Origin of the sequence: Prevotella melaninogenica (genome assembly GCF_018128065.1) — a bacterium.
Classification (GTDB): Bacteria; Bacteroidota; Bacteroidia; order Bacteroidales; family Bacteroidaceae; genus Prevotella.
In genome coordinates, this window is record NZ_CP072360.1 from 57672 (window position 1) to 115342 (window position 57671).

Sequence of the window (57671 nt, forward strand, 5' to 3'; positions counted from 1 at the left end):
GTTCGGTTTATACGTATTTTGCGCCTTATAAGCCTCATAAGCTGCATGCGCTGCCCGCTTATCAGCCTCCTTTTTGGCAATATAGGCTTGTACGGAAGCAAGCGTGGAGGCTGGTTCGTATTCGTCACTAATTGTTATATAAGGCTCCAACTCCCGATACTGCTTGCGTGTAAGTCCGTAAAGGCGAGCAAAGTCCATCGGCGAACGATAGACCCCTCCTTTAGAACGATACTTGATAATATTGCGTACTTGATAAGGAGCCAGTCCTAATTGTTGTAACTCTTCGGCTGTAGCTGTATTCGGATCGAAAGGAAAGAGGTGTCGTCCTTCTGACGTCACAACTTCAGGAAGTTGTTCTTTATGAGAAAAAGATGTAGGCTTTCTATGGCTTAGACTATCGTTTTTCACGTCTGCTGTTTCCGTTGTCTGATTGCCTACAAAGATTATCAAACCCAGACAACAGATAATGAACAGCAATAATACTAAGATTACTTTCCTATCAGATTTATGAAGATAGAATAACGATTGAGGTTTCATAGGTTGTTGAATTTTAGTTATTCATGACATTCGAGGGACACGAACGTTTAAGGAGTATATATTTAATAGACAATAGAGAGTGTAAAAAGTAAATAAAATCAGGTATAAGATATCAAAAGAAGAAGGTTTCACGTCCCTCCCTTCGAAAGGAAGGGACGGTAAGGGGGGCATCTATCAGCTAACTTAAAAGACTCCTAACTGATGTAAGAAGATAGCAAGAATAGCCAACGGACAAACAAAGCGGATAAGGAAGTAATAAGTTCCAAAGAAGATACCACGTGTGGTTCCCCAGTTCGTAAATTCATCCTTTACCAGCTTTTTAGGCACATACCAGCCAATGAACAGACAGGTAAGAAGTCCACCTACAGGGAGGAAGATTTGTCCTGTCACAAAGTCGAAGACATCAAACAGATTGACGCCTGCCACCTTGAGGAAGCTCCAATCGCCCAACGATAAAGAACAAATAGCACCAATCAGTGAGCAACCACCCGTAACAATCATTGCTGCATGTGAACGACTGATGTGTAACTCCTCTTGAAAGAAAGCTGTACTCACCTCATGCAGAGAGATTAACGAAGTCAACGCTGCCACAGAAAGCAACAGATAGAATGCTAAAGAAATGACATATCCTAACATGGGCATGCTTGCAAAGGCCTGTTCAAAGACATTGGGTAACGTGATGAAGATAAGAGAAGGACCGCTATCAGGACTTACGCCTACCGAGAAGGCTGCTGGGAAAATCATCAGACCCGCCAAGATAGCAACACAGGTATCAATAACGCCAATCTGTACAGCCGAGTTCAACAACTTTGTATGACGACTATAGTAAGATGCATAAGTACAGATACAACCCATTGCGATACTCATCGAATAGAATGATTGCCCTAAGGCACCAAGAAAAACGTCACCTGTCACCTTACTAAAGTCGGGCTTCAACAAGAATTCAATACCCTTACTTGCTCCTGGAAGCAAACAAGATGCAACGACAATAGATACCAAGAGGATAAAAAGTGCTGGCATCATTATCTTTGAAGCACGCTCTATACCATTCCTAACGCCATGGATGATAACGTAATGCGCAAAGAGAAGAATCATCACTGTCCACAGAACTGGCTTCCAAGGATTGGTGGAGAAGTCTGTAAAATACGACTTGAAATAATCTGGTGTACCATGCAGATGTCCCAAAGTTGAGGCTATACCATATTGTAGACACCATCCAGAAACCACAGCATAATAACCAGTAATAAGGAAACCAGTGAGCACACCTAAGAATCCCACCCACTTCCAAGCTGTTCCATTGGATAACTTTGTATAGGCACGTGCCGTATTCGACGCCGCATGACGACCGATAATGAACTCGCTAATCATACAAGGCAAGCCTAACAATAAGATACAACCAATATAGATAAGAATGAAAGCTGCACCACCATTCTGACCTGTCATATAAGGAAAACGCCAAACATTACCTAAGCCGACAGCACCTCCTGCGGTGGCAAGAATCATACCTAACTTGCTTCCAAACTTTGCTCTTTTTTGTTCAACCATATAAATTTGACTTGAATATATGCGCAAATTTACGAAAAAATATCTATTTTTGTATCAAATTAGAAGTGAAATATGAACAAATTACAGCATATCTTAACTAAATACCCATTTAGTTGTATTATTGTAATAGGTACTTGGATATTGTGTTTTATGAATATTCCAGAAACTCCCCTGAGCAATGTTAGGTTTATTGATAAGTGGACACATAGTCTTATTTACTTAGTTTTAGGACTGAGCATAAGTCTTGAATACATACGCACAACAAAACTTCCCAACCCCAAAATCATTGTTATTTGGGTCTGGTTAATACCTATTATGATGGGAGGACTTATAGAGATTCTTCAGTCCAAATGTACGAATGGGAACCGAAGTGGTGAATGGCTCGACTTCTTTGCAGATGCTATGGGTTCGACAATAGCCTTGCTTATCGGTATTCTGCTGGTACGATATCGCGCCAAAGTTTAAATGGATTTCGGCGCATTTGAGAATTATAAAAATGTCGGTTACCCGTCACCTCCAAGCCAATAAAGTCTGGTTTTTCAAAAGTTTCATCCTCACTACCTAACTCCACCTCCGCCAAGACGAGCCCTTCATTATCACCATGAAACTCGTCTATCTCGAAGGTATGTCCGCCAAAAGGAACAAGATAACGATGTTTGTCAATTACACCCGGCTCGCATAACAGCATAAGTTGCTGTGCTTCCTCCAGTGTAATCTCTTTCTCAAACTCATAACGTGATAAGCCACCTGCGCGTGATGGACCTTTGATTGTAAGATACCCTTTATCGTCCCTGATACGAACACGAACGGTATTAACAGCAGCAAAATATCCTTGTTGTATATGACTACAACCGTTTGCATGCTTTTTCCAGTCCATATGCTTATGAACTAAGAACTTTCTTTCAATCTCTAATCCACTCATGAGAACCCCCTTGTTAAAATAACAACCGACTGTTGCCTATCAAAGGCACATCAGTCGTCCACTATCAATACTATGATTATTAGCTATTTGATGCTATAATGATTGTAAGGATACCCAAAGCAACCAATATCACTGCAATCCATGCAATAACACGATTAGCCTGTTTTTCTTGTTTAAGTTCTCTTTTCTTACGGTTTACTTTACTTCTTTCGCTCATAGTTATATTATTTAAAGATTATATATCACAAATAAATAAGGTGGCAATGAGGTTCTTACTCCTCTGTAGGGAACTCCATTAGATAAGCTTTGATGAAGTCATCAATCTTACCATTCATCACACCATCCACATCAGAAGTCTGATAATTCGTGCGGTGATCCTTCACACGACGGTCATCAAAGACGTAACTACGAATCTGACTTCCCCATTCTATCTTCTTCTTACCAGCCTCTATCTTAGCCTGTTCTTCCATGCGCTTCTTCATTGCACGGTCATACAACTGTGACTTCAAGAGCTGCATAGCCTTAGCACGGTTCTTTGGCTGGTCGCGGGTTTCCGTATTCTCAATCAAGATTTCTTCCTGTTCTCCAGTGTCAGGGTCTTCATATTGATAGCGAAGACGAACACCCGACTCAACCTTGTTGACGTTCTGTCCACCCGCACCACTCGAACGGAAAGTATCCCAACTAACACGAGCTGGGTCAACATATACCTCGATAGTGTCGTCTACCAATGGCGTTACGAAGACACTGGCAAAGCTTGTCATACGCTTACCTTGGGCATTGAACGGACTGACACGTACCAATCGGTGCACACCATTCTCACTCTTCAAGTAGCCGTAAGCATATTCTCCACCCTCGAACTTCATTGTCACACTCTTAATACCAGCCTCATCGCCATCCTGTATATCAGAGATGGTCACTCTATAACCCTGTGCTTCTCCCCAACGCATATACATACGCATCAGCATAGAAGCCCAGTCTTGACTCTCCGTACCACCTGCACCAGAGTTAATTTTCATCACACACTCCATCGGATCCTCCTCCTGACGTAGCATATTCTTAAGCTCTAAGCCTTCAATTACCTTAAGAACCTTAGCGTATGCGGTGTCAACTTCCTCTTCAGTGACAAGTTCATCTTTATAGAAATCAAATGCTAACTGTAACTCATCAGCCAACGCACGAGCCTTATCATAGTCTTTGACCCATTTTTCAATGTCCTTAACTTTCTTCATCTGCTCCTGTGCACGAGCTGGATCATCCCAAAAGTCTGGGGCTTGTGTACGGAGTTGTTCCTCTTCAAATTCTATTCGCTTCTTGTCAATATCAAGATAGCGATGCAACGCTTCAGTGCGCTCTTGTATATCTTTTAGCTGATCTGCTGTTATCATATCTTTTCTTTTATCGTTGGGAGGGAGATTTGGAGAACTATGATGCCTGGAAAGAGTCAATCCTAAAAGCCAAAGAAGCCCCCAAAACAATTAACTTGCCAACCTGTCAACTTGTTAACTTGTCAACTATTCCTCGTACATCTTTTCAATTACATCATGATAGCGGCGGTTAACAACCGAACGTTTCAGCTTCAACGTATTCGTTAACTCTCCACTTTCCATTGAGAAGTGGTGAGGAAGAAGAGTGAAACGTTTAATCTTTTCGTAGGATGCCAAACGCTGTTGTAAGGTTTCGATACGCTCACGCATCATCTCATTGACACGCTTATTCTGGCATAACTCCTCACGATTCTTAAACTCTATATGATTCTCTTTTGCCCACTCTTCCAGTACAGAGAACTCTGGTACAATTAACGCAGCAACAAACTTACGCTGGTCAGCAATCACTGATACTTGCTCAATGAACTTATCAACCAACAGCATAGCCTCCACCATCTGTGGTGCTATATACTTACCATTTGAAGTTTTGAAGAGGTCCTTGATACGCTCCTTTAAGAACAATTCTCCGTCTTTCATATAACCAGCATCACCCGTATGGAAGTAGCCATCCTTATCGAAAGCCTCTGCATTAGTTGTATCACGCCGGAAGTAACCTGGCATAATCGTAGGACCTTTCAGCATTATCTCACCTTCATCACTAATCTTTATATCAATTCCTTCGATTGGTCTACCCACAGAACCGACTGTATAAGGCTGTCCAATATGATCACAGCTAACGGTTGCCAAACTCTCTGTCAGACCGTAACCAACAATCATATTAATTCCAATGCTATGTACAAATTCCTCAACCTCAGGCGAAACATACGCACCAGCCGTCGGGAAGATATGCGGATTTTCCAATCCTAACTGCTTACGCACAAGGCTCAACACCGTCTTATTGACAAACTTGTACTCCATCTCCAAAGTTAAAGGAACACGTTTTCCTCGTGCGACATACTGTATGTTACGCTTTCTTCCAACATTCAACGCATGATAAAACAGCTTACGCTGAACAATACTGGAGTTCTCCATGCGCTCCTTTACCGCTACATAAACTTTCTCCCAAAAGCGGGGAACAGCAGCCATACTCGTAGGATGGGTTTCGCGCATACTCTGCTGTATCTCCTTTGGATAAGTGTTTACAATCAATTCCGCACCCACAGAGAGGCCCAAATAAGCCCAACCACGCTCAAAGACGTGACTGAATGGCAGAAAATTGATAATACGGTCTTTACTATTTACAGGCACACTCTTCGTATTCCCCTCCATAGCTGCATGATACATCTTATATGTCAAGATAACACCTTTACTCTCGCCAGTGGTACCACTTGTATAAAGGATATTACAAATATCATCATAACTTGCCTCTGCCCAACGGTCTTCAACCTCCGACTCACGTGGTAGACCTTCTCCTAACTTCAAGAAGTCTTCAAAATAAATTGTATTAGGGTCATGCGTACTAAGACGTACACTTGAATCAAAGACTATGATTCGTTCCAGTGTAGGACAAAGAGAAACGACACGACGTGCCTTGTCATATTGCTCCTGTTCACCAACAAAAAGAAACTTCACACCAGCATCTTGAATCATATATTGTATCTGCTGCTCAGAACTTGTTGCATAGAACGGAATGCTAATCACACGTACACCGTATGCACCAAACTCCGTGTAAAGATGATAAATAGTGTTTTGTGAAAACACGGCAATAGTTTCTTGAGGCTTCAAACCAAGGTTCAAGAGCGCATTTGACACTTCCTTTACGCGCATTGAAAACTGATTCCATGACACAGTCCTCCATTTCAGACTACCAAAGTTACGGAAAGTGATTGCTGGTTTCGCACCGTATTTTTTTGCTTGTTCATGAATAAGAACAGAAAGATGTCCAATTGTCTGCATTGTTTCTTAATTTATCTTCGCCCAATCAATATATATAAAGACCTTGAGAGACATTTATTCATACAACTGATTGTACTTTATTTTCTGCAAATATAAACATTTATCCGCAAAGCAAAAAATAATTAGATATTAAATTACAATTTTAGCCGTTTGCTTTTCCCCTAACAAACAAAGAAGATTAGAACAATTATTTTCCTTAATAGAACAAAGCAAACAACTCATGGATATCAATTATAAAAGTAGGAGATTACGATAAGACTCTACAGAAATAACTTCTATGTATTTTTCAGCAATAAGTTGAAGCCATTTACATAACACTTTTCGATGTGTTTAGTACTCCGCACCAATGGTGTTAACCATCCGCACGATATGTGCGAAGCCTTAGCACGACACGTGCGAAGCAGCAATACATCCGCTTATAATAAGGAGAAAGGGACATTAAAACCATATATAACAAGGGAAATGAGGTGAAAATGGCAAACTAATAGAGCGAGAAGATTTACCAGACAGCTATCAAAGAAGATTTTTCTTCATAATAAAAACAATTTTCTTAATGACAAAAAAGAATTATCTTCATGAAAAGAAATCTTTCTTCTCATGAAGATAATTTAGTTATAACATACTTATTGAGGTTTGAAAGACGATAAAACACGAAGCAAATTATCATCACTTTGAACCCAATAAGCTCACCTTATTTATATAGAAGATAGTATGCTTATTAGCGCAACCATTGCTCTGGATTCAGCTTAGCGGTCTCCTTACGCAGCTGGAACTGGAGAATACCAGTCCTACCAACGGTTCCGATGGTCTGTCCCGTACCAACCTTCTGTCCTTTGCTGACGCCAACAGAACCCAAGTTAGCATAGACGGTGATATAGATACCATGACGAACCATCACGACACTCATACCTCCTGCCATAAAGACACCACTCACCTCGCCCATAAAGACACTGCGAACAGCACTGCCAGGAGCACCCTTAATATTGATACCATCATTATTCAAACGGATATTTGACATACCAGCCACATTATACTGACCAAAATGGCTGACAATCTGACCCGACAATGGCATTGGCAATCGACCACGGTTATTGGCAAAATTTCCCGTTATAGCACGGTCGGCCGAGCTAAGCATATCATTGTTTTCAGCAGCCGATGCTCTCGCAGCTGCAGCCTCACGAGCAGCACGCTCACGGTCAGCATCAGCCTTACGCTCGGCAGCCACACGATTTGCCTCAGCCTCACGCGCCATTTGGTCGGCACGTGCCTTCTCGGCAGCAGCACGCGCCTCAGCCTTTTCTTGTGCAGCCTTAGCAGCTGCTTCCTGCTGCTCAACCTTACGAATAGCACGCTCACGAGCCGTAGCACGTTCTTTCTGCAATGCTTCTTGACGAGCTTTCTCAGCGGCAGCACGCGCAGCGGCAGCACGATCAGCAGCCTCTTGACGAGCTTTCTCAGCAGCCTCAGCAGCAGCACGAGCGGCGGCTTTAGCTTTTGCCTCACGCTCCTTTGCCTCAGCAATACGACGAGCATTCTCACGAGCAGCAGCTTCTGCAGCAGCCTTCTTTCGCGCTAACTCTTCGGCACGCTTCTTAGCGGCAGCGGCACGAGCAGCAGCCTGGGCTTTAGCTTCTGCTATTGCACGTTCACGAGCCTTCTGTATTTCAATCTGAATGAGTCGGTCAATCTGCGCATTCAAAGCCTGTTGCTGCTGGCGACGTTGAGCAATAACACCCTGCAACACCTTCTGGTCGTTCTGCAAAGAAGTTACAACCGTCTGCTGTTCAACACGTTTACGTTCCATCTGAGCATGTACCTGACGGTCTTTATACAGAAGGTTACTCTTGTTGACACGCACCTGCTTCAACTGTGAATGCTTCTCATCCACCTGCATCTGCTTGGCTTTGAGCTGTTCACCCTGCGCACGCTGGTAGGCTGCATACTCACGTACGAAACGAAGACGACGATACATCTGTGTCAGGTTCTTAGCCGAGAAGACGAACATCAACTTGTCTTGAATACTACGATGACGCGCCATATAACGCATAGAACGAATGAAACGAGCACGACGCTCACCCAACTGTGCTTCAAGCGAAGCTAACTGACCTTTCAGAATACCGATATTAGAATCCAAGCCTTTGATATCTGTGGCGATGGTATCTATCGTTCTCTGGTGTTGACCAATTTCTGTATCAAGGCGGACTATCTTCTGCAGACGGTCATCAACGTCCTTCTGCTTTACTTTCATTTCCTCCTCGTGTTCTGAAATCTCTTTTTGTAGCTTTAAATTCTGCTGCTGTAAGCCCTTAATTTCTTCTGTTGTCACATAGGCAGGTCCTTTTGCGCCCTTCTTACCTGTACGAGCGTTGCGTACAACAGCCTTACCACGAACAACTTGCTGTCCCTTCACCAAAGTTTGTTGCTCCTCGATTTGAACCTGTTGTCCCTTGACGGCTTGCCGTTGTTGCTGCTTGCCCCGCTGTTGCTTACCCTTTACTTGGGTTTGAGGTTGCACATTCTCAACAACCTGCTTCTTACCTTTTATGTTAGTTGCAGGTGTTATCGTTTGCTTGCTATTGAGTGCTTTTACAGCCTTTTTACCCTTCCTTTTTACAGAAGTATTAGTTTCAACGGGTTGAGTTATAGCTGTCTTATGCTGTCTTCTATGCTTACGTGAATGCTGAGCAGAAACCGTCAGCATACACACGATTGACAATATGAATAATAAAGAAATACGTTTCATTTAAAAGTTCATTAGTTTGCCGAGGATATCCTCTACGCTTACTTTTGTATACTTATCAGATGGTGTGGTAATAACTTCCCAATCATTGGCATCGCTGAAGCTCTCAAGATCGAAGTTTGCCTTAAGTGTCTTTGCTGCCTTTTGACCAATTTTCGGAGTATTAATAATCAAAGCCTGACTTGCAGGGAACAGCTTTGAGCCAAACGCCTTGAAGTTATCGTAAGTCCATGAGAGCTTTGAAGAGCCATGAGTGTTGCTGTTATAAGTAACAGTCGTTAGGACAATCTGATTATTCTTAGCGTTGACAGACCAGTTATAATCCATCTTTCCGTCTTTAAGACTAATCAGCATTGGACCTTCTGCCTGTGCTTTGCTTTCATCAACAGTAAACTGTGAGAGGTCTGCCTCACTCACTTTTTGCTGGCGTGGAATGAATACCTGGTTCCAGAAAAGCGACTGCAAAGAATAGAAGTTGATACCATTATCACGCAAAAAACCGACCTCATCGTAGCTTGCCTTTACATACTGCTTGTGGATGCGGTCGATGAAGAGAACATAATCCTTTGCAAACTCAATGCGCCCAACCTCACTACGAAGAATTGGAATCAGCAACTGCAAACGAATAACCTCATCTTTACGCATACGTAAGATACCAGGGACGGTAATATCCTTGTGCCCATCATTGAGCGTAAACGTGAGATTTGAAACAAGATTCTTTTGATAAAGTGCATTGTCAGTAACACACTGCATAAAAACAACACTCTCCATCTTGTTATCCTTTACGACGGGTGCTGCTGGCTGTACAGCTTTGTTTTCCTGTATAGGTTTCTGCTGCACTACGGCTTTCTTTGTACCACATGATGCTACCAAAAAGGTAGTCATGCTTATGAGTAATATCTTTGTTATCTTCATTCTGCTATGTATTTCTTTAATTGTATCTTCTTCCTCAGTATCGCACTCTCGTTACCTCCTTTGAGAGCTTGCTGCCAGAAGTCAAGAGCTTTCTCTATATCGCCTGTCTGTGCATAGATATCACCAGCGTGTTCCTTGACAACATTGCTGAGTGTTGAGTCATTACGGATAGCCTGTTCGATGTATATCTTCGCCTCTTCGTAACGCTTTTGCTGAAAGAGAATCCATGCGTAAGTATCGAGATAAGTACTATTATTAGGCTCTGCCTTGATAGTCTTGTAACTCATCTGCTCTGCCTTCGTAAGGTCCTTATTCTCCTCACTGAGGTAATAAGCATAATTGTTCAATGCCGCAACATTGTCAGCTTTCCACTGCAAACAACTATCATAGGCTTCAAAAGCCTCATTGTTGCGTCCTTTCTCATGAAGGATATCACCCATGATAGCGTAAAAGTCTGAAACAATATCCGGATTACTGTCTGGCTTTATCTGTCCTACTCCCTTTCGGAATGTCTCCAAGGCGGCGTCAATGTCGTGCTTCTGAAACTGAGCCATACCTTGGAAGTAATAGAATGCCATCTCATCAGGATTATACTCAATGGCAGGACGGCAAAGAGAAATAATCTTATCGTAATCTTTCGAGTCCCAAATATTCTGAATCAAGGCAATTCTTGCACGCGAGTTATCAGGTTCTACCTCAATAGCTTTCTCATAAACACGATTGATTTCAGCCTTTGGTTGCTTGCGGAGTGTCATATATGCGGCTTTAAGCATATAGATATCAGCATTTTCTTGAGGGACAGCTAACGCCACAGATAAGAGTCTCATCACCTCAGTACTGTCAGGATTATTATCCTTCTGACTGCCAGTAATAACCTGACGGAGTAACTCTAACTTCGCTTCCTTTTCTGTTTTTGGCGATTGCAGCAGTTCTTGTAGAATTGTTTTTACGGTTGCCTTGTCTCCGATTTCGTTATAATAATCCATCATGGAGAGTTTAGCAAGCGAGTTGTTTGGGTCTTCTTTCAGTACATCACGGTACTTCTGAAGGGCTTCCTTCTTCTTACCATTCTGCAAAAGCCAGTTTCCGAACATCACACGATAGTTGAGGTCAAGCGGATGACTGTCAACGAGTGCCTTCAACTCATCGTACTCCTTGCGCTTTTCTCCCATCTGCTCGTAGAGTTGCATCTTACTAAGTGAGATCTGTTCGTTGGTTCCTTCCAATGTTTCCAAGCGTTCCAAGCACTTAATCATCATCTTGTATTCATTCTGAGAACCATAGAGCTGATAAAGAAGTTGCAACACATCAGAGCGCGTTTTATTGGATTCATAAAGCCTTTCAAAGGCATTAATGGCATTAGGATAGTCTTTCTGTGTAACATAAAGCTTTCCTAATTTCTCCTGATAAACCGAGTTGTCAGGATCAAGACTTGCCGCCTTCTCAAAGTATTCACGTGCCAGTGCATCCTTCTTCATATCCACATAAAAGGCAGCCAACTGATAATAAACCTCTGGAGCCTGTGGGTTAAGGTCGTGCGCATGGCGCAGAAGGTCAAAAGCAGCCGTAAGATTGCCCATATCCTGCTGTCGAATGGCTTCAAGGAAGAAGTAATCATAGCTTTGAAGGCTATCCTTTCGGTCAGCATGTATGCCCAAAGAACCACCCAACAAAGCAAGAGCAAGGAGGGTACGGTGCATCTTTATGACTTTCAAAATAACGTTATTGAACATTTATCGTTTCTTTCTTTGTCTTTACTTCACACCCGTATGACCGTATCCACCTTCACCGCGTTCAGTCTCATCAAGCACTTCTACTTCAACAAACTCAGCCTGCTCATGGCGTGCAATGACCATCTGAGCAATGCGTTCTCCATCGTTAATGATGAAAGGCTCATTCGAGAAGTTAATAAGCAGTACCATGATTTCACCACGATAGTCGGCATCAATCGTACCTGGAGAGTTGAGAACGGTCAGCCCATGCTTCAATGCAAGACCACTACGAGGGCGCACCTGTGCCTCAAAACCTACTGGAAGTGCGATATGAAGACCGGTAGGAATGAGTCTTCTTTCCATTGGTTGCAGTACGATTGGTGCATCGATATTAGCGCGGAGGTCCATCCCTGCACTCTGTGAAGTAGCATAAGCAGGAAGTTGCTGATGCCCTTTATTAATTACTTTTATCTGTGTCATTGCCATATAATAAGGTACAAAATTAAGCATTTAAAGCCACATTCATACATTTTATGAAGTAAAAAACTTGTTTTTAGCCAATTTTAATTACTTTTGTGTGTAGCTTTCAAGCCCCCAACTCATCAACACCTCATTTCATCAACACCCAACATTCAACACCCAACACCCAACAACTCCCGCAATGAACTGGCATCAACTCATATCTAACAAGCGTCTCGGACAAGAAGAACGTCACGCACTTCGACACGATGACCGCTCTGAATTCAAGCGTGACAGCGACCGATTGATTTATTCTGCACCGTTCCGACGACTGCAGAACAAAACTCAAGTCTTCCCGCTTCCGGGTAGTGTCTTTGTACACAACCGCCTAACTCACTCCTTAGAAGTAGCTTCCTTGGGTAAATCCTTGGGTGATGACGTGGCAAGAAGACTCATCGAAATACACCCAGAGTTGCGTGGTACGCTCTTTGAAGAGATTGGAACCATCGTACAGACAGCCTGTTACGCCCACGACATGGGTAACCCTCCGTTCGGTCATAGTGGTGAAAAGGCTATTCAAGCTTTCTTTACAGAAGGACCGGGAGCCTGCTTAAAAGACAAAGTTAGCCCTCATTTCTGGGAAGACATCACCCATTTTGAGGGTAATGCCAACGCCTTCCGCCTATTGACTCATCGCTTTTTAGGTCGAAGAGAAGGTGGTTTTGTGATGACTTATAGTACCCTTGCAAGTATCGTAAAATATCCTTTCAGCTCTACCTATGCAAGTAAACACGGCAAATTTGGCTTCTTTGCAACGGAAGAAGAAACCTATAAGAAGATTGCTGACGAATTAGGTATCATACAAAAGGATAGCTCTGAGGCTGGCATACGCTACGTCCGCCATCCGCTGACCTACCTTATGGAGGCAGCAGACGATATCTGTTATGAAATTATGGATATCGAAGACTCACACAAACTCAAGCTCCTATCCTTTGAAGAGACAGCCGACCTGCTCCTTGGTTTCTTCGATGAAGCCACAAGAAAGAGCATCCGAAAGCGTATAGAAGACGAGGGTGTGACCGACCAAAACGAACAAGTGGTTTACTTCCGTGCCCGCGCCGTAGGATTATTAGAGGCAGAATGCGTCAATGTCTTTGTTGAACACGAGGAGGAGATACTCAACGGAACCTTTGAAGAGTCGCTCATCAAGCATATTTCTGAGCTTCCCCGACAGGCTTACAAACGCTGTACAGAGGTTTCAGTGGATAGGATTTACCGCAGTAAGGCAGTCCTCGACGTTGAGTTATCAGGCTACAAAATCATGGAAACACTAATGGAAGCACTCATCGGTGCTGCCGTTGAGCCTGATCATTTCCACAGTCAGCAACTTATCAGACGTTTCTCAAGCCAGTATGACATCCAAAGTCCTTATCTTGAAACACGTATCATGGCAGTCCTTGACTTCATCAGTGGAATGACAGATATCTATGCACTCGACATCTACCAGAAGATAAATGGTATCAGTTTGCCACTGATATAAAAGCCTCCCCCGACCCCTCCAAAGGGAGGGGAGGCAAAGAGGGAAAAAGAGGGGGTATAGTTATCACACTATTATCTCATACATACTCGTTTAAAAGGGCTTGAAAAAGAATGCCACATGGGAAGACTTGGAGTTGTTTTTAATATGGAAAATCAATATAAAGACACCCACAACACATTTGTCTTAACTCCATTTCACTCCTTTAACTCCTTTAACTCCAGATTTATCTCCCTCCCTTTCACTCCTTTAACTCCTTTAACTCCTAAATAGCAACAATGGAAAATCAATATAAAAAGACCTTTCCTGACCTTATGGTAGGAAAGAAGATTATCTACGTTCACGGCTTTATGTCAGCCGGTTCAAGTCATACGGTACAGATACTGCAAGACTATATGCCTGAAGCTACCGTCATAGCCCCCGACCTCCCTATACATCCAGAGGAGGCAATGGAACTATTGCGCAACCTCGTTGACACCGAAAAGCCCGACCTTATCATTGGCACTTCAATGGGAGGTATGTACACGGAGATGCTTTATGGTGTCGACCGTATCTGCGTAAATCCTGCTTTTCAGATGGGAACAACCATCAGCGAGACGAATATGATGGGTAAACAGGTGTTTCAAAATCCACGACAAGACGGCGTACAGGAGGTTATCGTAACCAAGGCATTGGTAAAGGAGTATAAAGAAATCACCGAACAATGTTTCTCACAGGTGACGGAGGAAGAACAACAACACGTCTTCGGACTTTTTGGTGATGCTGACCCCGTTGTCCACACCTTCGACCTTTTCCACGAACATTACCCTCAAGCTATCCGTTTTCATGGTGAACACCGTCTCATTGAAAAGGCTGTTTTCCACTATCTCATGCCCATCATCCGGTGGATTGACGACCGACAGGAAGGGCGCGAACGTCGTACGGTACTCATTGATCAGAACACACTCGCTGATGGATATGGTAAACCGAAATCAAGTCTGAACAAAGCTTACGAGTTCTTACTTGATAACTATAACGTTTTCTTCGTATGTCCTGCACCAACAAACAATCCATCAGCCGTCACTGAACAACAGGCATGGATTGAAGATGCTTTCAGCGCACCAGCGTGGAACCATACTATCTTCACGAACCAGCCCCAGCTTCTCTATGGCGACTACTTCATCAGTAGTACTGAACACGACGACTTCCTCGGAACAAGCCTACTTTTTGGTAGCGAAGAGTTCAAGACTTGGGAGGAAATTATTACTTTCTTTGAACGCTTGGGAGGACAGTAAGCAGGCAAAAAGACTCACTTCGGTGAATTATTTTCATGAAAAGAAATATTTTTCATCGTGAAAAGAAATATTTATTTTCATGAAAATAAATTCTTCTCTTCATGAAAATAATTCACAACAATAGGCTTTCTGCAATAAAGAACGCTCACAACCAACTGACTACAAAGCAATAACACGCACGCAAAACATAACCCAATGAATTAGTCCCCACGCATTGTATAAAGGCAATTCCTCTTTATTAAGAGGACTGGGGAAACATTATCATAATGGCACACGAACTATTCTCACGTATCGCTGACATCCTTTTGGCACCTTCTGAAGCGCAGGCACTCATCATGCACGAGACACTCGTCATTGCATGTCATGAAGGATTGAAAAATACCCGACATGGTTTCGGCAACCTTTCTTCGCAGGTGGAGTCACTCTGCAGACAGCATAATATTGCCCCACAGGACATTGTGGCAATCCAGAAAATGCGTCGACACAGTAACTCTTACGCTCCTATTCTCCCGGAAGACGTGGCTTACGACTGTCGTGCCTTGGCTATCTTCGTGTCTGCTGTTGTGCAGGAGGCTATTCCCTCGTTCCTTGTTGGGAAGATTCCTGCACACGGACGTATCACAGAGAACATCCAAATTACGAATTATCGTTACATTCGTTGTATCGTAAGAGAGTGGAACGACAGTATTATTCAGGTGGCTGTGACCAATCAGGACAGCAGCGAAGAGCTCTTGATGGTTGACTATATGAACACACCAGAGTATGTTGACTTCAGCTACTTACGCTCATTGCTACGCGAAGGAATGCAGCTAAATCTTCTTGACTGTACTGTTAACAGAAAGAAGGTTGTACCCCGTCTTATAGTTGTGGAGCCTGACTATCTGATAGACATCTCTACCATTGCTAATTGTTTTGAAAGTTACGGACATCACCCGTTGCTTTTCACCGTCAACAGACTTACCCCTCGTCCCACAAACAAGCACATTGTTTTAGGTAACTTTGCTGGTTCTGCTCTCGATGATATCATCAATCATCCTGCAGGATACGACATCAAAGAAACCTTCCGTTCTAACTTCAAAGAGAAGGCTTTGGACTATGCGATCTGTCCCGACTTTGATGCAGCATCTTTCAAACAAGATGCAGAACGACAGGTGGAGAATATCAAGGGGATTGTTGACGAAATCTTCCAAACTTTCGACCGTGAGAAAGCTATTCTTGAGCCGTCTTTCGTTTGCGAGCGATTGGGCATACAGGGTCGTGTAGACTTGATGACAACCGACTTAAAACTACTTGTTGAGCAGAAGTCGGGCAAGAATACTTTTATTGAACGCAAATACAAAAATTTACATGGGTCACTCCATGTTGAGAAACACTACGTGCAGTTGCTGCTCTACTATGGTATCCTGCAATATAACTTTCAGCTTAGTCCGAAGAATGCACACATCCAACTGTTGTATTCTAAATACCCCCTACCCGACGGATTACTCGAAGTGGAGCCACTGCAAACCTTGATACGCGAGGCTATTCGCTTCCGTAATCAAGCCGTAGCTACAGAGTTCTGGGTGGCTGAAAATGGCTTTGATAGGATGTTGCCATTGCTCACACCGCAGACATTGAACATTGAGAAGCAAAACGACAACTTCTATAACAGATACCTCTTACCACAGCTCACAGAGACACTGGCGCCACTTCACCAACTCAACGGCCTTGAACGTGCTTATTTCACACGTATGATGACCTTTGTTATCAAGGAACAATTAGTATCGAAAGTGGGTGTACAGGAAGGTGTAGGAAACAGTAATGCTGACCTTTGGAACATGCCTCTTGCAGAAAAAAAAGAGACAGGAAACATCTATACAGGACTGACTATCATCGAGAAAAAGCGTAGCAGCTCGTTCAATGGCTATGATACAATTACACTCGCTGTACCCCAACAAGGCGAAGATTTCCTCCCTAATTTTCGCCGAGGAGACATGATTTATCTCTATACGTACAAGAAGAACGAGGCACCTGACGTGAGAAAGAGTATTCTTTTCAAAGGTTCTTTACAGGAGATACATAGCAACAGCATTGTTGTACACCTCAATGACGGACAGCAAAACCCTGACCTTATCAGCGGAGATTACTTCGCTATTGAGCATGCAGGTAGTGACATCGGTGGCACATCAGCTATCAGAAGTCTTTACACTTTCATCACTTCAAACGAAGAACGTCGTCAATTGCTCTTGGGACAGCGTGCGCCACGCTCTGACAAGTCGCTGACCCTATCTCGCAGTTACCATCCCGATTATGACGAAATCATCTTGAAAGCTAAGCAGGCACAGGATTATTTCCTTCTTATCGGTCCTCCCGGCACAGGAAAGACCTCGCAGGCTCTGCAATTCCTTGTGCGTGAACAGTTGGCAGGGAACATCTATTCACAACCATCTTCAGCCTATTCAGCAGAAGATTCTGAGCACAACAAACTTTCAGAAACCATCAACACCCAACACTCAACACCCAACACCCAACCATCCCTCCTCCTCCTTGCCTATACAAATCGTGCTGTTGACGAGATTTGTAATATGCTAACAGAGAATAAACTTGACTATATCCGCATCGGTAATGAGTTCAGTTGTGACCCGAAATATAGTAACCATTTGTTGAAGGAAGTGTTAGATGACAACGCAACTCTCAACAGCATAAAGTCTACCTTAGCAGATGCCCAAATTGTTGTAGCCACAACCTCTACTATGAACAGCAATGCTACGCTCTTTAATATCAAGCATTTCGACCTCGCAATCATTGATGAAGCAAGTCAGATATTAGAGCCTAATATTATTGGCTTACTTTCTACCCAGCATGCAGAAAGGCGTGCGATAAAACGGTTTATATTGATAGGCGACCATAAACAATTGCCTGCTGTGGTGCAACAACAGGACACTTTAGAAACGGAAGAAACCAATACTTTCCTCAAAAGCATCCACCTTTTATCATGTGCTAATTCTCTCTTTGAACGCCTTATCCTCACAGAGCGGGCAGCAGGGAGAACTGAGTTTGTTGGTACACTGCACAAACAAGGACGCATGCATCCGGATATTGCCGACTTTGCTAATCGTAAGTTTTACGCACGCGAACAACTCGAGTGTGTGCCATTAGCCCACCAGATGGAGCAGACCTTAGCTTATAACGAAGCAAGTGAAGACGAAACAGACGACCTTTTGAAGGCACATCGTATGATTTTCATCCCTTCAAAGCCGTGCCGACAACTGAATATTTCAGAGAAAGTAAACACGGAAGAGGCACGTATCATTACCGACCTGCTTAGACGTTTATACCGACAACTCGGCAATAACTTTGACCCTCAGAAGTCTGTTGGTGTCATCGTGCCTTACCGCAACCAGATTGCAATGATTAGAAAGGAGATTGAGAAACTCGGTATTCCCGAATTAGAAGAAATCAGTATTGATACCGTTGAACGTTATCAGGGTAGCCAGCGTGACATCATCCTCTACTCCTTCACCATTCAAAGTCGCTATCAACTCGACTTCCTCACCACCAATACCTTCTACGAAGATGGTCAACCCATCGATCGTAAACTGAATGTTGCCATCACAAGAGCCCGCAAACAGCTGATTCTTACTGGTAATGAGCCAACATTAAGACAAAATCAAATCTTCGCAGAACTCATTGATTATATCAAAGAAAAGGGTGGATATTATGCAGAAAAGGCATAGTCTGAACAAGAGGGAATCTACAAACAAGACACACGTTTTCATCTTCTCTCCCTTATCATCTCCTTAACGCGCAGTAGGAGAAAGCAAAAAATAAAAGGAGATTATGCCAGAAATATCAATGGTAGAACCTGATACTCTGGTACAATCTCCTTTTATGATTTCTTTTGAAAAAGCTGATTTGGGTTTAATACAAGCCCTGCCTATGTGCCCAATCAATCGCATCTTGATGCGTTGTCATCTTTACGTTCTTATAGTTTCCCTCTATTGTACGAGTTGCTGTACCTTCTTTCCAAATATATTTATAACGGAGTTCTATCTCATTTGCACCCGTCTTTAGAAGATAAACATAACTTCCTTTCTGGAAAAGATGATCATCATAGCTGTATAGACCACCAACTGCAGAACCACCAGCAACCCAATCACCGCCCTTTGTTAAGTCAACAATCTGTCCAGCCTGACTCTTAGGAATAAAGAAAGCAACCATTTTACCCGAGATACCCAATGGATAGTTAACACCGATTCTACCTCCAAAATCACTGTAAAGAACAGGACTTACCCCATTATTTACTTCATTATCATCATCACTACCACAAGCACTAAGGCTAAAACACATTACCAATGCAAAAACACTGGATACAAGGACATAAGTCCACTTATGAATACTTTTACGCATATAATTTATTTTTTTTATAGTTAATCTAATTGCAAAGATAGCGCAAATATTGCAAATAAACAAGAAATAAACTACTTTTAAACAGAACTCAACACACATAAATACAAGACTTTACAACTAAAAGTGATCATTATAGCCGATAAAACTTTAATCATACGTTCTCTATTAGAGCGTATTACCCTTAAGCAAGTAAGCGCCTACATCGAATAACCATTAATTACTTTTTGACAGTATGACTCTTTTTTAACAACAAGTTAATATCTCCCCCATCATATATTGCATGGCGATTAGCGCTCAACACCATTAGTGCTTACCAACAACACCACTCGTGCTGAGCATCAACACCACCGCAAAACACTACTAAAAAGCTTACATGAGATTGTTTATTAGACTGCATAAAAGGGTAAACACAAGTACAATTGACAAATAATAAAATTACAAAGAACAAGATATAAATTTTGCATCAAAACTAATCATAATTATGAATTATGGTTTACAAATTGAGAGTTAAAACTAATCATAATTATGAATTCATGGTTTATAAATTGAGAGTTAAAACTAATCATAATTATGAATTATGGTTTACAAATTGAGAGTTAAAACTAATCATAATTATGAATTTTGAATTATGAATTATGAATTAAAACCAATCATAATTATGAATTTTGAATTATGAATTATGAATTAAAACCAATCATAATTATGAATTTTGAATTATGAATTATGAATTAAAACCAATCATAATTATGAATTTTGAATTATGAATTATGAATTAACCACCCTCCTCCTGCCGTTATTCGGCTGATTTTCCGTAACTTTGCAGACAGATAAAAAGAAACAAAAGATGAAGATAGAAGAGCAAATTACCGTTGCTGCACTTGCAGCTGTCAAGGAGTTGTACGGAACAGAAGTTCCTGAAAAGATGATTCAGCTGCAGAAGACACGCAGCGACTTCGAGGGTAACCTCACACTCGTCACCTTCCCACTGCTGAAGACTTCACATAAGAAGCCTGAAGATACCGCACAGGATTTAGGTGAATACCTGAAGAAGAACTGCAAGGCTGTGGCTGACTTCAATGTTGTAAAGGGCTTCCTCAACCTCGTTATTGCGCAAGCAGCATGGACAGGTCTGTTGAATGATATCAATGCTGACGAGAAGTTCGGTGAGAAGCAAGTGACAGACGAGAGTCCATTGGTGATGATCGAATACTCTTCACCTAACACCAACAAGCCACTTCACCTCGGTCACGTTCGTAACAACCTGCTTGGTTGGTCATTGGCACAGATTATGGAAGCCAATGGTAACAAGGTTGTAAAGACGAATATCGTTAATGATCGTGGTATCCACATCTGTAAGTCAATGCTGGCTTGGCAGAAATGGGGCAATGGTATCACACCAGAGCAGGCAGGAAAGAAAGGTGACCACTTGATTGGTGACTTCTACGTACTCTTCGACAAGCACTACAAAGAGGAGTGCAAGCAACTGCAGGAGCAGTATGAGAAAGAGGGATTGACAGCCGATGAGGCAAAAGAAAAGGCTGAGCACGAAGCTCCACTGATTAAGGAAGCACACGACATGCTCGTGAAGTGGGAAGCTAACGACCCTGAGATTCGCGGCTTATGGGAAATGATGAACAACTGGGTATATGCTGGTTTTGATGAGACTTACAAAGCATTGGGCGTTGGTTTCGATAAAATTTACTACGAATCAAGCACTTATCTCGCTGGTAAGAAGAAGGTGGAAGAAGGTCTTGAGAAGGGACTCTTCATCCGTAAGGAAGACAACTCCGTATGGGCTGACCTCACCAACGAGGGTTTGGACCAGAAACTTCTACTGCGTAAGGATGGCACATCGGTTTATATGACACAGGATATTGGTACTGCAGAGATGCGTTTCAATGACTACCCTATCGACAAGATGATTTATGTTGTTGGTAACGAGCAGAACTATCACTTCCAAGTTCTTTCTATCCTCTTGGATCGTTTAGGCTTCAAGTGGGGTAAAGACCTTGTACACTTCTCATACGGTATGGTAGAATTGCCAAACGGTAAGATGAAGAGCCGTGAGGGAACAGTTGTCGATGCAGACGACCTTGTTGCATCAATGATTGAGAATGCGAAGAGTCTTAGCGAGGATAAGGTGAACAAGTTGGAAGGTATCACTGAGGAAGAGAAGAACGAGATTGCACGTATCGTGGGTATGGGTGCGTTGAAATATTTCATCCTTAAGGTCGATGCACGCAAGAATATGCTCTTCAACCCAGAGGAGTCTATCGACTTCAATGGTAACACGGGACCATTCATTCAGTACACTTACGCACGTATCCGCAGCATTCTCCGTAAGGCTGAGGCGCAGAATATCACCTTGCCTGCATCACTCAACGACGATGCTCCACTGAACGACAAGGAGATTGCACTCATCCAGAAACTCAACGACTTTGGTGCTGCTGTCGCTCAAGCTGGTATTGACTATAGCCCAAGCGGTATTGCTAACTACTGCTATGAGCTGACAAAGGAGTTCAACCAGTTCTATCATGACTACAGCATCCTCAACGCTGACACCGAAGCAGAGAAGATTACCCGCCTTGTGATTGCCAAGAATGTGGCTAAGGTCATCAAGAACGGTATGGCATTGCTCGGTATTGAAGTGCCTGAGAGGATGTAAAGCCCCACCCCGACCCTCCCCGAAAGGGGAGGGAGACAAATTGGGTAAGGTGGGATAAAAGTGAGATTTGATTAGGCTATGTACATTTATGAAACGGCTGATGAGATAGAGTATGAACTGCTAAAAGCAAATGCTATCAAGAACAGACAGCACGCTACACAAGCAGAAAATCTACTTTGGTTATACCTAAAAGGAAAACAAAGTGGTCACAAGTTTCGTAGACAACATATCATCAAACAATACATTGCCGACTTCATCAACCTTAAGTATAAACTTATTGTTGAAATTGATGGTAAGTATCATTTTAATGATGAACAGATTATTAAGGATGAGGAACGGACTCGTGACCTTGAGCAATGGGGTTATACTGTCATCCGATTCACAAATGAAGAAATCTTCAACCATCGGGAAGAAGTTATCAAGAAGATTAAAGAAACCATAATGGCAATAGACTCACATAACACGAATCAAGCTGGTGGTGCTCAGCCAAACACACAGACGAGTTCTCAAACAAACACTCAGTCAGCTATCCAACCACAGCAGACTGGGGCTTCCCCCCTTTCGGGGGGATTGAGGGGGGCTGGTGCTTGGGCTGTTGACGCTGCTTGTTCTGGCAATCCGGGACCAATGGAATATCAATGTGTTGACCTACAAACTGGTGCAAGAGTCTTCCATTTTGGTCCAGTTATGGGAACAAACAACATTGGTGAGTTTCTCGCTATTGTTCACGCTTTAGCACTGATGAAGAAGCAAGGTATCAAGGATAAGGTTATTTATAGCGACTCTTATAATGCTATCTTATGGGTGAACAAAAAGCGTTGTAAGACTACATTTGTCCGCAATGCAGAAACTGAAGAACTACATCAAATCATTGCTCGTGCTGAACATTGGCTCCAAACGCATAAAGTAACGACACCTATTATAAAGTGGGAAACGAAGCAGTGGGGTGAGATTCCTGCCGACTTCGGAAGGAAATGAAGCCCCACCCCGACCCTCCCCGAAGGGGGAGGGAGACAAATTCGCGTATGCTTTGATACAGAAAGTCGTTTCGAGAAAAACAATAGAATAAAAAAGCTCCAATAAGTTTTCACTTACTGGAGCTTTTTATTATTTCTCTTAAAACCTTCCTCAACAACCTTATAAAGCGGAATTACATTAGATAGTAGTGGAAAACTATCACAATAAAATTATCCTAACTGGCTTCCGTCAGGCACTCCCCTCCCTTCGGAGGGGTAGGGGGAGGCTTTACTATCCGTAGATAATATTACCGTTCTCGTCCTTATACTCATCGAGACCCTTCTCGTATGTAGCCATAGCGCGAAGACTCATACCTACATTTGAGAAACCACCATCGTGGTAAAGGTTCTGCATTGTCACCTTACGGGTGAGGTCAGAGAACATTACGATACAATAATCAGCACACTCATCAGCACTTGCGTTGCCCAATGGAGACATGCGGTCAGCAAAGTCGAAGAGCTTATCCATACCCTTCACACCAGAACCAGCAGTTGTCATTGTAGGTGACTGAGAAATAGTATTAATACGTACGTGCTTCTCACGACCATAAATATAACCGAAGCTACGACCGATACTCTCCAACAATGCCTTAGCATCAGCCATATCATTGTAACCGTAGAAGGTACGCTGAGCAGCTACATAAGAGAGTGCAAGGATTGAACCATATTCGTTGATAGCATCCAACTTCTTAGCACTCTGAATCATCTTGTGGAATGAAACAGCTGAGATATCGAGTGTACTATCAAGCATCTTATAGTCCAAGTCATCGTATGTACGGTGCTTACGCACGTTTGGTGACATACCGATAGAGTGCAGAACGAAGTCGATCTTACCACCCAAAACCTCCATTGAGCGCTTGAATACGTTCTCCAAGTCCTCAACGTTAGTTGCATCAGCTGGAATAACCTCGCAGTTTAACTTCTCTGACAGTGCATTTACTGTACCCATTCTTACTGCGATAGGAGTATTTGACAAAGTGATTGTTGCACCTTCCTCAACTGCTCTTTCAGCAACTTTCCATGCGATAGACATCTCGTTGAGGGCTCCAAAAATAATACCTCTTTTACCTTTTAATAAGTTGTAACTCATAATGTTCGTTATTCAAATTTGGTGTAAAGGTAAGCAAAAAAGGTTGATTTGCCAAGAAAATACACATAAATTACATCTAAATGCTATCCATAAGTGACAATTTGCACCTTTTCACATTCCCTCACAAGCCGAACTAAGCAAAACACATCACCCTCTTTTCAAACTATCTTAAGCCTATTTTCAACTTCTCAGAACTATCAATATTCAAAAGACTGTCCCCCTTCTTTCACCATCAGAATTATCCTTTCTCAAATTATTTTCATGAAAATAATTATTTTTTTTCATGAAAGAAAATATTTCTTTTCATGAAAATAAATTCTTCTTGTCGTGAAAATAATTCCGAAGTAATAATTATCTGTAGTTGCACTGCAATGCTTTCTTATTAATTCAAGGCGTAAAATCTATTTTATTTTATGCCCATAAGCCTATGCAGCGATGTAACCTTTCATCTCTATTTGTCCTACTTGTCCCTTCTAACAAGGCTACGAACCGCATATATAACGAACATTCCAGTAGAGCCAACCAGTGCCAAAGCCATATCCTTCTGTGCATCCCACATATCACCTTGCTGACCATTATAATAGTCAGCCTCCTCTGCTGTCATGACAATCGTCAGTAACCATTCAAATAGCTCATAAATTAAGCTACCCGTTTGAATCATCATCCATGCCATGACAACAGCAACAAACGACTGTTGTTTTACCCATTTCCTACAAAGATAGACGAAGTAAGGGAACATCAATGCCCCAAAAGAGAAGTGTACTAACCGATCATAATGATTGCGTGGGTCATGGAAAAAACTCGTATCAACCAAACCTAATGATACTGCCCATTCTTTATAGGGTACATAAGAATAAATGTAACGTGCGCCGATAACATGAAGAAGTGTGAAAGCAACGATACCAATAAATGCCGACATTGGTAGCTTCTTTCTAAACACATCTATTATCAGCGGTATCAGCAATAGCACGGTGCCGATATGCTGCAATGTCTGCTCATTCGGATAGATTGGATGAATACAAGTAATGACCGTCACAATCACTACCAACAAAACAAGCGTCAGTTTTATTCTATCTATCATTTTATTATTATACTTTATACATTAACAGAGGGACAAAGATAATTCTTTTTTATAAACCATACTCAAGCCTTGCACAATTCTGTCTCTATTATTAAAAAATTAGCATTTCTATTGCTTTTTTATATAACCTTAATTCCGCAGAACAAAATCTTATAAGAAACCCAAATGCCTATGCGCTTAACGGAAGAACCCCCAAAAAGTCGAAATGACATGGTTTACCAGAATTCATATGTATGTATCTATTTATCTAACATACTAATAATCAACAATAATTTATACGCCATATCCCTGAATCGTTACATCTTTCTTCTATTGCCCTATGGAGCTTGATAAAATTCTCACATAGGATTCAATAAACGTTATATTCTTTCTTCACATCCTGCAGTAATTCCTCTTGTTTTCTTTCCTTCTTGCTCACAATAATCTTCATTGCAAAAGGTTGAGGCAATAAAAGAAATTCTGTTCCTTCACTCATCTTATTTTTCTGACAAGGTTGTGCCTCATAAATTGAGGTAACATTATAAACTTCAACGCCTTTTTTCTTCTTTCCGTCAAACTCTTCCTGAATATAATTAGAATAACGACAACTACTTAGGTAAAAGAAGTTATCCAATGAGCGATACTCTGCCTCAACATCAATCTGCCAATCCTTATATTGATGTCCGTATATAGCATTGATTGTTGAGCGCACAAGTGCATTAGTACGGTGCTGTACATTATAAGCCAACCCCGTAGAACGTTTTGCTCTGAGGATGACATTTTGTAGGGTATCTATACATAAATAGCCCGAATCTTTCCAATCTTTTTTCGACTTGAATAGGAGTCTTACCACATTGACACCCAAACTTTCAGACTCATTATCCACATAGAACCGATGTTCTTTCACAAATTTCTCATCCATATCAGAAACAAAGTCATGATAAAGCGTGTTTTTAAGGTTACTATAGTCACAACCAGCTGACTTATCCTTAAAGGTGATAACATTCTCCAAAGGAGAGATTTCAAAGAGTTCCTTCTTTCTTATCAGTCCCTTACTCAAAAAGCGATATAACACCGTATCGCCCACATTCTGTGTCTGATACTCATATCTTAGAACTCCATTACTTCCATACTTCTTTGCTTTCGTCTTTACAAATTCCATCAACATGGGTTTAATCCATGCTGGCTCGCCCGCAGGACTCACGACAACTTCCGAAAGCAACTGCATACTTTGCTCCATAAACAGTGTATCAGACAATACTTTCACGCTTTCTTTCTGATAGTTTATATGCGAGATCATCAGATTATCAAAAGCAAAATCCACAACGACTCTCCCCTGTTGGTCGCTAAACGTACTCCTCACTTTCCCCATGTAGGTGGTATATACACTTGCTCTGCTCACTGGGATATTATTTGCTTTATCCCAAATAACGAACGCCTTCTGCGCAAATGAAGTCACAGAAAGACATAAAAAGACAATGCTAACGATAGTACGTTTATTCATTTACTATATTAACTTTATTTATTTGCAAAAATCTTTTATCTTCAAGGAACTGCAAGTATCAAAACTTCAAAAGGGTTAGAACTCACCACGCAAAGGTATGAAAAAATAAAAGTACACACAATATTATCTTCTTATATTAGATAAATTATGTACTTATAAACATATTGTATCATAACTATATACGCCCTTTTTTACCATGACATATACACGCTCATGAAATTATTTTCATGAAAAAAAATATTTATCTTCATGAAAAGAAATATTTATTTTCACGACAAAAAATATTTATTTACGTGAAAATAATGCCGAGATAAGCAAATGTAACAAGATAGAATAAGCTATAAAAGAGCTTTCTGATAGAACTTTTCCATTGGAATTAAGGGTTTTATAAATAGTAAAAAGAAGTTGCTATCCATCAACCCCTACATCAGTTTTACACTATACGCTTAACTTTAAATCGGTTATTAGAGATTTACTTCCGCAAAAAATAAAAGTACTATTTCGTTAAACGACAACCTCTCTTCTAACTCTCATAGAATAGCTCCTAACAAACATAAACACAGTTAAGCGGTTTTTGTGCAACTTTTTTTGTTTATGTTGCAAAAAATCTGTACTTTTGCCCTCAACCAAAACAATTGAATATTTAAATAACACATTATTATATTTATGAGTTTGAAAATTGTAGTACTTGCTAAGCAGGTACCTGACACAAGAAATGTGGGCAAAGATGCCATGACAGCCGAAGGAACGGTAAACCGTGCCGCACTGCCTGCCATCTTCAACCCAGAAGACCTAAACGCTTTAGAGCAGGCTCTGAGACTGAAGGATCAGAACCCGGGCTCTACTGTAGGAATCTTAACCATGGGACCTCCACGTGCCGGAGAGATTATCCGACAAGGACTCTATCGTGGTGCTGATACCGGCTGGCTACTTACTGACCGTAAGTTTGCTGGCGCTGACACACTCGCTACTTCTTATGCTTTAGCGATGGCTGTACAGAAAATCGGTGATGTTGACATTATCATCGGTGGACGTCAGGCTATCGATGGTGATACCGCGCAGGTTGGACCACAGGTTGCACAGAAGTTAGGACTCAACCAGGTTACTTACGCAGAGGAAATCCTGAAGATTGAGGATGGCAAGGCTACTATCCGCCGTCATATCGATGGTGGTGTAGAGACGGTTGTTGCTCCATTGCCAGTTCTTGTCACAGTAAACGGTACTGCTGCTCCTGCACGTCCTTGCAATGCCAAACTCGTGATGAAGTACAAGTATGCTACTTGTCCTATGGAGCGCAAAGGCGATGAACCTTGGACACAACTCTACGAGGAGCGTCCTTACCTCACACTGAACCAGTGGTCAGTTGCCGATGTCAATGGCGACGAGGCACAATGTGGTTTGAGTGGTTCACCTACAAAGGTTAAGACTGTACAGAATATTGTCTTCCAAGCTAAGGAGAGCAAGACACTCACCGGTTCAGACGAGGATGTAGAGGGACTCATCCAAGAACTATTAGGAGAGAAGATTATTGGTTAAAAAAACGACTGAGCAACTAACCAACCGACTAACAAGTCAACCGACTGACCCCTCCCCCTTACCCCTCCCCCAGAGGGAGGGGCGTAGAATGTTCTGATGCTTTATACATTAACTACGGACAAATTATATCGGGGAAAGCAGCTTTTGTTATTTTTAACAAAATCGCTGCACAACAGCAAGTGACACATTTCACTCCCCTCCCTTTGGGGGAGGGGTAAGGGGGAGGGGCCAGTTGGGACCAGTTGGGACCAGTTAGTTGGATTAGTATGTGGTCGAAGATTTGATTTATGAACAACGTATTTGTATATTGCGAAATAGAGGAAACCACCGTACAGGAGGTTTCACAGGAGCTGCTGACCAAGGGTCGCAAGCTCGCAAATGAGTTAGGTGTGGAACTCCATGCCATCGCTGCTGGTAGTGGTATTAAGGGAAAGGTAGAAGACCAAATCCTGCCATACGGCGTAGACAAACTCTTTGTCTTTGATGGTGAGGGACTCTTCCCTTACACATCAGCACCACACACAGACATTCTTGTAAACCTCTTCACTGAAGAGAAACCACAGATCTGTTTGATGGGTGCTACAGTTATCGGTCGTGACCTCGGTCCACGTGTGTCATCTTCATTGACCAGTGGTCTTACTGCCGATTGTACTCAGCTTGAGATTGGTGACTACGAAGATAAGAAAGCAGGTAAACGTTATGAGAACCTGCTCTATCAGATTCGTCCTGCCTTCGGTGGTAACATCGTAGCAACCATCGTCAACCCTGACCACCGTCCACAGATGGCTACTGTACGCTCTGGCGTTATGCAGAAAGCTATTTATGAAGGTGAAGCTAAGAAAGAGGTTGTCTACCCAGACGTTACAAAGTATGTACCAGAGGTTGATTATGTGGTTAAGGTTATCGACCGTCATGTTGAGCCAGCACAGAACAACCTAAAGGAAGCATCTATCGTTATCGGTGGTGGCTATGGTGTAGGATCTAAAGAAGGCTTCGACTTACTCTTTAAGTTGGCTAAAGAACTTCATGGAGAGGTTGGTGCCAGCCGTGCTGCCGTTGATGCAGGTTGGGTAGACCACGATCGTCAGATTGGTCAGACTGGTGTCACCGTTCATCCAAAGGTTTACATTGCTTGTGGTATCTCTGGTCAGATTCAGCACATCGCTGGTATGCAGGACAGTGGTATCATCATCTCTATCAACAACGACCCCGATGCTCCTATCAATACCATTGCCGACTATGTCATCAATGGCTCTGTTGAGGAGGTTGTTCCGAAGTTGATAAAGTATTATAAGCAGAATAGTAAGTAAAGCCAGCTGACTGAACAACTAACTGGCCCCCCCCTTGCCCCTCCCCCGAAGGGAGGGGAGTAAAATGCGAAAAGGGAATAAGAGGACTACTGTCGCTAAATACTTATTATCACAAGAGGCATAGCGTGTATAATCATTGACTAACTACCAACCTATGACTAAAGTTAATAGAAAGAAATGCACTTACAAGACGGCTTCACCTGACAGATACCATATCCTAAAGGAATTTGCCAAGGAGAATCGGAAAGAGATGACATTAGCAGAAGAGATTCTTTGGAATGAACTGAAAGGGATGAGAGGTGACTGCCATTTCAGAAGACAACATCCAATAGGTGACTTCATTGTAGACTTTGCCTGTCTTTCACAAAACTTAGTCATAGAAGTAGATGGGGTCTACCATAAGCAACCGCTACAAGAGGTAGATGATGAAACAAGAACAGAATATCTCAACGAAATGGGCTTTAATGTGCTTAGATTCACCAACGAAGAGATATACACGGACATTGACAATGTGATAGAACAAATAACCGAATTTATAAACAACGAATAAAAAGAGTCCCCTAACCATAGGAAATAGTACATTCTACTCCCCTCCCTTCGGGGGAGGGGCAAGGGGGAGGGGCCGCTTTTACATTTTTTATCATGGCAAATTATTATACTGACCACCCAGAAATAGCGTTTCACTTGGAGCATCCATTGATGAAACGCATCGTAGAACTGAAAGAGCGTAACTACGCTGATGCTGCGACACACGCTGATGCACCGGTAAACTATGAGGATGCTATCGAAAACTACAAGCGCATCTTGGATATCACTGGTGACATTACAGCAAACATTATTGCACCTAACTCGGAGTCTGTTGACCTTGAAGGTCCACACCTCATCGACAACCGTATGCACTATGCCAGCAAGACCTTGGAGAATATTCAAGCTACACGTCAGGCTGGATTGTGGGGTGTTTCTATGCCTCGTCGCTATGGCGGACTGAACCTACCAAACGTTGTCTTCTCTATGATGTCTGAGCTTATCGCTGCAGCCGATGCTGGTTTCCAGAATATCTGGTCACTGCAATCTTGTATCGACACCCTCTATGAGTTTGGTGACGAGGAGCAGTGTCAGAAATATATCCCACGTATCTGTGCTGGTGAGACAATGTCAATGGACCTCACCGAGCCTGATGCTGGTTCTGACCTTCAGCGTGTAATGCTCAAGGCTACCTTCGACGAAAAGGAGAACTGCTGGCGATTGAATGGTGTGAAGCGTTTCATCACCAATGGCGACTCTGACATCCACCTCGTCCTTGCACGTTCAGAAGAAGGCACACGCGATGGTCGTGGACTTTCAATGTTCATCTATGACAAGCGTAACGGCGGTGTTGACGTACGCCATATTGAGCATAAACTTGGTATCCACGGCTCTCCTACCTGCGAACTTGTTTACAAGAATGCAAAGGCAGAGCTCTGTGGTAGCAGCCGAATGGGTCTTATCAAGTACGTAATGGCATTGATGAATGGTGCTCGCCTCGGTATCGCAGCACAGTCTGTAGGTCTTGAGCAAGAGGCTTATAACGAGGGATTGGCTTACGCTAAGGACCGTGCACAGTTCGGAAAGAAGATTGTCAACTTCCCTGCTGTCTACGATATGCTCTCTCGTATGAAGGCAAAACTCGACGCAGGTCGTTCCCTCTTGTACCAGACTGCTCGCTATGTTGATATCTACAAAGCATTGGAAGATATTGCACGCGACGAGAAACTCACTGCTGAAGAACGTCAGGAGATGAAGAAGTACACTCGCCTTGCTGATGCCTTCACACCATTGGCAAAGGGTATCAACTCTGAGTATGCTAACCAGACAGCCTACGACTCTATCTCTATCCACGGTGGTTCGGGCTTCATTATGGAATACAAGTGTCAGCGTTTGTATCGTGATGCACGTATCTTCTCTATCTACGAGGGTACAACACAGCTGCAGGTTGTTGCTGCCGTGCGCTACATCACTAACGGCACTTACCTTTCTATCATGAAAGAAATGCTCGAAGCTGAACTTGCTTGCGACTGCATGAAGGGTCTGCGTGAGCGTGTAGCTAAACTCGTCCAGCTCTATGAAGAAGCTGTTGAGAAGGTAAACGCAAGCGACAATCAGGATGTTCACGACTTCCTCGCACGTCGTCTTTACAATATGACTGCCGACATCATCGGTTCTCTCCTCCTCATCGAAGATGCTGCTAAGGCACCAGACCTCTTCAAGAAATCTGCTCATGTCTTCGTTCGCATGGCTGAGGAAGAGGTTATCGGTCACACAGCTTATATCAAGGCTTTCAACGCTGAAGACCTTGAGCAGTTTAAGGCTGTGGAAGAAGAGACCGCAGAAGCGTAATCCGTTATTAGGATTAACATCATACAAAAGCAACCGAGCGTAATGCTTGGTTGCTTTTTTCGTTGTAAAACAGCCTCTAACAAAGCAGATTAAGAGCAATTATCGACTAATCTTAAAGCTAATAGCCTTAAAACTCTGCAAAGGTAGCACAATAAATAAGGAGAAACAATGCTGAAATAATTATAAATATTAGTAGTTATCTGCCTATTTATAACTATCTTTGTCACTGTTATTAAAAGGAGAAAACAAGATGAAGAAATATTTTAGGGCAAGTATGTTGCTGATGGGCTTATTGTTTATCCAGTCAACAACAGCATCCGCACAATGCCCCATCAAGGAGCAGATAATGAATGGAGACGATAACGGAGAAGGTCTGGAAAAAGCTAAACGAGAACGAGATAAGACTCCTATCAGCCACACGCTGATTATCTTCTTTGACAAGAGGACTGGCAGCAAACCACTATTAAAAGCTATCAAGAAGCAGGGCTGCACCCTACTCTATAAATACAAGGAGTTTAGCGGAGTAGCTGTTAAAGTTGATGAGAAGCACGATATTGACAAAGCCATTGCCGACTTCAAGAAAGTAAAAGGCGTAACAAGCGTGAACAAAGACGGAATCATGCAGACACAATAGGACTGGCTTAATTCATAATTCATAATTCATAATTATGATTACCATTGTCTGCTGTATTTATTACTGTGGATGAAGATAGGAATCCAAAGTTCATAATTATGAATACCGTTGTCTGATGTATTTATTACTGTGGATGAAGATAGGAATTCAAAGTTCATAATTATGAATACCGTTGTCTGATATATTTATTACTGTGGATGAAGATAGGAATTCAAAGTCCATAATTATGATTACCATCGTCTGCTGTATTTATTACTGTGGATGAAGATAGGGTAATTCTAAGAGAAAACAGAAAGCATTATGACATAGCATTTAGCTGCTCTATCAGAAAGAAATAGTTGTGAAGATAATAAATTTATCGTATATTTGCAGCAGGATTGTCCAATACTTCTATAATGAGATTTTTATAATGCTAAACAAAGTTACTATAGATGGATACAAGTCTATCCAACACGTAGACTTGGAATTGAGACCGATTAATATATTGATTGGTTCAAATGGTGTTGGCAAAACTAACTTCATTTCTTTCTTCAGACTGATAAACATCATCTATGAGCAACGATTGCACAACTATACGATGCAGAACAGTGCAGAAAGACTATTCCACTATGGCCGAAAGCAAACAAAAGAACTGAAAGGCTATCTGGAGTTTGGCGACAATGCTTATGGCGTCATTCTTCAGGCACGGGACAACGGAAGTCTGTTCATTGCCGAAGAAAGCAGCTACTACCAATCAAGCTGTTACAGTATGTCTAATATAGATGAAAGCTATATTAAAGATTCAACGATCTATAGAGACAAGTGGCTGAGAGAATACCTTCAAAGTTATAAAATTTTCCACTTCCATGACACAAGTAAAGGTGCACCGTTGAGAAGTAGTGCAAATATCAACGACAACCGTTTTCTCAAGACAGACGGGAGTAACCTCCCTGCCTTTCTCTATATGCTGCAAGAGAAATATCCCAAGACACTGAAAAGGATAGAACTGACGATTCGTTCTGTTATGCCTTACTTTGGAAACTTCTCTTTGTCACCATCTCTACTTGATGAAAGCCAAATCAACCTACAGTGGAATGATATGGAGAATAACGAGAAATATTTCGATGCTAATGATTTATCTGATGGTAGTATACGATTCATCGCTCTTGCTACACTCTTGCAACAACCTGTCTTGCCCAAAGTTATTATCATTGACGAACCAGAACTGGGTCTACACCCAACAGCTATCGTCAAGCTGGCTGGTATGATAAAATCTGTTGCCTCCAGAGATTGTCAGGTTATCATATCCACACAGTCTGTAAACCTTATCAACAACTTTGATGCTGACGATATTATCACTGTAGACCGCAAGGATAAGCAATCTACTTTCAAGAGACTGAACAGCGATACATTAAAAAGCTGGTTAGACGATTATTCTTTAGGAGAATTATGGACTAAAAGTGTGATTAACGGACAACCAACATTACTATGAAAAGACTGGTGATAATAGTAGAAGGCGAAACGGAAGAAAGTTTCGTCAACAATATACTTTGCCCTTATTTCTGTTCAAAAGGGCTATATAATACCATACAATGCTTCAAGACAAAACACTCTCATGGGGGGATTTCCAAATACTCTTACATCAAAAAGGACATTCTCAATACAATATACGAAAAAGATGTAGTCGTATCAATGATGATAGATTTCTATCGCCTACCTTCAGACTTTCCTGGCTTCAATGACTTGAAAGCGACGCAAACACACAAGGAACAAGCAAGTCTACTCGAAACAGAAATAAAGAAAGACTTAGAAGACACTCAAAAACATCAATTCGACAATTTCATCCCCTATATCCAACTTCATGAATTTGAGGCTTTGGTGTTTGCTTCCATCAAAGGTATAGACATCCTATTTGAAAGGGAAGAGATGGATTATAAAGGATTAATGAATGTCATCGAAGAGCATCCTAACCCCGAAGAGATTAATAACCATCCTGCCACGGCTCCTTCCATGCGATTGAAAAAACTTATCCCCGGCTACAATAAAGTGTTACATGGAATAGAAATCATCAAGACCATGGGAATGCCTGAACTACTCGAGAAATGTCCCAGATTCAAAACATGGGTAGAAAGCATGGAAGAAGCCCTTAAATAAAAGGATAACACTTCCATACTTTTCACACTATCCTCCTACCGACTCATTGTCAACACAACCTCTTTTCCTTTCTTCAGATTTACAGTTCCGCTATAAACCATATTGTCTTTGCTGATTTGTTTGTCAGCGGTAGTATGATATACTTCCAGTTGATAATTACCTGAAACGATATTCTGCATTTTGAAGTCGACATCATAGCGACAGAGGCAGTTTGTCAGCATATCCTTGTCAGGATACAGAATGAGGATAATCTTCCCCTCACTGCTGCCTACTCCTACATGGAACAGGTCTATAGCACAGTTATCCATGAAGTCTTCAAAACGTCCATTAACGATGTTATCTGCACCGAAGCTGAGGCGCAACACAGACTTCTGTCCTACAAAACTATTATAGTACTCAGGACGAGAATCCAACAAAGAAGCAGATGCCTTACAGCCTGATGACTTTACATCACTTACTCCAATACTCCCGACAACAGCGTTTTCCGTTGAGCAGGCTGTCAATGACATGAACAGGCAGAAAACTGCCAGACGGTTGATTACTTTCCAATATTTCATATTGTTTCCATTTAAAGGTTAGTAAATCGAAAAGAAATGTATATTGCAAATATAATCCTTTTTTTGTAAAACTTCAAATTTTCTACGCTTTAAAGAATAATTCTCATTAGTTTATGGCAAAAAAGTTTTTCGATGTGCTATATATTCATTTTCTTTAGTTATTTGTTTCTCCATCGTTCTGTAGTGTTACAATAATTTGGATGTGCCTTTCTCCTTCCAAACAGCTCTCGGTTTTGATGTCTTCAATATTCATGATATCTATTATGGAATTAAGAATTTCCAAGATAATGTAATGGGCGACTACTTCTTGGAACCAGGTGACTATCTGAAATAGTCTTCTGTAAGTCTTGATTACCAAGTTCCCTAAATAAAGACGTATTGTTTACTATTGGTAATATAAGTCTTTTTTAGCAGTAGGTTGTTTCTACTTTGACAATATATTATGCACTGTTTGATGCTTAGCAGCATTGGTACTTACCAAGAACACGACGTGTGTTGGGTATGCGCACCACATGTGTTGGGCATGTACACATAGAATGAAGATGGGAAGTAGGGATTATCATTAAATGACATGTAGAAAGGACTAAATGACCATATGATTAGGTATAATGGGTGATGGGTGTTGAGTATTAGGTGATAATGTTTACCTCTCTGTACTCTACTTTTCTCTGTATGTCCTATTATATCGGGAGACTTACTTTCATCACTCCATATTTCGGGAGAACCAGAAAAGTATCTATGTCAATTAGTCGATTTCATTTTACAGAGTAATTCATAAACTAAACTTCCTGTCATTTCTGTCACTCATGGTAGATACTTAAATTGTTATATTACAACAAGATACATGAAATGTTAAAAATGACAGCAACTTAATACAAAACTATTCTTTGATTTTATGTGACAATATCTTTCTTATTTGGGAATGCTTATCATTCCATAGTATGGAAGGGCTTTTTTATAATTAGCTTTTGTATACCATTCCACTTTTTTTCTACTGAGTCGTTTTCTTGTATTCCTTTTGTTTTTACTGTATAAAACAAAGTAGCCGCATTACCATCGTTAGGTAATGCGGCTGAAGCATTAGATTCAATAAAATAATTCAGAGAGTATATTAGAGTTTGACGCTGAGTCCTACATACCATGTTGCACCATAAACAGGGGCATACATGAAGGCAGCATCGTCTGTGTGCTTCTCGTCCTGAATATAGCTAAAGATGTTCTTAGCACCTGCATAGACAGTACACATACCGAAACGCTTTGCTGCACGGCAGTTGAAGAGCATGAAGGTGTTTGTCTTCTTAATCTTTGATGTTGCACCATTGTCCTCAGAGTTATAGTCAATGTACATTCTTCCCTGCAATGAACTTGTGAGAGAGAAGCTCCAAGTGCCGGGAGTATAATCGAGGTCGATGTCGCCAGTCATTGCTGGGAAACGTGAGATGTTACGGCTTTCCTTTGCATATTGTAGACGCTGTGGGAATTCCTTTACTGTCTCGTCGTTAGGGTCTGACCAGTCTGCACGCTCGTGCTTGAACTTACCTTGATTGAATGTCCAATTAACGCCAGCTGTGAAGTTGCGGAAGAGGTTTGCCTTTGCACCTAATTCTACACCTTGTACGTATGCATCGTCAACATTCTCCCACTGATAAGAATAACCGAACTTCTTAACCTCGTCATCTGCTGGAGAGAACTGAATCTTATCTTTCAAGTTAGTGCGGAAGATATTAATGCTGAACTGATACTTCTTTGCATAATAGTCAGCTGAGAGGTTGTAGCTGATAGCACGCTCACCCTTGAGGTTAGATGATTTCCAAACACGTGGAGAACCACTACAGAGGTGGAGGTCCTCAGAAAATCCGTAAGGTGCACGGAAACCACTACCTACATTGGCACGAAGTACGAGAGAAGGAGTCAGTTCGTATTTGATAGCAATACGTGGATTGACTGTTGTCTTGCTGAACTTTGTTGTTGGGAAGGCACTGTCTGAGACCTTTACGCTGGTAGTATATTCTTCGCCAGAGCTATGAGAATCAATACGGATGCCCGGTACAACGGTCAATTTTGGAGTTACGTTCCACTCATCCTGTACGAAGAATCCAATCTCGTTGGCATGTTTCTTACCGATTGAAGTATAAGGAACGCCATAGTAAGGACTTGTCTTTTCGTCCTCAGCAGAGATAACGTAGAGTCCAGTCTCACGCAAACGAGTGAAGTAACCCTGTACACCACCAAGCAGTGTGTGGTTGTTAAGGATAGAAGTAAAGGTGAGTGATGGTGTCACCGTATTCTCCTTTGCAATGTATGGACGCATCATAGAAACGTCAGGTTCTGCACCGTCCTCATCTGGATGTGCTGGATCCTTATGAGAATCCATGTAGTCATGGAGGAAGGTGTCGTTTGTTGCCTGTCGCTTATGATATACGTAAGCTGTTGTAAGATTCAATTCTGAATGCTTGCCGATAGGTAAGGTGTAAGCGAGGTCGGCAGAAAGACGGTTGGTACGAATGTCCTCTGTACCGTCTGTGTATGGGTTCAGATATTGATCATTTGTCATAACACCACCGAAACGGTGCTCATCAATCGCTTTACCACGCAAAACGAGTTTGTCGTTCTTCGCAAAAGGCTGGTAGAAGTAAAGACTGAATCCAAGGTTGTTCACCGTCTCATCTACACGGTCAGAGATACCATCCTTGTTCTTTACTTCTTTACGTGTAAGTCCATTCTGTGTGCGGTCGATAGCATCCATCTGTGTACGCTGTGCGAATACACTCAGACCGATGTTGTTATAACGCATAGAACCAGAGCCCTTATAGCTCTTGAAGCCAAAGTTACCAAACTGGATATCTCCACTAACAGATGGTTCAAAGGTTGGTTCCTTTGAGATGATGTTGATTGCACCAGCAACGGCACTACTTCCATAGAGGGCAGAGCCTGCACCCTTTACCACTTCGAGGCGGTCGATATCATTGGTTCCAATCTGCTGCAAGCCGTATACACCAGCAAGACCAGAGTAGATTGGCTCACCATCAATGAGTACCTGGGTGTGTTCTGCACCCAAGCCTTGCATACGTACTTCAGAGAAGTTACAGAACTGACATTGCTGTTCTACGCGGATACCTGGAACACCTTCAAGTGCTTCATATAAGTTTTGAGCGTTCTTCTTAGTAATAGCCTGTGATGTCAGAACCTCTGTACGGATAGGCACGTCCTTTACAAAGTGGCTGGTACGAGTACCAGTTACAACAACCTGACTTAACTCTAATGGGTCTTTTTCCAGTTCAAAGTAAGCTCCAGAACCCTTGTTAGCTTCCATGTTGACTTCGATTTCCTGCTGCTGATAACCAACAAGTGTAGCAATGATAATCTGCTTTCCAACAGGGAGGTTGCTTAGTTTGAAGTGTCCAGTGGCATCGCACTGTGTTTTAAGGTTGGTACCTTTTACTTGGATTACGGCATGAGCAAGGTGTTGTCCACCTTCTTTTGCCTTTACATCACCGAAGAGCATAGCGTCGGTGTTCTGTGCCATGGTTGCAATAGAACATAACATGGCAGTCAAGATTAGTAAATATTTTTTCATTGTGTTATTATATGGTTTGTAAATAACCATGCAAAGGTATTTTGTTTTTATGAATCTAACAATACCTATTAGTGGGTATTTTTAAGTTGTAGTTGTTTTTTTTAACCTAATTTTCTAATTGGTTTAATATAAGTCAGAACTTTAGTTTTTCTTGTCAATTTAGGAATAACTCTTGCAGGTTTCAATATTTTCGTTTTACTTTGTATGCAAAATAATAATCATAAGCTGTTGAAGACAATTCTCACAATAACAGGTTCAGATAGCACAGGTGGCTCTGGTGTGCAGGCTGATATCAGAACGATAGCAGCTTTGGGAGGTTATGCTGTGTCGGCTGTTACATCTGTCACAGTGCAGAATACGTTGGGTATCCAAGCTTTCTATGATCTTCCTGCGGAGATTGTAAGGGGACAGATTGAGGCTATTATCAACGATATGCAGCCCGATACGGTGAAGGTGGGAATGATCAGAACCACAGAGACCTTGGCTGTTGTGGTGGATGTACTGCTGAAGTATCGTCCTCACCATATTATATATGACCCAATTGTGACAGCAAGTAATGGTGACAGATTGATGACGGATGACGTGATTACGCAGATACGTTGTCGGTTGTTACCACTATGTTCGCTTGTTATTTTGCGGAAAGGAGAGCCTGAAAAAATCTTTGATTGTTCTTCGTTGAAAAGTGAGGGGAGTCGGACTGTACGCTCGTTTGTGTTAGACGACCCTTTGCAGCATGGTCTTGCCAATAGCTTTTCATCTGCACTTGCGGTTTATTTGAGTCAAGACGAACCAATGGAAACCGCATTGCAACATGCTCGGGAATATGTAAGAACCCTTATAACGAGAAAGAGTGATATTAGTGGGCGGAGTAGTCAATTGTACTATGAATTTCTGGAAGCAGTGCAGCAGCATTATCGCACTAATCGCGATGTCGCATTTTATGCTGACTGTTTGAATGTCTCTCCACGTTATCTGTCGCAGGTGGCGCATCGAATCTCGGGTAAATCGCCTAAGTGTATCATTGATCATACGCTTGCGGAAGCACTTGCTTGTCAGCTGCGAACAACACAGAAAACAATCCAAGAAATAGCTTTTGAGCATGGCTTTGCCTCTCAAGCTCAATTCTCAAAGTTCTTTAGAAAACAGATTGGGCAGACTCCAAGTGAGTGGAGACGTCCTAAGAAAGATCTCCCCCTAACCCCTCCAAAGGAGGGGAGTGCCTAAAAGGAATTATTAAGGTTAACTTGATTTCAGATAATAATCAGCTTTTACTTTCTATCTTTTAAGGCGATTCATCTATTGATAATAACATATCCTTCTTTATGCTCTATCACTTAGTGACATTGTATTGGAAGGAGTTCTAATAAATTAAGTAAAATGACAAATAGACAAGAACTAAACCGCAACCTCGCTCAGATGTTGAAGGGCGGTGTAATCATGGACGTAACAACACCAGAGCAGGCTCGTATCGCTGAGGCTGCAGGTGCTTGTGCAGTAATGGCATTGGAGCGTATCCCAGCTGATATTCGTGCAGCTGGTGGTGTTTCACGTATGAGTGACCCTAAGATGATCAAGGGTATTCAGGAGGCTGTGACCATCCCTGTGATGGCAAAGTGCCGTATTGGTCATATCGCTGAGGCGCAGATTCTGCAGGCAATAGAGATTGATTACATCGATGAGAGCGAGGTTCTTTCTCCAGCTGATAATATCTATCATATTGATAAGACACAGTTTGAAGTACCATTCGTATGCGGTGCACGCAACTTGAGCGAGGCTTTACGTCGTATCGCTGAGGGTGCAACAATGATTCGTACAAAGGGTGAGCCGGGTACGGGTGATGTTGTACAGGCTGTTAGCCACATGCGTTTGATGCAGAGTCAGATTCGCGAACTCGTTAGCAAGCGTGAGGACGAACTCTTCGAGGCGGCTAAGCAGTTGCAGGCTCCATACGAACTCGTGAAGTATGTACATGAGAATGGTAAACTTCCTGTAGTAAATTTTGCTGCTGGTGGTGTGGCTACTCCTGCCGATGCTGCGTTAATGATGCAACTCGGTGCTGAGGGTGTCTTCGTTGGTTCTGGTATCTTCAAGAGTGGTGATCCTGCTAAGCGTGCTGCAGCTATCGTTAAGGCGGTTACAAACTATAATAATCCTAAGGAGTTGGCAGCGTTATCAGAAGACTTGGGTGAGGCTATGGTTGGTATCAACGAGCACGAGATTGAGGTGCTCATGGCTGAGCGCGGACAATGAAAATTGCCATTCTTGCCCTGCAGGGAGCGTTCTTAGAGCATGAGATGATGCTCAATAAGTTGGGTGTTGATTGCTTTGAGGTGCGCCAATTGGAGGATTGGCAGCAGGAGAAAGATGGATTGATTATTCCGGGTGGTGAGAGTACTACACAAGGAAAACTCCTTCGTGAACTTGGACTGCTTGAACCCATTCGTGAAGCCATCGAAACTGGGTTGCCAGTCTTTGGTACTTGTGCTGGCTTGATACTCCTTGCTCGAGAAGTAGAGGGCAATAGTCCGTCTGCGCCTGTTCCTCCCCGATTGGGCACGATGAATATGACAGCAGCTCGTAACGCCTACGGTCGTCAGTTGGGTAGTTTCCATACGGAGGCTCCTTTTAAGGGGATTGAAGGAGATATTCCAATGACTTTCATCCGTGCACCTTACATAAAGGAAGCGGCTGGAGAGGTAGAAATACTCTCAGAAGTTGATGGTCATATCGTAGCTGCTCGCCAAGGAAACCAGCTTGTTACTGCTTTTCATCCAGAATTGGATAGTGATACGCGTGTACATGAATACTTTTTGGAAATGGTAAGGGGTAGATGATACCTTAAAGAAAAGTACAACTAAATAATGAATATAGGCTGTTACAGATGCTCATTGGTGTCTGTAACAGCCTATATAAGTTATTGTCATTCTCTAAAGAATTAATTTTGTAACTCTTTACTAACAAAAAGTTACTTTCTTCTTAGCAATATCTTGCAATGTGTTTAGGGCTCCGCACCATTGGTGTTTACCCTCCGCACAATATGTGCTAAGCATCAACACGAGATGTGCTGAACGTTAATACACTGGTTGGAGATGGCAAGAAAGACTTTTACTGGCCGTTATTATAATAATAAGACACGAATAAGTAGCTTTTAAGGAGGATGCTTGTAGGGCTGTACTAATAAGTTCTGTAAGCTTGTATTTAGTGGAGGAATGTTTTTAATAGCAAACTAAAAGACATAAAAAAAGGACTACCGCTGTAGTCCAACCTTTGTTAACCTTAAATCTAATACTATGAAAAACACGTTGCAAAGATAAACAGTATTTTTTATATTTGCAACTTTTTTAATGTCTTTTTTTAGTAAATGATGTATTATTGATTTACATCAAGTAAAATATATGACAAATTGATAGTTTAATATAATTTATCATCAATCACTACAACCGGCTTGATGAGGTCGCGTGGTTTGTCTTTCATAAGGGTGAGTGATTCCTCCATGTGATCAAAGCCATTGAAGCGATGAGTTACGAGATGTGATAGGTTTAATCTACCTGATGTAACTAATTTGGCGAGCTTTTCCATGCGAAGACGACCACCCGGCATCAATCCGCCTCTAATAGTCTTGTGTCCCATACCTACTCCCCATTCAACGCGAGGAATATTAATAGTTTCGCCAGAACCGAGATAGTTTACATTTCCGATGGTCCCACCGGGTTTCAGAACTGTGACAGCCTCAGCAAAGGTGTCAACTGTTCCGCCTGCAATGACGATACGGTCAACACCACGTCCCTTAGTCAGTTTCATTACCTGTTCGGCAATAGGACCATTGTGGTAGTCAATAATTTCATTCGCTCCATACTTACGTGCAGCATCAGCACAAACCTTTCTGCTGCCGACGGCATAGACATAGGAAGCACCTGCAAGCGCTGCGCCTGCAACAGCCATCAGACCAACTGGTCCAATACCAATAACGAGGACTTCATCTCCAAACTTTACGTCGGCAAGTTCTACACCATGGAAGCCAGTGGGTACCATATCAGATAGCATAACAGCATCAACTGGGTCGAGCCCCTCTGGAATTAGAGCTAAATTGCCATCGGCATCATTGACATGGAAGTATTCGGCAAACACACCATCCTTGAAGTTAGAGAACTTCCAGCCAGCTAACATGCCATTTGAATGCATGGAGTAGCCAGCTTGTGCTTCTAATGAATTCCAGTCGGGTGTGATAGCAGGAACAAGTACCCTGTCTCCCGGTTTGAAGTCCTTTACCATTGAGCCTACTTCAACAATCTCGCCAGTTGCTTCGTGTCCGAGAATCATGTCTTTCCTCTCTCCGATAGCTCCTTCCCAAACTGTATGTACGTCAGAGGTACAGGGAGCAACCGCCAATGGTCTAACGATAGCATCCATAGGTCCACATACTGGTCGGTCTTTCTCTATCCAACCCGCTTTTCCGATTCCTAACATTGCAAATGCTTTCATAATAAAATCTCCTTTAAATTAATGAAACTTAGGTTTTTAAGCACACTTGCTTGTTATGATATATACATCGCAAATATAGATAGTATTTTTTATATTTGCAAGTGATTTCGAGGAAAAGAAAGCTAATGTTTTACTATTATTGAAAGGGATAAATTGTAGGGAGAGTAGTGGTTGGTAAATTTAGGTGGCTCAATATGCAGAAGATTTAGAATAAAGAGAGTTAAAGAAAGGATAAGATAAAGGTTTAAGTCTGAAAGAAAGTAGTTATGTGTCTCATTAAAAAGCATTTTTTATCCTCTAAAACTTTGTTATGTCATTTTTTAAGCCTATCTTTGCAAAAAATAAAGAGATTAAGGCATTTAAGGATATGGGATTCCGGCATTCAGTGTGAAGATGTTGGAATTCTGTCTTTTTTATGTCTACTGAAAAACGATTAATTTTTAAAACAAGATATTATGGCTTATATGTCACAGGAAGGTTACGACAAGCTCGTAGCCGATTTGCAGTATTTAGAATCTGTTGAGCGTCCAAAGGCTTCAGCTGCAATTGCTGAGGCTGCCGATAAGGGCGACTTGAGTGAGAATTCGGAATATGATGCTGCTAAGGAGGCACAGCGTCATCTTGAAGCACGTATAGCTGAGATGAAGATGACCGTGGCACAGGCAAAGATTGTTGATGTGTCACGCTTGAGCACAGATGTTGTACAGATTATGTCTACCGTTGAGATGACAAATGTAAAGACTAATGCTAAAATGAAGTACACGATTGTCAGTGAAACGGAGGCTAACTTGAAGCAGAATAAGATTTCAATTAAGACCCCTATTGCACAGGGCTTATTGAATAAAAAGGTGGGCGACGAGGTTGAGATTACGATCCCTCGTGGTACTATCACACTGCGCATTGACAAGATTTCTATTGATGCATAACAACAAAACAAGGAGGTTTGTATGACTATATTCAGTAAGATTGCAGCGGGTGAGATTCCCAGCTACAAGTGTGCAGAGAACGATCAGTTTTATGCTTTTCTCGACATTGACCCAGTAACAAAGGGACATACACTTGTCATTCCTCGTAAGGAGGTTGACTACATCTTTGATATGGAGGATGAAGAGCTTGCTGCTTTTGAGGTTTTTGCAAAGAAGGTTGCATGTGCTATAAAGAATGTCTTCCCATGTAAAAAGGTGGCACAAGTGGTTTTAGGACTCGAAGTAAATCACGCACATATCCACCTCTTGCCAATGAACAGCGAGGCTGATGTTGACTTTAAGCATCACGTACAGGTTGAGGCTGAGGAACAGAAGGAGATTGCTGCAAAGATTTTCAAGACTTTCCAAGAATTGGAATAACATTTGGCTTCTGAAATAAGATATTATCAAGATGGGGATATACAGTCATTGCATATCCCCATTTATCATTTTCCTTAATATAAGGAAGATACGTTTAACAAAGTATTCCCACCTTTACCAAACTTGCAGCTCCCCTCCTTTGGAGGGGTTGGGGGAGGTTTAATTTATACAAACTCCTCCCCCTTCTTTATCTGCACCTCATTCACGTATTTCCTTACCAATGCTGAGGAATCTTCTTTCTTACAGATAAGTAATACATTGTCCTTTTCTGCAATGATATAGCCATCAAGTCCGTTGATAACTCCTAATTTGTCTTTGGGAAGTTTTATGATATTATTGGCGGCATCTTCAAGAATAACGTCGGAGTCAATGATAACATTATCTCCCTCTCGCTTGCTCATCGACTCATAGACACCATGCCATGTACCAAGGTCTGCCCATCCAAAGTCGCACCTCATCACATAGACATTCTCCGACTTTTCTAAGATACCATGGTCTAAAGAAATGTTTGGATAGCGTGGGAAATTATCATGTATAAAAGCTTCTTCGTCTTCTATCGTTGTTATCTTACCGCCTATTTCACCTGCGCGCAAAACAGAAGGAAGGAAGCCGTAGAGGGATTGACGAAGGTAATTGACGTTAGAGAGGAAGAGTCCTGTATTCCAACACCATTCCTTACTATCCATGAACATTTGAGCAAATTCTCGGTCGGGTTTTTCAGTAAAGGCTTGCACCTTATATATATCACCATTACCAGTGTAGACTCCTTTTTGTATATATCCGTATCCCGGTTCTGGTCTGGTAGGACTAACACCCATGGTCAATATCGCATCATTCCTCTCAACGAACATCAATCCTTCGTTAATATTACGGAAGAAAGCGTCATCATTCATAATATTATGGTCAGAGGGTGATATAATGATGTTAGCCTTGGGGGCAAACATCATGATGCGGTGTAATGCCCATGCAACACTAGGAGCCGTGTTTCTGTGTATTGGCTCAGCCATGATATGGTCGGTAGCCACTTCAGGCAACTGCTCTTTGACAAGGTCAAGGTAATCGCAGCTTGTGTTGATATAGATATTCTCTTTGGGAAGAATATGTGCAAAGCGATCAAAAGTTTGTTGAAGTTGAGTACGACCTACGCCAAAGAAATCAGTAAATTGCTTTGGAAATTTGTTTCTGCTCCAAGGCCATAATCTGCTTCCCTTGCCACCGGCAAGAATCACGCAATAGTTGTTTAGTTTCGTAGTCATTATCTTTTTAAGCTAACCTGTTTCTCTCACCAAAGATACCTTATATAACTGATACCTCCAAATCTTTTGTTATAAAATACCACAAATATTCATTAATCAACTTATTGTCATTAAATAATTCCTCAAAAATTTGCCACATTCAGATTTTCTCTCTACCTTTGCACTCGTTGTTCAAACAACAACCATGCCCAGATGGCGGAATAGGTAGACGCGCTGGTCTCAAACACCAGTGGGGCAACCCATCCCGGTTCGAGCCCGGGTCTGGGTACAAAGTAGAAAGCTAAGTATTTGATTGTTCGATACTTAGCTTTTTCTTATTTTCAAAATATTCCCAGATTGTTCCCAATCAGCAATAATTAAAAAAGTGTACTTTCTGACAAAACTATTGGAAAGGTGTACTTTTTATGTTATTAAGTACTTTTCTTTTAAGTTTAATTAACATTATCACTTCATGTTATCTTTACACTTCGTATATACATCCAAAAGCAATTCTTCATAAGAGTTGAGATTAGGAACAAATGAAAAATTTTTTATTAACTTTAATTCTTCATTAGAAATTTCAACTTTGTCCTCTAGAGAGAGACGACATAAATACAGAAGACATAACTTATCATAATAAATCAAATCTTTCATATTTTTCAAAACATTATTGTCATCTTCCTTATTTGTATTTTTGAAAATAAACAAATTTTGAGTTTCTATCGCCATCTGTTGAATTATGGGATTAAAAAAATTATCTATATAAGGGGAATTTGCCTCTAACTCATAATGATCTAATGAAGCATTATTTGTCAAGTTTAGAACATTTACATGTAGCACCTCTTTTCCTTTATGTGGTAAATCAAAGCGTAAAAGAATAGGATTCATTTCTTTATCAAATATATAAATTTTAAGTCTCGTAGTATTAGATTCTGCCCCTCTACTTGAAATAGAATCACTGTGAATAGGTGGGGAAGAAGGTGTTTCTATCTTGTATATGGAAGAGTCTTGAAAATTTTCTAACATGAAACTAATCAATTTCGAGAAACCAGAAGAGAAGATCTCTACATTTTGTGCATCAAGAAATAAAGCGATAAGCGTAGAAAATGCACAGTATCCACGCAACAATATTATAGTAGGGTATAATAATGTAAAATACTTAATAGAGTTTTTATGTTTTTCAGATTTATCTATTGAACATATCGTGTTAATCATTCTAGGAAAACCCTTAAAGTCGAATTGATGTCTTATAGGTTTGATATGACAAAATTCATCTATAGACATCTCTAATTTATTTGCTTGCCCATAAGTCAAAAAAAACTGAGAAACTTTATTCACATGAGTAGCTAAATATTGAAATAACTCATTCGACAATTTCTCAATATTATCAGAAGTATCTTCCTTGGCTAGCTCAGAATATAACTTTGCATAAATATCATTCAAGGATTTATTCCATTTATTTATCATCAAATCTTGATATTTATAAGAATTTATTTTAAAACTTCTAAGATAAATTTCTAAGTCTTCCTCTTTATGATTTTCACAATATCTATTATAAGCATTAATATCTTTCGATACAATTTCAAAATATTCTTCTTTTACATTATCTTTAAAACATATTGTATCACTCTCCTGAAGTATTGATAAAATTTTAGCAGTATCCAAATTGGATGGTAGTGTTAAATTAAAATCCTTAATTTCTTTCAATAGGTTCTCACTTGATACAGAGAAATCTCTAATATAAAATACTATTTTTTTCCAAATCAATAGTTCGTAGATTGTTAAATCAGCATCAAAAACTATAACGTTTCTTTCTTTCATTTTTGTACAAAGGTATATAAAATATTTACAAAAAAGAATAAAGTGAATCCCTATTTTTGATTTAATAAAGTATTTTTTCTGTTGATATCCATTTTTTGAAGAATAGTTTATCTTTGTAAAAATATTCACTTTAGAAATTGCAAAAATGGAAAATGACAATCTAAAGATACAGCTTGACAGTATTCAACGAATATTAAGCTATTGCATTACTCAGACCTACAATGTGCTCATTGGAAATATTCTGAGGAAGAAAGGTTGCATCAACAATATACAGTTCAAAGAGATTTTACAAAAAGAATATATCCGAATGACCGATGAACTATCTTCCATTTATCTGAATTATCCTGCTCTTGCATGTGTAGAGGAATATTACAACGATGATGACTTTTTGTGGGAAAGCTCCTTCTTTGAATCACTGACCAAAGAACAAAAACAGAAATATGCCTCATTCTCTGTATCTTCGTTTGAATATGCGAAATACATTGAGACACACACCTTATATAATGATGTCCTGCCGATGTTCTCGTATCTTGTTGATGCAATTCTATATGAACGATACGCAAAATATCTCATGGCAGAAATAGAACGAATTGAATTGACAGAGGTACAAACTGATCGGTCTCGCTCTTCTGTCTTGGTAAACGATGAACCATGTGAGCAGAAAAAGAAACCTGTCATCGTTGGTAAAGGAACAAATCCATTTCAATCTGATTTTACAGACGAGCAAATTGAGATTCTTACCGCTTGCATCAACGAAATTCAATTATTTACAACTTGCATATCTTCCAAGATACTCAAAGTTTTTTTTGCTTGTAAGCTAAAAGGTGCCCTGAAATCAAACAACAACCGCCAGTTGGCGTATCTCATGCAAAGTCTTAATCTTCGAGGGTTCATTACTGATGAATGGCAATCTGCGATTGCTCGTAATGAACTTGTCTTGGGGAAAACAAAAGTTACGCCACTGACACGCACCGACCTTTCCACCGCAACAGACCAAATCAATATGAAGCAACCGAAAGGATGGGAAACCATTGATAACTACATCAAACAACTGAAAAAAGGTTGAGCATAGGTTGATACCTCAAACATTGCTCAACGCCATTTACTTTTATCGTTTCTAATTTTGCCCTCGTTAACAAATAATTAGCGAAGGTGCACCTTCATATTGTTTAATTCAAAATGTTTGCAATATGGAAAAAACATTAGAAACCCGAGTTGAAGAACTCGAACAAATGGTATTCATGAATAAGAATGTGCTGAGTTTTGAAGAAGCCAGCAGGTTCTTAAACCTCTCAAAGAGTTATCTCTACAAACTCACATCGGGTAATCTGATACCGCATTATAAGCCACAAGGCAAAATGCTTTACTTTGAGAAAGTAGAACTTGAAACATGGCTACGCCAGAATCCCATTAAAACTTCTGCGCAGATAACGCAAGAAGCACAGCGGTATACCATGGGCAACAAACCTTTAATGCATAAGTAGTTCATGGCACAAGAAGAATTTATCCGTGTTGGCACGACCTTATACAAGATTGTGAACCAACCACGCATCAATGGTGGTTTTGTCAAGAAGCGTATCGTGTGGAACAATGAGACGCTACAGCAGGACTATGGCAAGGACTTTATTGCCACTGTCCCGAAGTACGATGGTTTCTGTACAGTTCCTAATCATGTGAAATATCAGCCTGTGGTCGATAAGTTCCTGAATCTCTACGAGCCGATAGGACACCAGCCAAAAGAAGGAGAGTTCCCGCACATTGAATCCCTGATAAGACACATCTTCGGGGAACAATACGAGTTAGGTATGGACTACTTGCAGTTACTCTATCTCCAACCAGTGCAAAAACTCCCCATCCTACTGATGGTGTCAGAAGAACGCAATACAGGTAAGAGTACGTTCCTCAATTTCCTCAAAGCCGTATTCCTGAACAACGTAACATTCAACACCAACGAAGACTTCCGCAGTCAGTTCAATGCGAATTGGACAGGTAAACTGCTTATTGTGGTGGACGAGGTATTGCTCAATCGCAGGGAAGACAGTGAACGATTGAAGAATCTCAGCACAACGCTTTCCTATAAGGTGGAAGCAAAAGGCAAAGACCGAGACGAAATCTCCTTCTTTGCCAAGTTCGTGCTGTGTTCCAACAACGAGTTGTTCCCAGTCATCATAGATATGGGAGAAACCCGATATTGGGTAAGAAAGATAGAACGTCTTAAAAGCGATGACACCGACTTTCTGCAAAAGCTGAAAGCCGAAATTCCTGCCTTTCTCTATTTCCTGCAGCACCGAACGCTGTCCACTCACAAGGAAAGCCGTATGTGGTTTGCGCCCAAGCTGACCTTTACGCCAGCTTTGCAGCGCATCATCCGCAGTAACCGAAACAAGTTGGAACTTGAAATGTCAGAACTGTGTATTGACATCATGGAAATGAATAACGTTAAGGAAATCTCTTTCTGTATCAATGACATGATGCCACTTTTGAGTAATACGCAATGTAAGTATGACAAAGGACAGATAAGGAGGATAGTGCAGGACATCTGGAAACTCACACCTGTGTCCAATACGCTGACTTATACAACATATCAGTTAAGTTACAACACTCCCTTGTATTATTCGCCCATACGAAGGACTGGCAGATTTTATACAATCACCAAAGAACAACTATTGAATTTCTAAACAAGTTTATATCTATTATTTTGATGAAATGATGAATAATCAGTATAAAGCACATAATACAAGCAACTTATACTTTCATCATTTGCTTATCATGGATATTTTGCTGATGAAAAAAGAAAAGGATATTATTTCTTTTCGCCAGCATTATCTATTTGACGAGTAATTTGATGAAAACATGATGAGAGGTTAACTATCTGATAAACAAACAGATAAATCCTCATTCATCAATTCATCAAAATTATCAACTCTTCAAAACCGTACAATTATGAATATCAATGATATCAAGCAAATCAAGTTGCATGACTTTCTTGCTGCAATAGGCTGTAAGCCTGTAAAACAATATAGCGTAAACCTCATGTATCTCTCGCCACTAAGAGCAGAGAAGCACGCATCGTTTAAGGTAAATACGAAACTCAACAAATGGTATGACTTCGGCATTGGACGTGGTGGCAATATCATTGCCCTTGCAGAGTTGCTCTACAATTCCTCTGATGTATCTTATCTCATTCGTCAGATTGAGCGTAATACACCAAGCACTGCTTCTACAAGTCTACCCATAGTCAAACCATCCCCACGGCAGAACTCCTTTGAAAATCTTACTGTGCAGACCTTAGCGCATCCAGCCCTTATTAAATATATTGAAGAAAGGTGTATTGACGTTGAAACGGCAAGAACCGTGTGTAAGGAGCTGCACTTTGACACAAGGGGTAAGCATTACTTTGGTATTGGTTGCCCCAATATTGCAGGTGGTTACGAAATACGCAATCCGTTCTTCAAAGGCTGCATTGCACCAAAAGACATCAGCCATTTCTATGCAGAAGAGCCGAAGAAAGTATGTTTTCTTTTCGAGGGCTTCATGGACTTTCTGTCATTTATGACGCTCCGAAGAAAGGAGAATGACGGACTGAAACGGCAAGATTATTTGGTACTCAATTCTGTAACGAATATTCATAAGGCTGCAAAGATATTATCACGCTATGATAGCGTTCAATGCTTCTTGGACAATGACAATGCAGGAAAAATGCCTATCTGCAATTATCAAAGGAATTGGGAAAACCTGTTACAGATGCATCAACTTTATACAATGGTTTCAAGGACTTGAACGAGTATCTGTGTGCTGAATCCAAGCATTCAGAGAGAGCTGAAATCAAGAAAGCCAAAGGGATTAAGCTATGATTACAGGAATTGTTTGGCATAATCTGTTTTCGGGGAGCAAGTTTATGTTTGGGCATACCAAAACCACTTGCTCCACCTCCTGACACTCGCTGCAGAGAATTATTCCGCTGGTCTCCATCAAATCAAATTAAAGAAACAAGTATGATAAAAACAGAATATAAAAAGGTGGTCGTCCAACCAAGGGCGTAGCCGAAAAGAAGAAATACCGTATCACGGTGAAACTGAATACGCAGGATTACTATACGCTCAAAGGCAAAGCCAAAAGCGCAGGAGTAACCATGAGTGAGTTTGTAAGAAAAGTTCTTGATAAAGGAAATGTCATTGAACGACTGACCGTAGAGCAAGCAGACTTCATCCGCAAGCTGTGTGGAATGGCAAATAGTCTCAATCAATTGGCACATCGTGCCAATGCGGATGGGTTTCATGTCGTTGCTCCTTTCCATAAAACCATCATTGGTAAGATTGACGAAATTCTAAATCTGATACGAAAATGATTGCCAAGATAATAAAAGGTTCAGGCTTCAGGGGTGTCATCAATTACATCCTTGACCCGAGGAAAGGAGCAGAACTCATTGATAGTTCGGGTGTGAGAACAGATTGTATTAGTCATATTGCCCAAAGTTTCATCGACCAGACAGAACTGAATCCACGAGTAAGCAAGGTTGTGGGGCATATCTCCCTGAGTTTCTCGGCACAGGATTCTTCCAAGCTCAGCAATGAATGGATGGGGCAGATCGCTCGTGAATACATGGAGAAGATGGGAATAAAAGATACGCAGTACATTATCCGTCGCCATTTCGATAAGGAGCATCCACACGTTCATATCGCTTTCAATCGCATAGATAACAATGGGAAGACCATTTCTGACCGTAACGACAGATCACAAAAGTGAGAAGATTTGTAAGGAACTGACTGCGAAACACGGTTTATATTTCGCGGATGGCAAGGAAAAAGTCAAGAAACATCGCTTGAAAGAACCCGACAAGACCAAATATGAAATCTATCAGGCATTGAAAGCAGAAATAGCTCGGTGCAGGGATTGGAAAGACCTTCTTGCTCACTTGAAAAAGCAGGATATTGGTGTCCGTTTCAAGTACAAAGGCAACTCACAGGAAGTGCAGGGGATTATTTTTGAAAAGAACGGTTATCTTTTCAGCGGTTCAAAGGTGGACAGGAGTTTCAGTTATTCCAAGATAGACTTTGCCCTGCAACAGAATAACAGGGAACACGAACAGCAGATGCAAGGAGTAGTAAATCTTATATCCAATGTTGCAAGTGTTACGAGCGAAATTACCAACAACCTCATAGAAGGAGGATTGGATTTGTTTCAAACTCATGGTACTGTCCCTGCGGAGATTTACAACACACTCGATAAAAAGAAGAAAAAGAAAAAACGTAAAATACATTTATAATTATGGCAGATAATAATACATTCGTCCTCTTTGAGGAAATAAAAAACAAGCTGGAGACAATTTACAGGGAACTACAGGAGCTGAAAGAAAAGAAGAACGGTTCTGTTTCTCTCCCTATTCCATCTACACCGGCACAAAGTGACGAACAGAAGGAACAGGAATTGCTCAATCAGTATGAACAGCAAACAAAAGAAGTGATTAACAAGTATATTGGTGTGCAAGTGCGCATCAAGGACGAGGAGGCTAAATCCATGGACAAATTGGTGGCAAGTGTCTTGACCATGTTGCACGAATGGCAGGAGAATAAAGAGCATCCAATACCGCAGGAACATATTCACAGGCATAGCTTTGACATCAAGTCCTCGAAAGTCTTTACTTATATGGTAGCAGTATCTGTCCTTTGTTTTGTTTCATTGGTCAGCAACTACTTCTTGTGGCAAAGCAAACAGCAATACAAGGATGATGCCTTGAAATTCCGTATCATCAGAGTATGGAGAGGATGTAGTCCCAAGGAAATACTATGGCTCAATGATGTGTTCGATATTCATCGCAATGAAAAGATTATCAAGCTAATCAAGAAAAAAGCAGACGGATACGACTTGCAACTAAAATCTAAGGCTGATAGCTTGATGCAGAAGAAATTGAAATAATACTCTACGAAGCAAGCCCAACCAAACGAGATGCAGGTTGGGCTTGTTATATCACTATATTATTCTATGATTTCCCAAAAGCCACCATTATCTGGTCCAACGCGACGGAGATATCTGCCACGCATAACTTCAATATTACGATAAATGGAAGTTTCACTAATTCCTATATTTTTAGCCAAATCTGCCCTCGATATATAGGGATCTTCTAACATCAGTTCCAATATCTTGATTCGGTTAGCCGTTAATCTTTCTCCATGAGCATTAGCCTTTTCAATTAATCTTTCTGTTACCTTTTTATTTGCTTCTGCTACCTTTTCTGCTACTTTATTGCTAGTTTCTGCCACCTTTTCTGTTACCCTTCCGATTCGATTCGGTTCGGTTTCTGCCACCTTCGGTACTGTAATTTTCAAAATAAAATCATCAAGATGAAAGGATAAATGTGGTGTACCATTAGCTTCCAACTCCCTACACACACGATCTACCCCTTCGCCAAACTCCTTGACAAAGTCGTATGCTTTTAAGAATTGAGCAATTTTAGGATTTCGTGAAAAATGGGTATGACGAATATTAGAAGGCTTGACTGTTCCGGGTAATCTACCAGGCGACTCGAATACAAGACGATCGTCAAGCATCTTTATTTGGATTTCTGTACCCTTAATATTGTAGGCGCGGTGGCAGCAAGCGTTGACAACCATTTCTTGAATCACAAACTTCGGGTAATCCCTATTGGTTACAAACTGCCCATGCTGCCCAAGGAATGTATGTTCCTCAACCTGAGTTTCAAGATAAGCTATCGTGGCTTTCACCTGATCAAGTATCGTTCCTTCAAAAGTTACGTCCTTAATAACATTCATCTCTGCACCCACTCTCTCCTCTGTACCTTTATAACGGATGAAGCGAGTACGCCCACGAGGAAAGAACTTTTGTGGATATTTACCAAACAACAGGACACAAGCCACGCTAACTTGCTCATCTCCCTTTGCATTGGTAGTTATGAAGCCATTATTCTCATGTAGATATTGCTTGGCAGATTTGGTATAACCAATCAATTCTGTATATCTTTCGACAGCAGCCATATCAATGTCATCAGCCGTAGCACCATACACAGCCGTATCTTCATAGTATCGCTCCCCCTTATCATACATTAACTGTATGCGTTCTTCAAAAGACAGTTTTCTGCTTTTATCACCAACACGCACAAAAGCTTCGTCTGCCTGATTAGCGTGCAACTCAGAACTTGCAGGAATACGCATCAATAAAATATGATTTTCGTTTCCCTCCTTATCCGTACATGGCAACAATTCGCTGGTAATAGGAACAGAAGGATTACAAAAATCTAAAGGAACACGAAGCAACTCATTCAGTTTCTCTGTATGTTGATCCACACCCTCTATTTTCCGAGTCTTATCAGATACACCAATAGCAATCGTTCCGCCATCGGCATTTGCAAGTGCAACAATTGAAACAGCCAATACCTTGGGAGCAATTTGAATGCTTTTGCAGTCAAACGTCTGATCTTCCTTGCGAGTCTGTATTTTTTGTATCGTCATAATGCTAATTATACCATAACTTTATGCAACGCATCTATTATTTTCTTCCCAAGTTCATAATCTTGAATACATTCATCATATGAGAGATTTATTTGATTTGCATGAACGTACGAATGCCTACCTTGTATCAAGTTTTGATAACAAGATCTCACGGATGGTTCATTTTTTTCCACTGCTGTAATTTCTGTTTCTAAATTTATTTCTAAAATATTGTCGAATTTTTTGATTTCATTTTTTAAATCAGGTATCTTTATTCTTCCATTTAACCTAGAAAGATAATTTTGAATAAAACCGCCAAATAAATGATGCTTACTAGAAGCGTAATCAATAAGTATCTCTTTTATGGCAAGTTCATATGAAGTTACGGCACTTACTGAGATTGCACCAGTAAACTTAGGTAAAGCTATTGGTGAAATATGAGGTTTTAAAGTATTAATCTCATTAATCAACTCATCCGTAGGTTGAAACTTATCAGTGTAAGCCATCGCTAAACAAAAAAGTTTCTACATATTCAAATCTCTCCTTAAGGATTTTTTCATCAGTTGTAGCTAATGTTGTCAAATCCGTGAACTTTTGATCTACAAGAAGTTCTTCATATCGCTGAGGTAGATTTGCTGGTAAATTATCTATATGCAACAAAATCTTGCAAAAGACAGAATCAAACAAAGATACATTAAAAGGTCCACGCAAATGAAAAGGCTTACTCCTTAACTCTGAATTAATATAGCCTGCTGCTCTTTCGAAAGCAATAGCAAAGCTATCTATGTTTTCACATGCATTCATATTGCTTTTAGCTACTTTATTGAGAAACTCTTTCATTGGTTTTTCATATCTACTTAGATAGTAAGCTAATCCATAAACTCTTAAAATCAACTCTATATCTGATTGATTTTTAACAATCTCTTTCTTGTTTATGACTTTACGCCATGATGGATTTTTGTTTAGTTCCTTCAACTTATTTAAAAAGTCACTTCTAAATACGCAATTCCTTATTTCTTGTGGCTTAAGGGGGGTTCCTCCTGTATTTAGCCGTTCAAAAATGTGGTATACAGATGTATTTTCTTTCGTAGGTGAAAGTTGTCTTATATTAATAGCTCTCAGTACAGAAGAAGAAAGCTTTCTTTTATCTTTATCGTTCAAATCATTATAAGTATAATTATAAAACTTGTTTTTAGGATTTAGTCCCGACAATTTAAAAACCTGTCGTTTCCCTGTTAGACTCTCTTTGCCAAAGTATCCTTCAAAAAAATAAACAATACTTAATAGGCGCTGCTGACCATCAATGACCAAATTCTTATTTTCATCATCAATATATAAAAAATAGGAGGGACCGGTAGCCCTATTAAAAAGGATTCAATGAGTAATGATGCCTGTTTTATATTCCAAACATAACCACGCTGATAATCAGGAATCATAATGTCTCCATTTTTAAACATTTCAACAAGTCCCATTAACGTATAATCAGAAGGATAAGATGTAATATCGTATTCTATATTAATCACCTCTTCCACCTCGTTGTCTGAAAATTCAAAGTCTTCCATATTTTTTAGTTTAATAATCCTTTGCAAATATAACATTATTATTTTATATAGTAGTCAATTCTGGCAAACTATTTATAGCTTCAGTTTTCAACTTATCCACTGCACGGGTGTATTTCTCGGTGTGTTTCAATCCGCTATGTCCCAATAGGCTGGCGACAGTTTTGATGTTAGCACCATTATTTAGAATGTTCACTGCAAAGCTGTGGCGAGCACAATGCCAACTGATGTGTTTGTTTATGCCTGTACGCTTTACCCATCGTTTTACAGACTTGCTGCAACTCTCATATGAGGGGAGGTTGAAGATAGAGGAATTTAATTCTTCAGGTGCTTTGCCAATCAAAGAGAGTAAACCGTCATTGAGAGGAATAACTACACCACTATTTGCAGAATGTCCTTTGGTCTTGCTCTGTTCAAATTTCAGGAGGCGATTGGTATAGTCGATGTTTTTATAGGTTAGGTCTTTCACATCGCAGAAGCGCAGACCGCAATATAGACAGAGGATAAATGCTCGTCTGACATTAGGGTTTTCGTTATCGTAATGGCATTGAATCAGTGATTGGATTTCGTCCATCGACAACACATCTTTGCGTAAAATCTGTTCATCCACCTTGCACACAACACCCTTGCAGGGATCTTTCAGCATCACTTCATGGTCTATGGCATAGCGCACAACTTTCTTGAAACGCTGATAGATGCTCTTTGCCCCTTCACCCACACTTCGTGATTGCAGGTACTCTACAAACCGTTCCATCATGTCCTTGGTTATCAAGTCAGGTTTAATACTAAACTCATAGAGAGGGTATTGCTCTTTCAGAAAATCCTTAAAACGATTCAAGGCTATCTTTATCATTCGCAGGTCTTTCTTCGTATAACTGTCTATGTACGCCTGATAATAGTCTAAGAAGTTGACATTTCTGTGTTTCTTCAGGCGATAACCAAGCATACTCTCCTTAAACTGTTGTTCCCGCT

At 41.0% G+C, this 57671-nt stretch carries 45 protein-coding genes, 1 tRNA gene and 5 pseudogenes (2 of these 51 cut by a window edge); 28 read left to right on the plus strand and 23 right to left on the minus strand.

What is annotated here, in order from left to right; all coding sequences use genetic code 11:
* Positions 1-537: the 5' portion of a ComEA family DNA-binding protein gene (locus J5A56_RS06185; RefSeq protein WP_021672246.1), read on the minus strand. 435 nt of this gene lie to the left of the window's left edge; only the first 537 of its 972 coding nucleotides appear in the window; its start codon is at positions 535-537; the stop codon falls past the left edge of the window.
* 183 nt (positions 538-720) lie between these two features.
* Entirely contained in the window at positions 721-2082 is a 1362-nt protein-coding gene (locus J5A56_RS06190; RefSeq protein WP_021672247.1) for a sodium-dependent transporter, read from the minus strand.
* Positions 2083-2154: 72 nt separating this feature from the next.
* Between J5A56_RS06190 and J5A56_RS06195 the strand changes: the two genes are divergently transcribed.
* Positions 2155-2547 (plus strand): VanZ family protein, encoded by a 393-nt coding sequence (locus J5A56_RS06195; RefSeq protein ID WP_021672248.1) that lies wholly within the window; start codon positions 2155-2157, stop codon positions 2545-2547.
* Here J5A56_RS06195 and J5A56_RS06200 read toward each other — a convergent pair.
* From J5A56_RS06200 to dut, 8 genes are all read right to left on the minus strand, one after another.
* Entirely contained in the window at positions 2507-3004 is a 498-nt protein-coding gene (locus J5A56_RS06200; protein ID WP_021672249.1) for a CYTH domain-containing protein, read from the minus strand. The two genes, J5A56_RS06195 and J5A56_RS06200, sit on opposite strands and share 41 nt — an antisense overlap.
* A gap of 79 nt (positions 3005-3083) precedes the next feature.
* Positions 3084-3221 (minus strand): hypothetical protein, encoded by a 138-nt coding sequence (locus J5A56_RS06205; RefSeq protein WP_021672250.1) that lies wholly within the window; start codon positions 3219-3221, stop codon positions 3084-3086.
* A gap of 55 nt (positions 3222-3276) precedes the next feature.
* On the minus strand, positions 3277-4392 hold the full coding sequence (gene prfB, locus J5A56_RS06210; RefSeq protein WP_021672251.1) for a peptide chain release factor 2: 1116 nt from the start codon (positions 4390-4392) through the stop codon (positions 3277-3279).
* 126 nt (positions 4393-4518) lie between these two features.
* A complete protein-coding gene (locus J5A56_RS06215) occupies positions 4519-6327 on the minus strand; it encodes an AMP-dependent synthetase/ligase (protein WP_021672252.1) in 1809 nt (602 codons plus the stop codon).
* A gap of 718 nt (positions 6328-7045) precedes the next feature.
* The gene (locus J5A56_RS06220; protein ID WP_021672254.1) at positions 7046-9070 is read right to left on the minus strand and encodes a murein hydrolase activator EnvC family protein; all 2025 of its coding nucleotides are present in this window, start codon (positions 9068-9070) and stop codon (positions 7046-7048) included.
* On the minus strand, positions 9071-9982 hold the full coding sequence (locus J5A56_RS06225) for a DUF4292 domain-containing protein (protein WP_021672255.1): 912 nt from the start codon (positions 9980-9982) through the stop codon (positions 9071-9073).
* Positions 9979-11715, minus strand: coding sequence for a tetratricopeptide repeat protein (locus tag J5A56_RS06230; RefSeq protein ID WP_021672256.1), 1737 nt, complete (start codon positions 11713-11715; stop codon positions 9979-9981). The genes J5A56_RS06225 and J5A56_RS06230 overlap by 4 nt, the downstream gene beginning before the upstream one ends.
* A 21-nt stretch (positions 11716-11736) precedes the next feature.
* Positions 11737-12174, minus strand: coding sequence for a dUTP diphosphatase (gene dut / locus J5A56_RS06235; protein ID WP_036920055.1), 438 nt, complete (start codon positions 12172-12174; stop codon positions 11737-11739).
* Between the two features lie 181 nt (positions 12175-12355).
* On the opposite strand from dut, the gene dgt reads away from it, so the two are divergent.
* From dgt to J5A56_RS06250, 3 genes are all read left to right on the plus strand, one after another.
* A complete protein-coding gene (dgt, locus tag J5A56_RS06240) occupies positions 12356-13693 on the plus strand; it encodes a dGTP triphosphohydrolase (RefSeq protein WP_021672258.1) in 1338 nt (445 codons plus the stop codon).
* 275 nt (positions 13694-13968) lie between these two features.
* Positions 13969-14964, plus strand: coding sequence for a YqiA/YcfP family alpha/beta fold hydrolase (locus tag J5A56_RS06245; protein WP_021672259.1), 996 nt, complete (start codon positions 13969-13971; stop codon positions 14962-14964).
* 266 nt (positions 14965-15230) lie between these two features.
* A complete protein-coding gene (locus J5A56_RS06250; RefSeq protein ID WP_021672260.1) occupies positions 15231-18680 on the plus strand; it encodes a DEAD/DEAH box helicase in 3450 nt (1149 codons plus the stop codon).
* A gap of 184 nt (positions 18681-18864) precedes the next feature.
* Here J5A56_RS06250 and J5A56_RS06255 read toward each other — a convergent pair whose 3' ends face one another.
* Positions 18865-19353: a hypothetical protein gene (locus J5A56_RS06255; RefSeq protein WP_036920048.1), complete on the minus strand. Its 489-nt coding sequence runs from the start codon at positions 19351-19353 to the stop codon at positions 18865-18867.
* Positions 19354-20197: 844 nt separating this feature from the next.
* Between J5A56_RS06255 and argS the strand changes: the two genes are divergently transcribed.
* The 3 genes and pseudogenes from argS (at position 20198) to J5A56_RS13845 (ending at position 22996) form a co-directional block, all read left to right on the plus strand.
* On the plus strand, positions 20198-22018 hold the full coding sequence (gene argS / locus J5A56_RS06260; RefSeq protein ID WP_036920231.1) for an arginine--tRNA ligase: 1821 nt from the start codon (positions 20198-20200) through the stop codon (positions 22016-22018).
* A 78-nt stretch (positions 22019-22096) separates the two neighbouring features.
* Positions 22097-22447, plus strand: a pseudogene (locus J5A56_RS13840) (endonuclease domain-containing protein); the annotation flags it as partial.
* Between the two features lie 12 nt (positions 22448-22459).
* Positions 22460-22996: an RNase H family protein gene (locus J5A56_RS13845; protein ID WP_349251578.1), complete on the plus strand. Its 537-nt coding sequence runs from the start codon at positions 22460-22462 to the stop codon at positions 22994-22996.
* A gap of 270 nt (positions 22997-23266) precedes the next feature.
* Here J5A56_RS13845 and J5A56_RS06270 read toward each other — a convergent pair whose 3' ends face one another.
* The 3 genes from J5A56_RS06270 to J5A56_RS06280 all read right to left on the minus strand — a co-directional run bounded on the left by J5A56_RS06270 (position 23267) and on the right by J5A56_RS06280 (position 26688).
* Positions 23267-24124 carry an enoyl-ACP reductase FabI gene (locus J5A56_RS06270; protein WP_021672625.1) on the minus strand — a complete coding sequence of 286 codons (858 nt, stop codon included), beginning with the start codon at positions 24122-24124 and terminating at the stop codon, positions 23267-23269.
* Positions 24125-24584: 460 nt separating this feature from the next.
* A complete protein-coding gene (locus J5A56_RS06275) occupies positions 24585-25205 on the minus strand; it encodes a DUF2238 domain-containing protein (RefSeq protein WP_021672626.1) in 621 nt (206 codons plus the stop codon).
* 349 nt (positions 25206-25554) lie between these two features.
* On the minus strand, positions 25555-26688 hold the full coding sequence (locus tag J5A56_RS06280) for a hypothetical protein (RefSeq protein WP_021672627.1): 1134 nt from the start codon (positions 26686-26688) through the stop codon (positions 25555-25557).
* 666 nt (positions 26689-27354) lie between these two features.
* Between J5A56_RS06280 and J5A56_RS06285 the strand changes: the two genes are divergently transcribed.
* The 7 genes from J5A56_RS06285 to J5A56_RS06315 all read left to right on the plus strand — a co-directional run bounded on the left by J5A56_RS06285 (position 27355) and on the right by J5A56_RS06315 (position 34677).
* On the plus strand, positions 27355-28224 hold the full coding sequence (locus J5A56_RS06285; protein ID WP_021672628.1) for an electron transfer flavoprotein subunit beta/FixA family protein: 870 nt from the start codon (positions 27355-27357) through the stop codon (positions 28222-28224).
* A gap of 287 nt (positions 28225-28511) precedes the next feature.
* Positions 28512-29534 carry an electron transfer flavoprotein subunit alpha/FixB family protein gene (locus J5A56_RS06290; RefSeq protein ID WP_021672629.1) on the plus strand — a complete coding sequence of 341 codons (1023 nt, stop codon included), beginning with the start codon at positions 28512-28514 and terminating at the stop codon, positions 29532-29534.
* 154 nt (positions 29535-29688) lie between these two features.
* A complete protein-coding gene (locus J5A56_RS06295; RefSeq protein ID WP_021672630.1) occupies positions 29689-30084 on the plus strand; it encodes an endonuclease domain-containing protein in 396 nt (131 codons plus the stop codon).
* A gap of 92 nt (positions 30085-30176) precedes the next feature.
* Positions 30177-31910 (plus strand): acyl-CoA dehydrogenase family protein, encoded by a 1734-nt coding sequence (locus J5A56_RS06300; RefSeq protein WP_021672631.1) that lies wholly within the window; start codon positions 30177-30179, stop codon positions 31908-31910.
* A 250-nt stretch (positions 31911-32160) separates the two neighbouring features.
* Positions 32161-32544: a hypothetical protein gene (locus J5A56_RS06305; protein ID WP_021672633.1), complete on the plus strand. Its 384-nt coding sequence runs from the start codon at positions 32161-32163 to the stop codon at positions 32542-32544.
* A gap of 409 nt (positions 32545-32953) precedes the next feature.
* Positions 32954-34015: an AAA family ATPase gene (locus J5A56_RS06310; RefSeq protein ID WP_021672635.1), complete on the plus strand. Its 1062-nt coding sequence runs from the start codon at positions 32954-32956 to the stop codon at positions 34013-34015.
* Positions 34012-34677, plus strand: a complete 666-nt coding sequence (locus tag J5A56_RS06315; protein WP_021672636.1) for a DUF4276 family protein — start codon at positions 34012-34014, stop codon at positions 34675-34677. Before J5A56_RS06310 ends, J5A56_RS06315 begins: the two co-directional genes overlap by 4 nt.
* A 35-nt stretch (positions 34678-34712) precedes the next feature.
* Here the strand turns inward: J5A56_RS06315 and J5A56_RS06320 are convergent, their stop codons facing one another.
* On the minus strand, positions 34713-35234 hold the full coding sequence (locus J5A56_RS06320; protein WP_021672637.1) for a hypothetical protein: 522 nt from the start codon (positions 35232-35234) through the stop codon (positions 34713-34715).
* Positions 35235-35436: 202 nt separating this feature from the next.
* On the opposite strand from J5A56_RS06320, the gene J5A56_RS13740 reads away from it, so the two are divergent.
* Entirely contained in the window at positions 35437-35568 is a 132-nt protein-coding gene (locus J5A56_RS13740) for a hypothetical protein (RefSeq protein ID WP_282958293.1), read from the plus strand.
* A gap of 777 nt (positions 35569-36345) precedes the next feature.
* Here J5A56_RS13740 and J5A56_RS06325 read toward each other — a convergent pair.
* Positions 36346-38811, minus strand: a complete 2466-nt coding sequence (locus tag J5A56_RS06325; RefSeq protein WP_036920233.1) for a TonB-dependent receptor — start codon at positions 38809-38811, stop codon at positions 36346-36348.
* A gap of 204 nt (positions 38812-39015) precedes the next feature.
* On the opposite strand from J5A56_RS06325, the gene J5A56_RS06330 reads away from it, so the two are divergent.
* The 3 genes from J5A56_RS06330 to pdxT all read left to right on the plus strand — a co-directional run bounded on the left by J5A56_RS06330 (position 39016) and on the right by pdxT (position 41645).
* Entirely contained in the window at positions 39016-40035 is a 1020-nt protein-coding gene (locus J5A56_RS06330; RefSeq protein ID WP_021672641.1) for a bifunctional hydroxymethylpyrimidine kinase/phosphomethylpyrimidine kinase, read from the plus strand.
* A gap of 153 nt (positions 40036-40188) precedes the next feature.
* On the plus strand, positions 40189-41061 hold the full coding sequence (gene pdxS, locus J5A56_RS06335) for a pyridoxal 5'-phosphate synthase lyase subunit PdxS (protein WP_021672642.1): 873 nt from the start codon (positions 40189-40191) through the stop codon (positions 41059-41061).
* Positions 41058-41645: a pyridoxal 5'-phosphate synthase glutaminase subunit PdxT gene (pdxT, locus tag J5A56_RS06340; RefSeq protein ID WP_021672643.1), complete on the plus strand. Its 588-nt coding sequence runs from the start codon at positions 41058-41060 to the stop codon at positions 41643-41645. Before pdxS ends, pdxT begins: the two co-directional genes overlap by 4 nt.
* A 577-nt stretch (positions 41646-42222) precedes the next feature.
* On the opposite strand, the gene J5A56_RS06345 is transcribed toward pdxT, so the two are convergent.
* Entirely contained in the window at positions 42223-43293 is a 1071-nt protein-coding gene (locus J5A56_RS06345; RefSeq protein WP_021672644.1) for an NAD(P)-dependent alcohol dehydrogenase, read from the minus strand.
* A gap of 455 nt (positions 43294-43748) precedes the next feature.
* On the opposite strand from J5A56_RS06345, the gene greA reads away from it, so the two are divergent.
* Positions 43749-44219 (plus strand): transcription elongation factor GreA, encoded by a 471-nt coding sequence (greA, locus tag J5A56_RS06350; protein WP_021672645.1) that lies wholly within the window; start codon positions 43749-43751, stop codon positions 44217-44219.
* Positions 44220-44240: 21 nt separating this feature from the next.
* A complete protein-coding gene (locus J5A56_RS06355; protein WP_021672646.1) occupies positions 44241-44639 on the plus strand; it encodes an HIT family protein in 399 nt (132 codons plus the stop codon).
* Between the two features lie 164 nt (positions 44640-44803).
* On the opposite strand, the gene J5A56_RS06360 is transcribed toward J5A56_RS06355, so the two are convergent.
* Positions 44804-45895, minus strand: a complete 1092-nt coding sequence (locus J5A56_RS06360; RefSeq protein WP_021672647.1) for a mannose-1-phosphate guanylyltransferase — start codon at positions 45893-45895, stop codon at positions 44804-44806.
* A gap of 186 nt (positions 45896-46081) precedes the next feature.
* Here J5A56_RS06360 and J5A56_RS06365 point away from each other — a divergent pair.
* Positions 46082-46163, plus strand: a tRNA-Leu gene (locus tag J5A56_RS06365).
* Between the two features lie 176 nt (positions 46164-46339).
* On the opposite strand, the gene J5A56_RS06370 is transcribed toward J5A56_RS06365, so the two are convergent.
* The gene (locus J5A56_RS06370) at positions 46340-47695 is read right to left on the minus strand and encodes a hypothetical protein (RefSeq protein ID WP_155945361.1); all 1356 of its coding nucleotides are present in this window, start codon (positions 47693-47695) and stop codon (positions 46340-46342) included.
* Positions 47696-47840: 145 nt separating this feature from the next.
* Here J5A56_RS06370 and J5A56_RS06375 point away from each other — a divergent pair, with 145 nt between their 5' ends.
* The 7 genes and pseudogenes from J5A56_RS06375 (at position 47841) to J5A56_RS06410 (ending at position 53611) form a co-directional block, all read left to right on the plus strand.
* Positions 47841-48761, plus strand: a complete 921-nt coding sequence (locus J5A56_RS06375; RefSeq protein WP_021672649.1) for a hypothetical protein — start codon at positions 47841-47843, stop codon at positions 48759-48761.
* A 124-nt stretch (positions 48762-48885) separates the two neighbouring features.
* Positions 48886-49179 carry a helix-turn-helix domain-containing protein gene (locus J5A56_RS06380; protein ID WP_021672650.1) on the plus strand — a complete coding sequence of 98 codons (294 nt, stop codon included), beginning with the start codon at positions 48886-48888 and terminating at the stop codon, positions 49177-49179.
* 3 nt (positions 49180-49182) lie between these two features.
* Complete coding sequence (locus J5A56_RS06385; RefSeq protein ID WP_021672651.1) at positions 49183-50373, plus strand: primase-helicase family protein; 1191 nt, start codon at positions 49183-49185, stop codon at positions 50371-50373.
* A 265-nt stretch (positions 50374-50638) separates the two neighbouring features.
* Positions 50639-51549, plus strand: a pseudogene (locus tag J5A56_RS06390) (toprim domain-containing protein).
* Positions 51550-51690: 141 nt separating this feature from the next.
* Positions 51691-52043, plus strand: a pseudogene (locus J5A56_RS06395) (plasmid mobilization protein).
* Positions 52040-52961, plus strand: a pseudogene (locus tag J5A56_RS13455) (relaxase/mobilization nuclease domain-containing protein). The pseudogenes J5A56_RS06395 and J5A56_RS13455 overlap by 4 nt, the downstream one beginning before the upstream one ends.
* A gap of 2 nt (positions 52962-52963) precedes the next feature.
* Positions 52964-53611: a hypothetical protein gene (locus J5A56_RS06410; RefSeq protein ID WP_211815567.1), complete on the plus strand. Its 648-nt coding sequence runs from the start codon at positions 52964-52966 to the stop codon at positions 53609-53611.
* Between the two features lie 59 nt (positions 53612-53670).
* On the opposite strand, the gene J5A56_RS06415 is transcribed toward J5A56_RS06410, so the two are convergent.
* The 4 genes and pseudogenes from J5A56_RS06415 to J5A56_RS06435 all read right to left on the minus strand — a co-directional run.
* The gene (locus J5A56_RS06415; protein WP_021672046.1) at positions 53671-55161 is read right to left on the minus strand and encodes an RNA-binding domain-containing protein; all 1491 of its coding nucleotides are present in this window, start codon (positions 55159-55161) and stop codon (positions 53671-53673) included.
* Between the two features lie 8 nt (positions 55162-55169).
* Positions 55170-55646, minus strand: a complete 477-nt coding sequence (locus J5A56_RS06420; protein ID WP_021672047.1) for a HEPN domain-containing protein — start codon at positions 55644-55646, stop codon at positions 55170-55172.
* A pseudogene (locus tag J5A56_RS06425) lies at positions 55633-56738 on the minus strand (DUF262 domain-containing protein). The gene J5A56_RS06420 and the pseudogene J5A56_RS06425 overlap by 14 nt, the downstream one beginning before the upstream one ends.
* Before the next feature lie 7 nt (positions 56739-56745).
* A protein-coding gene (locus tag J5A56_RS06435) for a site-specific integrase (protein ID WP_021672049.1) crosses the window boundary here: on the minus strand, positions 56746-57671 show its 3' portion. The gene runs 301 nt beyond the window's last position; only the last 926 of its 1227 coding nucleotides appear in the window; its start codon lies off the right edge, out of view — the gene reads right to left on this strand; the stop codon is at positions 56746-56748.

What these genes read in the sequence shown, in the direction of transcription:
- J5A56_RS06270 (WP_021672625.1), bottom strand. Translation starts at nt 24,124, where the DNA reads ATGAGTTACAACTTATTAAAAGGTAAAAGAGGTATTATTTTTGGAGCC.
- J5A56_RS06195 (WP_021672248.1), top strand. Translation starts at nt 2,155, where the DNA reads ATGAACAAATTACAGCATATCTTAACTAAATACCCATTTAGTTGTATT.
- J5A56_RS06230 (WP_021672256.1), bottom strand. Translation starts at nt 11,715, where the DNA reads ATGTTCAATAACGTTATTTTGAAAGTCATAAAGATGCACCGTACCCTC.
- J5A56_RS06250 (WP_021672260.1), top strand. Translation starts at nt 15,231, where the DNA reads ATGGCACACGAACTATTCTCACGTATCGCTGACATCCTTTTGGCACCT.
- J5A56_RS06225 (WP_021672255.1), bottom strand. Translation starts at nt 9,982, where the DNA reads ATGAAGATAACAAAGATATTACTCATAAGCATGACTACCTTTTTGGTA.
- J5A56_RS06345 (WP_021672644.1), bottom strand. Translation starts at nt 43,293, where the DNA reads ATGAAAGCATTTGCAATGTTAGGAATCGGAAAAGCGGGTTGGATAGAG.
- J5A56_RS06380 (WP_021672650.1), top strand. Translation starts at nt 48,886, where the DNA reads ATGGAAAAAACATTAGAAACCCGAGTTGAAGAACTCGAACAAATGGTA.
- J5A56_RS06245 (WP_021672259.1), top strand. Translation starts at nt 13,969, where the DNA reads ATGGAAAATCAATATAAAAAGACCTTTCCTGACCTTATGGTAGGAAAG.
- pdxT (WP_021672643.1), top strand. Translation starts at nt 41,058, where the DNA reads ATGAAAATTGCCATTCTTGCCCTGCAGGGAGCGTTCTTAGAGCATGAG.
- dgt (WP_021672258.1), top strand. Translation starts at nt 12,356, where the DNA reads ATGAACTGGCATCAACTCATATCTAACAAGCGTCTCGGACAAGAAGAA.
- J5A56_RS06290 (WP_021672629.1), top strand. Translation starts at nt 28,512, where the DNA reads ATGAACAACGTATTTGTATATTGCGAAATAGAGGAAACCACCGTACAG.
- J5A56_RS13845 (WP_349251578.1), top strand. Translation starts at nt 22,460, where the DNA reads ATGGCAATAGACTCACATAACACGAATCAAGCTGGTGGTGCTCAGCCA.
- J5A56_RS06360 (WP_021672647.1), bottom strand. Translation starts at nt 45,895, where the DNA reads ATGACTACGAAACTAAACAACTATTGCGTGATTCTTGCCGGTGGCAAG.
- J5A56_RS06280 (WP_021672627.1), bottom strand. Translation starts at nt 26,688, where the DNA reads ATGAATAAACGTACTATCGTTAGCATTGTCTTTTTATGTCTTTCTGTG.
- J5A56_RS06415 (WP_021672046.1), bottom strand. Translation starts at nt 55,161, where the DNA reads ATGACGATACAAAAAATACAGACTCGCAAGGAAGATCAGACGTTTGAC.
- J5A56_RS06315 (WP_021672636.1), top strand. Translation starts at nt 34,012, where the DNA reads ATGAAAAGACTGGTGATAATAGTAGAAGGCGAAACGGAAGAAAGTTTC.
- J5A56_RS06375 (WP_021672649.1), top strand. Translation starts at nt 47,841, where the DNA reads ATGGAAAATGACAATCTAAAGATACAGCTTGACAGTATTCAACGAATA.
- J5A56_RS06190 (WP_021672247.1), bottom strand. Translation starts at nt 2,082, where the DNA reads ATGGTTGAACAAAAAAGAGCAAAGTTTGGAAGCAAGTTAGGTATGATT.
- pdxS (WP_021672642.1), top strand. Translation starts at nt 40,189, where the DNA reads ATGACAAATAGACAAGAACTAAACCGCAACCTCGCTCAGATGTTGAAG.
- argS (WP_036920231.1), top strand. Translation starts at nt 20,198, where the DNA reads ATGAAGATAGAAGAGCAAATTACCGTTGCTGCACTTGCAGCTGTCAAG.
- J5A56_RS06330 (WP_021672641.1), top strand. Translation starts at nt 39,016, where the DNA reads ATGCAAAATAATAATCATAAGCTGTTGAAGACAATTCTCACAATAACA.
- J5A56_RS06215 (WP_021672252.1), bottom strand. Translation starts at nt 6,327, where the DNA reads ATGCAGACAATTGGACATCTTTCTGTTCTTATTCATGAACAAGCAAAA.
- J5A56_RS06275 (WP_021672626.1), bottom strand. Translation starts at nt 25,205, where the DNA reads ATGATAGATAGAATAAAACTGACGCTTGTTTTGTTGGTAGTGATTGTG.
- J5A56_RS06320 (WP_021672637.1), bottom strand. Translation starts at nt 35,234, where the DNA reads ATGAAATATTGGAAAGTAATCAACCGTCTGGCAGTTTTCTGCCTGTTC.
- J5A56_RS06255 (WP_036920048.1), bottom strand. Translation starts at nt 19,353, where the DNA reads ATGCGTAAAAGTATTCATAAGTGGACTTATGTCCTTGTATCCAGTGTT.
- J5A56_RS06220 (WP_021672254.1), bottom strand. Translation starts at nt 9,070, where the DNA reads ATGAAACGTATTTCTTTATTATTCATATTGTCAATCGTGTGTATGCTG.
- J5A56_RS06305 (WP_021672633.1), top strand. Translation starts at nt 32,161, where the DNA reads ATGAAGAAATATTTTAGGGCAAGTATGTTGCTGATGGGCTTATTGTTT.
- J5A56_RS06420 (WP_021672047.1), bottom strand. Translation starts at nt 55,646, where the DNA reads ATGGCTTACACTGATAAGTTTCAACCTACGGATGAGTTGATTAATGAG.
- J5A56_RS06200 (WP_021672249.1), bottom strand. Translation starts at nt 3,004, where the DNA reads ATGAGTGGATTAGAGATTGAAAGAAAGTTCTTAGTTCATAAGCATATG.
- J5A56_RS06385 (WP_021672651.1), top strand. Translation starts at nt 49,183, where the DNA reads ATGGCACAAGAAGAATTTATCCGTGTTGGCACGACCTTATACAAGATT.
- greA (WP_021672645.1), top strand. Translation starts at nt 43,749, where the DNA reads ATGGCTTATATGTCACAGGAAGGTTACGACAAGCTCGTAGCCGATTTG.
- prfB (WP_021672251.1), bottom strand. Translation starts at nt 4,392, where the DNA reads ATGATAACAGCAGATCAGCTAAAAGATATACAAGAGCGCACTGAAGCG.
- J5A56_RS06285 (WP_021672628.1), top strand. Translation starts at nt 27,355, where the DNA reads ATGAGTTTGAAAATTGTAGTACTTGCTAAGCAGGTACCTGACACAAGA.
- J5A56_RS06205 (WP_021672250.1), bottom strand. Translation starts at nt 3,221, where the DNA reads ATGAGCGAAAGAAGTAAAGTAAACCGTAAGAAAAGAGAACTTAAACAA.
- J5A56_RS06325 (WP_036920233.1), bottom strand. Translation starts at nt 38,811, where the DNA reads ATGAAAAAATATTTACTAATCTTGACTGCCATGTTATGTTCTATTGCA.
- dut (WP_036920055.1), bottom strand. Translation starts at nt 12,174, where the DNA reads ATGACACAGATAAAAGTAATTAATAAAGGGCATCAGCAACTTCCTGCT.
- J5A56_RS06355 (WP_021672646.1), top strand. Translation starts at nt 44,241, where the DNA reads ATGACTATATTCAGTAAGATTGCAGCGGGTGAGATTCCCAGCTACAAG.
- J5A56_RS06310 (WP_021672635.1), top strand. Translation starts at nt 32,954, where the DNA reads ATGCTAAACAAAGTTACTATAGATGGATACAAGTCTATCCAACACGTA.
- J5A56_RS06410 (WP_211815567.1), top strand. Translation starts at nt 52,964, where the DNA reads ATGGCAGATAATAATACATTCGTCCTCTTTGAGGAAATAAAAAACAAG.
- J5A56_RS06295 (WP_021672630.1), top strand. Translation starts at nt 29,689, where the DNA reads ATGACTAAAGTTAATAGAAAGAAATGCACTTACAAGACGGCTTCACCT.
- J5A56_RS06370 (WP_155945361.1), bottom strand. Translation starts at nt 47,695, where the DNA reads ATGAAAGAAAGAAACGTTATAGTTTTTGATGCTGATTTAACAATCTAC.
- J5A56_RS06300 (WP_021672631.1), top strand. Translation starts at nt 30,177, where the DNA reads ATGGCAAATTATTATACTGACCACCCAGAAATAGCGTTTCACTTGGAG.